This window comes from Nostoc sp. (genome assembly GCF_036916655.1).
In the GTDB taxonomy this organism is placed as follows: Bacteria; Cyanobacteriota; Cyanobacteriia; order Cyanobacteriales; family Nostocaceae; genus Nostoc.
Map to the genome: position 1 here is coordinate 1 of NZ_JBALFY010000058.1, position 43,052 is coordinate 43,052.

At 42.0% G+C, this 43,052-nt stretch carries 34 protein-coding genes; 11 read left to right on the plus strand and 23 right to left on the minus strand.

Annotated features, from left to right (window positions below):
* Positions 1 to 656: 656 nt before the first annotated feature.
* Positions 657 to 1,412 carry a PPC domain-containing protein gene (locus V7L31_RS14250; protein ID WP_334696830.1) on the plus strand — a complete coding sequence of 252 codons (756 nt, stop codon included), beginning with the start codon at positions 657 to 659 and terminating at the stop codon, positions 1,410 to 1,412.
* 212 nt (positions 1,413 to 1,624) lie between these two features.
* Here V7L31_RS14250 and V7L31_RS14255 read toward each other — a convergent pair whose 3' ends face one another.
* Positions 1,625 to 1,765, minus strand: coding sequence for a hypothetical protein (locus tag V7L31_RS14255; protein ID WP_334696831.1), 141 nt, complete (start codon positions 1,763 to 1,765; stop codon positions 1,625 to 1,627).
* A 22-nt stretch (positions 1,766 to 1,787) separates the two neighbouring features.
* Here V7L31_RS14255 and V7L31_RS14260 point away from each other — a divergent pair, with 22 nt between their 5' ends.
* The 3 genes from V7L31_RS14260 to V7L31_RS14270 all read left to right on the plus strand — a co-directional run bounded on the left by V7L31_RS14260 (position 1,788) and on the right by V7L31_RS14270 (position 7,472).
* The gene (locus V7L31_RS14260) at positions 1,788 to 2,582 is read left to right on the plus strand and encodes a peptidylprolyl isomerase (RefSeq protein ID WP_334696832.1); all 795 of its coding nucleotides are present in this window, start codon (positions 1,788 to 1,790) and stop codon (positions 2,580 to 2,582) included.
* Between the two features lie 286 nt (positions 2,583 to 2,868).
* Positions 2,869 to 5,808, plus strand: a complete 2,940-nt coding sequence (locus V7L31_RS14265; protein ID WP_334696860.1) for a peptidase domain-containing ABC transporter — start codon at positions 2,869 to 2,871, stop codon at positions 5,806 to 5,808.
* Between the two features lie 161 nt (positions 5,809 to 5,969).
* Complete coding sequence (locus V7L31_RS14270; RefSeq protein WP_334696833.1) at positions 5,970 to 7,472, plus strand: HlyD family efflux transporter periplasmic adaptor subunit; 1,503 nt, start codon at positions 5,970 to 5,972, stop codon at positions 7,470 to 7,472.
* 393 nt (positions 7,473 to 7,865) lie between these two features.
* Here the strand turns inward: V7L31_RS14270 and V7L31_RS14275 are convergent, their stop codons facing one another.
* The 3 genes from V7L31_RS14275 to V7L31_RS14285 all read right to left on the minus strand — a co-directional run bounded on the left by V7L31_RS14275 (position 7,866) and on the right by V7L31_RS14285 (position 11,506).
* Positions 7,866 to 8,924 carry a 3-deoxy-7-phosphoheptulonate synthase gene (locus tag V7L31_RS14275; protein WP_334696834.1) on the minus strand — a complete coding sequence of 353 codons (1,059 nt, stop codon included), beginning with the start codon at positions 8,922 to 8,924 and terminating at the stop codon, positions 7,866 to 7,868.
* Positions 8,925 to 9,125: 201 nt separating this feature from the next.
* Complete coding sequence (locus V7L31_RS14280; RefSeq protein ID WP_334696835.1) at positions 9,126 to 10,784, minus strand: alpha-amylase family glycosyl hydrolase; 1,659 nt, start codon at positions 10,782 to 10,784, stop codon at positions 9,126 to 9,128.
* Between the two features lie 344 nt (positions 10,785 to 11,128).
* Entirely contained in the window at positions 11,129 to 11,506 is a 378-nt protein-coding gene (locus V7L31_RS14285; RefSeq protein WP_334696836.1) for a DUF1823 family protein, read from the minus strand.
* A 407-nt stretch (positions 11,507 to 11,913) separates the two neighbouring features.
* On the opposite strand from V7L31_RS14285, the gene V7L31_RS14290 reads away from it, so the two are divergent.
* The 4 genes from V7L31_RS14290 to V7L31_RS14305 all read left to right on the plus strand — a co-directional run bounded on the left by V7L31_RS14290 (position 11,914) and on the right by V7L31_RS14305 (position 14,722).
* A complete protein-coding gene (locus tag V7L31_RS14290) occupies positions 11,914 to 12,216 on the plus strand; it encodes an acylphosphatase (RefSeq protein ID WP_334696837.1) in 303 nt (100 codons plus the stop codon).
* Positions 12,217 to 12,304: 88 nt separating this feature from the next.
* Positions 12,305 to 12,433 carry a hypothetical protein gene (locus tag V7L31_RS14295; protein ID WP_334696838.1) on the plus strand — a complete coding sequence of 43 codons (129 nt, stop codon included), beginning with the start codon at positions 12,305 to 12,307 and terminating at the stop codon, positions 12,431 to 12,433.
* Between the two features lie 16 nt (positions 12,434 to 12,449).
* Entirely contained in the window at positions 12,450 to 13,493 is a 1,044-nt protein-coding gene (speB, locus tag V7L31_RS14300) for an agmatinase SpeB (protein ID WP_334696839.1), read from the plus strand.
* Positions 13,494 to 13,813: 320 nt separating this feature from the next.
* A complete protein-coding gene (locus tag V7L31_RS14305) occupies positions 13,814 to 14,722 on the plus strand; it encodes a peptidoglycan-binding domain-containing protein (RefSeq protein ID WP_334696840.1) in 909 nt (302 codons plus the stop codon).
* Between the two features lie 596 nt (positions 14,723 to 15,318).
* Here V7L31_RS14305 and hemJ read toward each other — a convergent pair.
* The 4 genes from hemJ to psbQ form a co-directional block, all read right to left on the minus strand.
* Positions 15,319 to 15,900 carry a protoporphyrinogen oxidase HemJ gene (hemJ, locus tag V7L31_RS14310; protein WP_334696841.1) on the minus strand — a complete coding sequence of 194 codons (582 nt, stop codon included), beginning with the start codon at positions 15,898 to 15,900 and terminating at the stop codon, positions 15,319 to 15,321.
* Positions 15,901 to 16,163: 263 nt separating this feature from the next.
* Positions 16,164 to 17,015 (minus strand): alpha/beta fold hydrolase, encoded by an 852-nt coding sequence (locus V7L31_RS14315; protein WP_334696842.1) that lies wholly within the window; start codon positions 17,013 to 17,015, stop codon positions 16,164 to 16,166.
* Between the two features lie 144 nt (positions 17,016 to 17,159).
* On the minus strand, positions 17,160 to 18,263 hold the full coding sequence (locus tag V7L31_RS14320; protein WP_334696843.1) for an NAD(P)/FAD-dependent oxidoreductase: 1,104 nt from the start codon (positions 18,261 to 18,263) through the stop codon (positions 17,160 to 17,162).
* A gap of 74 nt (positions 18,264 to 18,337) precedes the next feature.
* Positions 18,338 to 18,793, minus strand: a complete 456-nt coding sequence (gene psbQ / locus V7L31_RS14325; protein WP_334696844.1) for a photosystem II protein PsbQ — start codon at positions 18,791 to 18,793, stop codon at positions 18,338 to 18,340.
* 362 nt (positions 18,794 to 19,155) lie between these two features.
* On the opposite strand from psbQ, the gene V7L31_RS14330 reads away from it, so the two are divergent.
* The gene (locus tag V7L31_RS14330) at positions 19,156 to 19,584 is read left to right on the plus strand and encodes a hypothetical protein (RefSeq protein ID WP_334696845.1); all 429 of its coding nucleotides are present in this window, start codon (positions 19,156 to 19,158) and stop codon (positions 19,582 to 19,584) included.
* Positions 19,585 to 19,831: 247 nt separating this feature from the next.
* On the plus strand, positions 19,832 to 20,470 hold the full coding sequence (locus tag V7L31_RS14335; protein ID WP_334696846.1) for a histidine phosphatase family protein: 639 nt from the start codon (positions 19,832 to 19,834) through the stop codon (positions 20,468 to 20,470).
* Between the two features lie 307 nt (positions 20,471 to 20,777).
* Here V7L31_RS14335 and V7L31_RS14340 read toward each other — a convergent pair whose 3' ends face one another.
* The 15 genes from V7L31_RS14340 to V7L31_RS14410 all read right to left on the minus strand — a co-directional run bounded on the left by V7L31_RS14340 (position 20,778) and on the right by V7L31_RS14410 (position 41,285).
* On the minus strand, positions 20,778 to 21,128 hold the full coding sequence (locus V7L31_RS14340; protein ID WP_334696847.1) for a hypothetical protein: 351 nt from the start codon (positions 21,126 to 21,128) through the stop codon (positions 20,778 to 20,780).
* 222 nt (positions 21,129 to 21,350) lie between these two features.
* Positions 21,351 to 26,399, minus strand: coding sequence for a PAS domain S-box protein (locus V7L31_RS14345; RefSeq protein WP_334696848.1), 5,049 nt, complete (start codon positions 26,397 to 26,399; stop codon positions 21,351 to 21,353).
* Positions 26,400 to 26,785: 386 nt separating this feature from the next.
* Entirely contained in the window at positions 26,786 to 27,193 is a 408-nt protein-coding gene (locus V7L31_RS14350; protein ID WP_334696849.1) for a CpcT/CpeT family chromophore lyase, read from the minus strand.
* Between the two features lie 49 nt (positions 27,194 to 27,242).
* Positions 27,243 to 28,424, minus strand: coding sequence for an 8-amino-7-oxononanoate synthase (bioF, locus tag V7L31_RS14355; RefSeq protein WP_334696850.1), 1,182 nt, complete (start codon positions 28,422 to 28,424; stop codon positions 27,243 to 27,245).
* A gap of 155 nt (positions 28,425 to 28,579) precedes the next feature.
* The gene (ruvA, locus tag V7L31_RS14360; RefSeq protein ID WP_334696851.1) at positions 28,580 to 29,212 is read right to left on the minus strand and encodes a Holliday junction branch migration protein RuvA; all 633 of its coding nucleotides are present in this window, start codon (positions 29,210 to 29,212) and stop codon (positions 28,580 to 28,582) included.
* Complete coding sequence (locus V7L31_RS14365) at positions 29,212 to 29,970, minus strand: sucrose-phosphate phosphatase (protein ID WP_334696852.1); 759 nt, start codon at positions 29,968 to 29,970, stop codon at positions 29,212 to 29,214. Before V7L31_RS14365 ends, ruvA begins: the two co-directional genes overlap by 1 nt.
* A gap of 210 nt (positions 29,971 to 30,180) precedes the next feature.
* Positions 30,181 to 34,689 carry a PAS domain-containing protein gene (locus V7L31_RS14370; RefSeq protein ID WP_334696853.1) on the minus strand — a complete coding sequence of 1,503 codons (4,509 nt, stop codon included), beginning with the start codon at positions 34,687 to 34,689 and terminating at the stop codon, positions 30,181 to 30,183.
* Between the two features lie 196 nt (positions 34,690 to 34,885).
* Positions 34,886 to 35,359 (minus strand): response regulator, encoded by a 474-nt coding sequence (locus V7L31_RS14375; RefSeq protein ID WP_334696854.1) that lies wholly within the window; start codon positions 35,357 to 35,359, stop codon positions 34,886 to 34,888.
* Entirely contained in the window at positions 35,356 to 37,599 is a 2,244-nt protein-coding gene (locus tag V7L31_RS14380; RefSeq protein ID WP_334696855.1) for an ATP-binding protein, read from the minus strand. The genes V7L31_RS14375 and V7L31_RS14380 overlap by 4 nt, the downstream gene beginning before the upstream one ends.
* A gap of 306 nt (positions 37,600 to 37,905) precedes the next feature.
* Positions 37,906 to 38,133, minus strand: a complete 228-nt coding sequence (gene xseB / locus V7L31_RS14385; RefSeq protein WP_094348247.1) for an exodeoxyribonuclease VII small subunit — start codon at positions 38,131 to 38,133, stop codon at positions 37,906 to 37,908.
* Positions 38,134 to 38,318: 185 nt separating this feature from the next.
* Positions 38,319 to 39,551 carry an exodeoxyribonuclease VII large subunit gene (xseA, locus tag V7L31_RS14390; protein WP_334696861.1) on the minus strand — a complete coding sequence of 411 codons (1,233 nt, stop codon included), beginning with the start codon at positions 39,549 to 39,551 and terminating at the stop codon, positions 38,319 to 38,321.
* 60 nt (positions 39,552 to 39,611) lie between these two features.
* Positions 39,612 to 39,893: a type II toxin-antitoxin system RelE family toxin gene (locus V7L31_RS14395; protein WP_334696856.1), complete on the minus strand. Its 282-nt coding sequence runs from the start codon at positions 39,891 to 39,893 to the stop codon at positions 39,612 to 39,614.
* A complete protein-coding gene (locus tag V7L31_RS14400) occupies positions 39,880 to 40,290 on the minus strand; it encodes an HNH endonuclease (protein ID WP_334696857.1) in 411 nt (136 codons plus the stop codon). The genes V7L31_RS14395 and V7L31_RS14400 overlap by 14 nt, the downstream gene beginning before the upstream one ends.
* Positions 40,291 to 40,298: 8 nt before the next feature.
* On the minus strand, positions 40,299 to 40,739 hold the full coding sequence (locus tag V7L31_RS14405; RefSeq protein WP_334696858.1) for a hypothetical protein: 441 nt from the start codon (positions 40,737 to 40,739) through the stop codon (positions 40,299 to 40,301).
* 12 nt (positions 40,740 to 40,751) lie between these two features.
* On the minus strand, positions 40,752 to 41,285 hold the full coding sequence (locus V7L31_RS14410; protein WP_334696859.1) for a hypothetical protein: 534 nt from the start codon (positions 41,283 to 41,285) through the stop codon (positions 40,752 to 40,754).
* 492 nt (positions 41,286 to 41,777) lie between these two features.
* Here V7L31_RS14410 and recA point away from each other — a divergent pair, with 492 nt between their 5' ends.
* Positions 41,778 to 42,857, plus strand: a complete 1,080-nt coding sequence (gene recA, locus V7L31_RS14415) for a recombinase RecA (RefSeq protein ID WP_114082455.1) — start codon at positions 41,778 to 41,780, stop codon at positions 42,855 to 42,857.
* The last annotated feature ends 195 nt before the right edge of the window (positions 42,858 to 43,052 follow it).

The window sequence follows — 43,052 nt, forward strand, 5'->3', positions numbered from 1 at the left end:
AGAAACTTTTACCCCACCTGGGATGAAGCAATACAGGGGCATCTGAAAATATGCACTCAAGTTTTTAAACTCTCTCCCTAATTGTCTAGAGTGAAGATAGAGGGTTGAAAGTTTGGCTAATCCAAAGGCTACTCAGAATCGGCAGCAAAAAAAGCAATAAATTAATTAGAGCATTCATCGTCTCTTGACCGCAATTCCACAATAAGTTGTCGTTACTACTTTAAGGCTAATGAGTTGCGTAGACATAGCCCATCGTAGACATCGCATTCACAAAACTTTAAGCAAAAAAATTGTAGGTTGGGGAGCCACTGCGTTGAGTCAGCAGCTTACTAAATAAGACCTTTTATGACTAAATCATACAAAGCCCTGAGATTTTTTTTCAAACACCTAACTATTGAAGTCTTTTTCATGCTGTGTTTCTTGAAACAACAGCTTATTTTAGATTTATGGTTAAACAAAAGGTTCTGAACGCGACAAGCACAAAAGGAAACAGCTAAGGCTTGAATGCAAATAATAAAATTTTGTTCCCTTGTTTGCATAAAACCCTCAGCCACTCCAGTTAAGTAAATGTCAGTTCAAATCTGAAGGTTTACACCTTTAAAGATCACAAGATACCTGAATTTGACCAAACCCAATCAACATCTAAAGGAAAAATAATGAGTACTCAATTTCTTGGTACATTAGGTAGCTCGGCTCGTTCCTTCAATGGCTTCAATGTCAATGCAGGAGATCCCACAGATGTCTTTAAGTTCTCAATTGGCAGCACCAAAAACATCAATTTGTCTCTCAACAACATTACTGCTGGCGATGATGCTGATCTGACACTTTTTCGCGATGTTAACGGTAACGGTGTACTAGATGCTACTGACCGAGCATTTGGATTTGTTGCCAATTCTCGTAAGGGAGGTAACGTTGATGACTCCATTAACCTGAGAGCTAATGCAGGTACTTATTTTGCTGAAGTACAGCGCTATGCTCCAGGTAGTAACGGTGCTGTTTTTTATGATTTAGACTTGTCTGCAACTACACCCACTTCGACATCTGATTACAGCAATCTTCTGCCGAAGGAATTTGTAGTTGGTAATCTGACAAGTGATGTTACCCGTTTTGGTAATATCAATAACAATAACACAGCAGATGTTTACAGCTTCTCTTTAGGACTTTTTAAGGGTGTAAATATTAGCTTGACTGGACTTAGTGCCGATGCTGATATCCGACTGATTCGGGACTCTAACAATAATCAGATTGCCGATCCTGGAGAAGAAGTTGCACGCTCTATTAGGGGTGGTAATACATCAGAATTAATTTCCAACATTACCCTATCTGGTAACTATTACTTGCAGGTCAATCAATTCATTGGTAGTACTCCCTATACTGTGACTTTCGATCAGTTCAACACCCCCTTTGCTTAAGTTTAGGCATTGGTAGTGGTGATTAGAACTTGAAAGTATTGTACGGCAATGCTTTCAAGGGTATGCAAATGGTGCAAGCGGCAGAGAATCATACCTGAACTTTGCCGCTTTTATTCCCCATTCTAGTTGAAGAAGAATTCAGAATTCAGGAGTCACAATAAAGACGTGACGCTCGAATGTTTTTACTACTTCACCACCTCTTTTGCTTAAGTTTAAGCATCAGAAGTGGCGAGTAGTACTTGAAAGTATTGTACGGCAATGCTTTCAAGGGTATGCAAATGATGCAAACGGTAGATAGTTAAAACTAAGCTTACCGCTTCATGGCGAATATTATAGCTGCACTTGTCAAACATTTCAACAAACTAGTATTCAATTATGACGACAGCTTTAAAAATAGGGGATGTTCACGAAGGGCAAAGTTGCAGCACCCCTTTACCTACAGAAATTATTCCCTTTTTAGCTAGTTACAACCTGATTCCGCAATTGTTGTCTCAGAGTATTATCGAATCTGCGATCGCACCCATCATCTGCACAAGGGCAGAGATATCTCATGCACTAGAGCAATTTTATCAGCATTGGGATTTGACAACCCAGCAAAAAATCCAAGATTGGTGCTTACGTTACGGTTTGAATCAAAAACAATTAGAACTTTTTGCAACTCGCAAGCTGAGAGTAGAAAAGTTCAAACAAGCGACTTGGGGACATCAACTAGAATCTTATTTTCTCAAATACAAAAGACATTTTGATAAAGTTATTTATTCTTTGATTCGCACTGAACACCGAGGAACTGCTAACGAATTATTCTTCCGCATTAACGAAGGAGAACAGTCATTTCCTGAACTGGCACGTGAATATTCACAAGGGCCAGAAGCTCATACAAATGGCATCGTCGGCCCAGTGGAACTTGGGGCTATCAACCCCAATTTCGCTCAGTTACTTTCCACAAGTCAAGAGGGTGTAGTTCAAGCACCTGTAGCCTTTGGCGACTCATGGATAATTGTACGTGTGGAAAAGTTTCTCGCCGCCCAGTTGGACGATTTTATGCGCCAACGATTGCTGCAAGAAAATTTTGAAAAATGGTTTCAACAGCAACTTAGTCAACTTTCACCAGAAGAAAAAATCTGGATGGGAATCAATACTAAACCAGCACAAACGGAAGAAGCTGCATAGAGTAAAGAGCAAATAAAAGGAGTCAGAATTCAGAATTCTCTACCCCTGTACCCTTACAGGGAAGCAAGCTACGCGCAGCGTCCGTAGGGAAGGGATATTTTAACTTTTGAAAAAATTTAATACCAGTTTCGCCTACAAGGGGCGTTACGCGCTAGCGTCTCTAAGAGTTGTACGGTTTTAAACCAATATTTATTACCCAGTTGTACAGAATTCATACTGAATTCTGACTCCTGAGTTCTGAATTCTTCTTATAAAAAAGAGAAATTAATAAAATGGGTGCAGAATGATGACAAATACAACGGTTGATATTCAAGATTTTCTTGCTGATTTATTTCCTTTTAGTTATCTGTCACCAAATGTTTTAGAAAATTTGCTCAACAATGTGCAATTCTTCCGCTACCGCATCGGTCAGGTAATAGTAGCACGGGAAGCTATGCCTGATAAAATTAGCATTATTTACCAAGGACAAGCACGTTTATTAAGTTATAATTCCCAAACACCAAATCCGGCGACACTGAAGTTACTCTCATCAGGAGAGGTTTTGGGTTGGGTAAGTCATGTACGGGGTATGGCGTGTGAAACTGCGATCGCTTCTACTGAAGTTATCACCCTCAATCTACCCATTGCGAGTTTTCTGGCGTTACTCAAGCAGGAAGAGAGTTTTGTCCAAGCATTGCAAAATAAAATTACTCTTTTAGAAGTCTACGAATTACTCACCGAAGAACTCAGCCGTCGCGCAGATGGTAGCAAGAATTTAGTTAAGCTTGCCCAGACTGCAACTGAAGCTGCTATCATCCAAACAATCCCTGCACGCAAAGCTTTTCACCAGCAGTTAGATTCAGATTTTTTGTGGTTAGTCAGCAGTAATTTTGATCCTGAGTTCCCCGTAGGGAGTCGCTTAGAGTTAGATAATATCAATCCCAAGCTGAAATTTAATACAAATATGCGTTTGGTGGGATTACCCAAGTCAATATTTGCAGATAATCTCGCCCTTACACCAAAAACATTTTTACCCGCAGAGATTCCCTACGCCTCAGAAATTATTGTCACAGAAGAACCAGTAACCAAAGGCAAACAAAAGAAATATCCTTATATCCGGGGTAGAGGGCCGCTAGATGCTTCCCTAGCTTGCTTCCAAATGTTGAGCCAATACTTTAATATCCCCTTACGTCGAGATACACTGCAACGGGTGTTGACAAAGCAGCAGGAACTTAAAGGCGTTATATCTCTGCAATTTTGCGCCGCAGCTGCCGAGTTGATGGGGTTAACAACACAGCTGGTAAAAGTTCCCGCCACCGCAGTCGGCCACTTACAACTACCAGTAATGATTGCTTGGCAAGATAGTTTTGCCATCATTTATAAAAATAGTAATCAAGAGTTACTAATTGCTGTTCCAGAGATGGGACTATTGCGCTACAAATTACGAGACTTTGCCGAAAATTGGGGGGCTGAAGGAGAAGTCCTGCTGTTACAAACTACCAAAAATACTCCCCAAGCAAGGTTTAGTTTAAGTTGGTTTATACCTTCACTACAACGCTATCGCAAAGTATTAATTGAAGTCCTAATTGCTTCTATTGTTATTCAACTATTTGGGCTGGTAAATCCTCTTGCCACACAGGTAATTATTGACAAAGTATTAGTTGGCAACAGTCCTGATACCTTAGAAGTTTTCGGCATCTTTTTGGTGGTAGTCGCAATCATTGAAGCAGTACTAACCAGTGTCCGCACTCATTTATTTACAGATACTACTAACCGAATTGACCTCGCTCTTGGTTCTGAGGTGATTAATCACCTGTTACGTCTGCCTTTATCTTATTTTGAACGCCGTCCTGTAGGGGAATTGGCGACACGAATTCACGAATTAGAAAACATCCGTTCTTTCTTAACTGGTACAGCCCTTACTGTGGTGATGGATGCGGTATTTTCTGTAGTCTACATTGTGGTGATGGCGATTTATAGCCCAGTGTTGACATTAGTTGCTTTGGCAACAGTACCACTGTTTGGCTTGCTTAACTTGATGGTATCCCCTTTGATGCGGCGACAATTGCAAGAGAAAGCAGAATGTAATGCCGAGACGCAATCTTATCTCGTGGAAGTGATGGGGGGAATCCAGACAGTCAAGGCGCAAAATTTAGAAATGCGATCGCGTTGGCAATGGCAAGAACGCTATGCTCGTTATATTAGCGCTGGTTTCAAAACAGTCTCTACCCAAACTACCGCTAGTTCTATAAGCAATTTCCTCAACAAATTTTCCAGTATGTTAGTGCTGTGGGTGGGAGCTTTTCTCGTCCTCAATCAGCAACTTACCTTGGGACAACTTATCGCTTTCCGTATCCTTGCTGGTTATGTCACCAGTCCCTTGTTGCGCCTAATGCAACTTTGGCAGAACTTCCAAGAAACTGCTCTATCTCTGCAACGCCTGGCTGATATTTTAGACGCTCCCCAAGAAACAGAAATCGGCAACTCTCAAAACATCCTCATGCCCAGTATTCAAGGTCATGTCCGCTTTGAAAATCTCAGCTTCAGTTTCCGCGAAAATGGGCCGATGCAACTATGTAATATTAATTTAGATTTTCCTGCTGGCTGCTTTATCGGCATTGTTGGTCAAAGTGGTTCCGGTAAAAGTACATTACTAAAATTATTACCCCGACTTTACGAACCCAAGTCCGGCAAAATCTTGATTGATAGCTACGACATCAATAAAGTTGAACTCTATTCTTTACGCCGTCAAATTGGCATGGTATTACAAGATACTCTCCTGTTTGATGGAACAGTCCGCGAAAATATTGCCTTGGGGTATCCTGATGCTACCGATGAGGAAATTATTGGTGCCGCCAAAATAGCTTATGCCCACGACTTTATTATGTCTTTACCCAGTGGCTATAACACTCGTGTAGGCGAGCGAGGTTCAGGATTGTCTGGGGGACAACGCCAACGAGTTGCGATCGCTCGTACAGTCCTGCAAAATCCGCAATTACTGGTCCTTGATGAAGCTACCAGTGCTTTAGATTACAATGCTGAAGGTCAAGTCTGCCGCAACTTGGCAACAGCTTTTCAAGGCAAAACAGTATTTTTCATTACCCACCGCCTCAGCACAATTCGCCATGCAGATGTCATTTTGATGATGGATCAAGGTGCTGTAGTAGAACAGGGTACTCATGAACAATTGATGGCGCTTAAAGGTTATTACTACTGTCTATATCAGCAACAAGAAACACAAATTTAATGCTCAGTGCTGTTAGCACTCTGAGTGCTGAGTAATGAGTAATGAGTAATGAGTAATGAGTAGTGAGTTATGGAGATGAAAGAGATATAACTCTTGCCCCCTACTCCCTGCCCCCTGCCCCCTGCCTCCTTCCCCCTGCCCAATTCCCCACTTAATTAATTATGAATATTCAATACAAATTCGATCAACCAGTACTTTTACAACAGACTCCTGGTTGGTCACGAGCGATCGCCTGGACTATTATTGGAGTTAGCGCCTTTACAGTAATTTGGGCCTCTGTGTTCCAAATTGAAGAATCAATTCATGCTACTGGCAAGTTAGAACCGCAGGGTGCGGTGAAAGAAGTTCAGGCTCCAGTTAATGGTGTTGTCAAGGAACTTCTAATCAAAGATGGCCAGCAAGTCAAAAAAGGTGAAACACTTATTAGTCTGGAAAAAAGTACTTCTGAGGCAGAGGTAATTTCATTAAAGCAAAGTCGGGATGCTCAGTTGCTTTCCAAAAAGGCGCTAGAACAAGAAAATGACTTCTATCGTCGTCAGCTTCAAGGGGAAATATCACTACAAGAAGTAGCACAGCAAGCGGCTCTGTTGAAAATTAAACCAGAACTAGCCTTGTTGACCAAAAGTCGAGCCGCCATTGTTGCCGAAAACCAATTGTACCGGACACAGTTAAATGGTGCGACTGCTGGCAGTACTCTCACAACAGAGCAACAGTTACGCTTGCGAAATCGCCAAATAGAATTAAAATCGCGTTTAGCCACAGCTAGTTTAGAAACGGGACAGACGCAACAGCAATTTTTTCAGACTCAAGCGCAGTTAGCTAGTGCAAAAGAGTTGCTGGAAATTAATCAAAAAATCCTCCATAAGTTTGAACCTCTAGCGCAGCAGGGGGCTATCTCCGAGGTACAATACTTAAAACAACAGCAAGATGTCAGCAGTAAACAAGCTGAAGTGATTCGGTTGAATCGGGAACAGCAACGATTACAATTAGCGATCGCTCAGGCAAATGAAAAATTTCGCAATACTGCGGCAGTGTCTCAAGAAGAATTACTAGGTAAAATTACAGAGAACGACAAAAACATTGCCGGAATTGACAGCCAATTAACCAAGGTAATTGTAGATAATCAAAAACGCATCTATGAAATTAATAGTCAGATTGGAGAGTTTGATAGTAAGTTGGTTCAAGCTAAACAAACCCTGAGATATCAGAAAATTATTGCACCCGTAGATGGAACTGTTTTTGAACTCAAAGCCAAAACAGCAGGATTTGTAGTTAATTCCAGCGAACCGCTCTTAAAACTCGTTCCTAGTGATAACTTAGTTGCGAAAGTATACATTACCAACCGCGACATCGGCTTTGTCAAAGAAGGGCAACAAGTGGATGTGAGAATTGATTCCTTTCCCTTCCAAGAGTATGGTGATATCAAAGGCGAACTAATTGAGATAGGCTCTGATGCCCTACCTCCAGACCAAGTTTATAATTTCTGGCGTTTTTCAGCAAAAGTCCGCCTACATGGGCAGAAATTACTGATTAATCAGCGTCAAATTCCATTGCAATCAGGGATGTCTATCAATGCTAATGTGAAATTACGTAAGCGCACCATTATGAGTATCTTCACTGATTTCTTAGTGGAGAAAACTGAAAGCTTAAAGTCCCTCCGCTAAACAAAAGGTGTTAAGGTTGCGACTAGAGAGAGCAAGAGTTTAAGGGACTTCCAAATAAAAAATACCCAATTAACTCTTGTGGGGTGGGCATCTTGCCCGCCCAGTTGATATGGCGGGCAAGATGCCCACCCTACAATATTGGATAATTTATTTCTTGGAGTTCCCTGAGACAAGAATACTGAATTTTGGTTCAGCACTACCACGTCAGTAGCGTATTCGACCCCTTCATTGGTGTCAACTTAAGCTAAAAACCTCTTCAAATCTCGTTTACAGCCTCCGGCTGGAAATGCTGCTCCTGGTGGCTCTGCCGCCAGTAAGAGAGGCGGAGCCTCAACGACGGGCATTCCCAGTCTCAGACTGGGAACGAGGGAATTCCCCTGCCTCTTGCTTCCTTCAATTAAGTTTTTCGTGAGCAGCCAAAATAATTTCTTCGGTTTCTTCCCAACCAATGCATTTGTCAGTTACAGAAACACCATACTTTAATTCTTCTTGTTTACCAGTAATTGGTTGGCCGCCTTCATACAAATGCGATTCCAACATCATGCCAACAATTGATGTATTCCCATCCACTATTTGCTGAATAATATTCTCTAACACAGCACCTTGTAATTTATAATCTTTATTGCTATTGCCGTGGCTACAGTCGATCACAATTCTTGGTGGTAAATTCGCCTGTTTTAATTTCTCTTCTACTAGTTTGACATTTACTGGATCAAAATTGGGTTGACTACCACCCCTTAAAATTACATGACCGTAGCTATTACCTTTAGTTTTAAAGACACTAACCTGTCCATTTTGATTAATTCCCAGAAAATTATGCGGATTTCCAGCTGATTGGAGAGCATTCAATGCTACTTGAATATTACCGTCAGTACCGTTTTTAAACCCTACAGGCATCGAAAGCCCACTTGCCATTTCGCGGTGAGTTTGTGATTCGGTTGTGCGTGCCCCAATGGCAGACCATGTAATCAGTTCACTAATATATTGAGGTATAATTGGATCTAGCGCTTCTGTGCCAGCAGGTAATCCCAACTCTGTAATTTTTAATAATAGATCCCGCGCAATCAATAAACCATTCTCTACATGGAAAGAATCATCCATATCTGGATCGTTAATTAATCCTTTCCAGCCTACGGTTGTTCTTGGTTTCTCAAAGTAAACTCGCATAATTAATAGCAGTTTATCTTGAACTCGATCGGATAATATTTTCAGCCTTTCAGAATATTCAAGCGCTGCTTTTGGATCGTGAATTGAGCATGGGCCAACTACTATAAACTTTCGCCGATCTTGAAAATCCAGAATATCTTCTATTTCTTGCCTATATCCTAAAACTCTTTGTTCGGCTAATCGTGTTAAAGGTAATTTTGATTTAATTTCATTGGGAGTTAATAAAATGCGATCGTTCTCAATGTTAGCGTTATCGATATTGCTATTAAATAACTTGTTGTGCATGGGGATGCTTTGGCCATTCTATATACGCACTTCAACTCAAAAGTGTAACACAAACCTATGAAATTTTAAAACAGCTTATTTTTCACTTGACAAATTTGTAATTAGGCTGTAGATAAATTAAAATAATAACTAAAAAAGGGGAAATATCTTTCCCCTTTTTATTTTGCTATTAGACTACTGACTCAGTGGTAGTGTATATCATTACTGCCATACAAACACTTTAGCTTCGTATGGGCCCAAGTCTGTGATGATGCCATCATCACCAGCTTCGACATCATAATTGGCTGTCCACTCGTGCCATGTACCAGCACTTGGAAAGTTAGGAACATGATAACCAGCTAGGAAGTTTTCTGAGAAATTTGCTATTACAACTACACGAGAACCTTCATCATTCCAGCGAGTATAAGCTAATACTTTCGCCTCGGCATTTTCGTGGATAAAATCAACATTTTCTGTGTAAAGAGCGTGATTACTTTTACGCAGGTTGGTTAGCCCTTTGTAGGATTCAAATAAACTCCGATTTAAATCATTCCCTAACAGTGTCCAATCGATTTTCGATGATTCGGGTTGTTTAGGTTTATACTCACCAAATTCCTCTCCCATCCAAATCAGAGGTACGCCCACAGCAGTCATTAGGATGGCTACTCCTAATTTAGCCCGTCTAAAGGCTTCTTCGTCAAAAATCTCACGGTTCCCTAATTCAACCATGATATGGTTATGGTCGTGGTTGGTGAGGTAATTTACTACATTCGTAGCACCCAGAAAGCCTTGGCGCTTGCAGTCAATGACATCTTTTAGACGCTCTAAATCAAATGTATCACCGCAGATATGTTCTAGAATGCAATGATAAAAACTGTCGTGCCAGCAACCATCCATTGGCCCATCAAGATTGGTAATGCTGGGAGTTTCAGGAATGTGTTCAGCAACATTATAAAAAGGCTTCGCGCCAGCAGTTTTTTTGGCTTCCTCAACAATCCAGTGCATGAAATCGTAGTTAGCAATTTGCCGCGCCGCATCATAGCGAATACCATCCAGGTGATACTCTTGAATCCAAAAACGGATTGTCTCACCAATAAATTTCCAGGCTGGCTTAATATCTAATTTTTCATCATAATGTTCGTAATTAAACTCAGGCCCCCAATTATTATCAGGGTCACGAGGTTCGTGATGATACCAATAATCGTGGTCAATTTGTGTTAAGGGGGCAGATGCTTCTGAGTGGTTGTAAATACCGTCAAGAATTACACGAATACCTTTAGCATGACACTCATCAATCAAATTTTTCAACTCAGCAGTCGAACCATAACTTGATTCTGTAGCAAAAAAGTGACGTGGGTTATAACCCCAACTATAATCACCAGGATATTCTTTAAGTGGCATCAACTCAATAGCATTGATTCCTAGTTCACACAAATAATCTAACTTTTCAACGACGTGTTTATACTTACCTCGTGCATAAGGATCATCCTCACCACCAGAAAAGTCACCGACGTGTAATTCATAAATTACTAATTCGTGGTCAGCAGGTAAAGGCTTATCATCATGTTGCCAAATGTATGTATCGGTAATCCTTTTGCCATCTTTGATGTGGATAACACCATCATCTTTTCCACTCAGTTCATCTACATCAGTTGCACAGGGATCTGTGACATCAACCCATTGTTCTGGTTCAAGAAACCATGAATTTGACTGAACGCGGAATTTATATTTATAAACGCCATCTTTTAGTTCAACACTTGTGCGGAAATAACCATCATCACCTCTTTCCATTGGAATTTCTTGCCAATCAGAAAAAGAACCAATTAATGCTGCTCCTTTGTTGTAAGGTGCAAATAAATTAAATTCAATTGGCTTTGTCATATAAGTGTTTGTAATATCAAGAGTTGATATAAATATTTTCTGATAATCAATTGACTTTGCAAATCGCTCTAGAGAAATAATTAGATAAGTTCTGCTTCTATCTTCAGGAAGAATTAATAAATATTTTATAAAACCTAACTGTATTTTTTTGATTTTTGCCTATTTATATCATTTATTAATTGAATAATATCCAGATTTTCCGTAATCTCAATGTTCTCTATAAAACTAACTTTTTAAATAATCAGTGTATAAAAATACAAGAAGTCACTAGTTTTTTATTAAATTAAAATACAGTAGATATTCGGTAAAATAGGATGTTTTTTACCAAATATCTCCCGTTCAGATTACTCTATTTTACCGTGAGTTTTTTGCAAATAACTTAATAACCAATTTGCTGCTGTTGCTCTGCGAGTTTGTCGAGGGCCAAATTCACCAATTTTGTAACCTTTAAAGCCCAGCTTCTCTTTGAGCATTTGTTTATTTTCAGCGGGAATGGAACGAGTTAGCTTAACTGTTGCAGGGCGAGATTCAATGAAATCTGGTGGTTGTGGGTACTCATTCTGCCATTCTGCTGCAACTTGGCTAGTGTCCCATTGTGCAATTGAGGTGTCATAGCGATAGCCTAAATAATGCCATAGCAACTGGTTGACTGTGGCATCATCAAGTTTTTCGTCAAGAATTGCCCAAATTGTTTCTGTATTGAGTGGTGGCAGGTTAGACATAAACAATTCAAAATTCTAAGTTGAACTAGGGATTAGGGATTGGAAAGATTTGAATGGGATTCAGACTCCCAGGCAAATGTTAAGGGACTTCCAGTAAAAAAATATCCCATCCCCACAGGACGCCGCAATGTCAGTGAACACGTTATATTATGTCCGACTAAATACTTGTTATTACGTTCGCCCCTGACGTTCCCGTTGGCGCAGCCTCTCCAAGAGTTGGGTACGCAGCGAGAGCGGAGTGAAGTAATCGTAATGATTCTGTGATTGCTTCGTTCCACTGGCAATGACATATCATAAGTGATTAAGTGGACATTATATATTACTCCGAGAGACGTTCGGCGATCGCAATAAATTTTCGGAGATGTCTATTAATAGGTAGACTGGAAATGTAAAGATTAGACCAGTCTATGCAGAATTCCACAGCACTACCAAAGATCATCCGCGCTCATGTATTCATTACTGGCCGAGTCCAAGGTGTGGGCTATCGCTACGCCACTGTGGATACAGCTAGACAGTTGGGATTAACTGGTTGGGTGCGGAATCTCCCTGATAATCGAGTAGAGGCCGTTTTTGAAGGGGCGCGAGAGGTTGTAGATAATATGGTTCGCTGGTGTCACTCTGGGCCACCTGCTGCTGTGGTGAAAGATGTTGTGGTTGAGTATGAAGTACCCGAAGGGTTACGGGGATTTGAAGTTAAGCGAGTTAATTAGGGAGTTAACAGCTAAGGGACTTCCAAATAAAATATGCAATTAACTCTTGTGGGGTGGGCGACACGATAGCCATACAGACTGGGCGTTCATGTTGCCCACCCCACAATATTGGATAATTTATTTCTTGGAGTTAACAGCTAACCGTAGTTTACCGCCTGTGGAAAATTTTGATTACAATGCAGATGTCCACTTGGCGGCGTGCTGTCTATCTACATAAATCCAGAAGATATCCAATGAGTAATCAATTAAAAGACTACAATCCCAGCGGCGTAGGTGAAATAAATGGCAACCTCTTAGGTTTACCCTGCGATTATGAGTCTGCAAACTTGATTGTCTTTGGTGTGCCGTGGGAAGTCACTGTTTCATACGGTGCTGGTACTGCTAATGGCCCACAGCGAATTCTAGATGCTTCAACTCAACTGGATTTGTTCGATTTTGATAACCCTGATGGTTGGAAGCAAGGAATTTTCATGGTGGAAATTCCCCAGGATATTTTAGAGAAGAATAGATACTACCGCACCTTGGCAGCAAAAATTATTGAGCGATTAGCCCAAGGGAAGTCACTCTCTGATACGCCAGATTTAATGCCTGTCTTGACAGAAATTAATCAGGCTGGCCAACAAGTTAATCAATGGCTGTTTGAAAATTGTCAAGAAGCAATTAATAATGGTAAGCAAGTTGCAGTCATTGGTGGAGATCACAGTTCGCCTTTAGGTTATTTCCAAGCATTAGCGGCTAACTACGCCAACTATGGTATTTTACATATTGATGCCCACGCAGATTTACGCGATGCTTATGAGGGATTTGAGTTTTCTCATGCGTCGATTATGTTTAATGCGATGAAAATACCGCAAATTTCTAAGCTGGTACAGGTGGGTTTGCGTGATATTAGTCATGATGAAGTGCAAATGATTGACCAATCTAGCGATCGCATTATCGCTTATTACGACCCAGCCATCAAGCAAAAGCTTTACTCTGGACAAACTTGGATTGATTTATGCCGAGAAATTATCAGTCATTTACCTGAGTATGTTTACATTAGCTTTGATGTCGATGGTTTAGATCCAAAACTCTGCCCAAGTACAGGTACTCCTGTTCCAGGTGGGTTGGAATTAGAGCAAACTTTTTGTCTATTTCGGGAATTGGTCAATAGTGGGAGAAAAATTATTGGCTTTGATATCTGCGAAGTTGGTGATGCTGAGTGGGATGGTAATGTTGGGGCGCGGATAGTTTACAAGCTGGCAAATTTGATGGATTTATCTCAACGGAAGATATAAAAAGAAATCAGAATTCTGATTTCAGAATTGGTGAATATTCCATAAATTGGTGACACGAAAAAGTTTTTGCCAAAAAACTAGGATTTTTGTTCTCCAAGGAGAACAAAGTTCTGAATTTTGGATAAAGTTGAGTTAAAGCAATACTCATTATCAAATTTATTTTAATTAAAATTACTGATAAAAGACATTTATTCAATGTTAAATCATAAAGTAATATAAAAATTTTGGTAGAGAATTTTGGTCAAGAGTATAATTCAAGACATCATAAATTATTTTTATGATGTTTATACTTAGCTATAAGTAAATCAAACAGGTGCAATATGAAACTACAAGATTTTTTGGGAAAAGATGATAAATGGGGATTCGATGCGATCGCAGAAGATGCAGACTTATCTCGTCAGATTCAGGTATTGTTAATTGGTTTAGGTTTGCTAGAACCTCCAGCCGATGGGAAGTTTGGCCCTGTTTCTGTGATAGCTATCAAAAAATTTCAAGAATTAACAAAGACTGGAGAGAGTGGTTTTTTAGGAGCAGTCACAGCCAAAGAACTGATTGAAACTAAACTAGACGATCTTCCTAAACCCCCTTTAAAACTTGGTAATGACATTGCCAGCAGGATTGTAAAATACTTGCAATCTAAAGATTATCAGGTATTCACCAATCCCAAAGAATACAACATTGTTTATATAGAGGGTATAAATGGAGACTGGACTCTCAACAATGATGCACCTAATGAATTTAACGATCGGCGGATTGTTATTGAAGTCGTAAATGGTGTTCCCAAAATTGTAGATCATTGGGAAGCCACTACAGAACCAGGCAAGTACTACACTGAAAATCCGATGAATGCTAAAGGAGCAGCTAGGATTCAGTTTGGGCAATACAAAGCTTGGGCTGTTGGTATTCACGGCACAGCAGAACCTCACGAAGCGTTAGTGCAAGTTGGAGATATCACTGTCTGTAGAGATTTGAACAAGGATTTTAAACGCACTGGCGACAAGCTTGATACAGGTGATAATTTTTACGTGAATCAACACTACGGCTTTGATTTTCCCCGGAGTGATATTCGTCGTGCCAGTGCGGGTTGTTTAGTCGGACGTACTCGTGAGGGACATAGAGAGTTTATGGCGATTATTAAACAAGACCGTCGTTATGTTGCTAATGGCAAATATACTTTCTACACTAGCGTGATTCCTGGGGATGATTTACTCAAAACGTTTCCAGGATAGAAATAATAGGTAATTGGTAGCAGTTGTTGTTGTAAGCTAATGTACTTTTAATTTGCATAACTAGGGCGGGCAAGATGCCCACCCCACAAGAGTTTTAATTCTAGGTAATATGCAAGTTAAATGTCTAACAGCTTAATGCAACGTGTGTTGTGGGCGCACAACTGTCATAGGTGTCAACTTAAGGCCTGGCGAATAGAATGAGACTGTTGGTTAATTCACGGTGGGTTTGACCCCTAACCCCTAAAACATTGGTTTGGCGTTGCTTTCCCGCCCTGAAATAAATTTCGGGCTAATAGCTCAAGTCCGTTTCAACGGACTGAAATTAGAGTAATGAGGAATGATGGGTTAGACCCCTATTAATTCGCAAACAGTCTCATAGAATTGCCTGCGGCACACTGCGTTTAGCTTGCTTCTTTGCAGGAGTACGCGGCTACACTGGCATTGTCCGCCTCCACGGACTAAAGTCAAATTAAGTAAGGATTTGAAACCCACGCAGGGGGTTTTTGTTTGTATAGACGCGGTTTCTAACCGCCCGTTTCCCCTTAAGTTGACACCACTGCACAACTGTGAGCTTCTACCGTGAAAAGTAATTTTGTCTAACCTTGTTCTTGTGGTTGCCCTATCTGTGCCGTCAGCTTTTCTTTATCTTGCCTGCGTTTTTTGGCGTAAAGTTGAATAGTGACTGCCATCAAAATAATCATGGCGAAAATAGCCCAGGCAGCGATATCTGTCGGTAGATTATTTTTAAACACAGCCAGCAGGACGATCGCTACTAACATAACTGTAGGTGCTTCATTTAAAGCACGTAATTGCTGACCACTCCAGCGACATTCATCTACTGCTAATTTCTTCATCAGCCGAGCGCAGTAATGATGATAACCAATTAAAATAGCCACAAACAGCAGTTTGATGTGCAACCAACCCTCTTTTAAAATATCCGGTTCAGTGCTTACTAAACCGATGGCCATTGCGATCGTCACATACATTCCGGGGTTAGTAATGATAGAGTAAAGGCGCTTTTCCATAATTTGATACTGATTTTTCAGTATCGTTTGTGCTGGTTCAGGTTCTTCGTTCGCTTCAACGTGATAGATAAAAAGACGTACTAAGTAAAACAAACCAGCGAACCAAACTACAAATCCGACAATATGAAATGCTTTAAACCAGGAATAAGCCATAAATTCTAATCTCCTTTACTTGTAATGGTCATAAAAAGTAGTCAGGAGCCAGAATGGGCTACGCCCCGCAGCGCTAACAGAATTCAGAATATTAAGAGGACTTCTAACAAGAAAAAACATTTTAATTTTACCACTCAATCTTCTATCTAGTAGACTACAGTGATGATTTTGCACCCTCTACTAATTGATTCTGATTCCTGAATTCTGACTCCTGAATTCTGACATTCATTTTTATAATATCGATTTTTGCCAAAGCTATATTCTCAATGAGCATCTTTACGACGCACAAAGGGTAAAAGGTCTTCTAAAATCGCCTCGTGGTAGTGTTCTTGAGGATAATGTCCGACGTTATTAAGTTTTATTAATTCGGTATTTGGTACGGAATTGGCAAAGTTTTCGGCAATGTCTATAGGTAGCCAAGGGTCAATCATACCCCATTGAATCAGAATTGGCTGTTGCCATTCTTTAAAGCCAGATTGTATTTCTGTCATGGCGGAATCAAGCTGTAAGTTGCGAATACTTGACAATAGACTTCTACCAGATGAAGAGCTTTTTAAAAATGGTTTTCGATAAACATCTAAATCTTTATCTCCTATGCGATAACGGCTTCCACCTTCTAGCGTCCGATCAACTAATAGAGGGTCTTGGGTCATGACTTCACCAGCCAAAGGTAAACCCATTTGTTTAATTTTCCAGGGTAATTTAGCAGCAGTTGAAATTGGTGTATTTAAAATAGCTAAATTAGCAATTTGTTCTGGATGACGCAAGGCATATTGTAGCCCTACAGAACCTAAAAAACCTTGAACAACTAAAGAAAAATGTTCAAGTTCTAAAGCTCTAATAAATCCTTCTAAAGCTGTGATAAAAGCATCGGGAGTGTAAGCAAAATCTCGTTTTTCTGGTTTAGCAGAAAAGCCGTAACCAATCCAATCTGGCGCGATCGCTCTTGTCCCCTGATTCGCCAAAGCAGGTATAATATGACGCCAACTGTAACTTTGTGAAACTAAGCCATGTAGCAGCAACACAGGCGCTAAGTCACTTCTGCCGATTGGTAAAGATTCCCGATAAAACCATTCCAGTGAATCTACATTGATTTTATGTTCTTTTATTGACACGTTATTTTCCTATATTGGGCATTGGGAATTAGGCATTGGGCATTGGGCATTGGGTATGGGGCATTGGGCATGGGGCATTGTTTGTTATTCTTCTCTTGCTCCTCTGCCCCTCTGCTCCTCTGCTCCTCTGCCTCCCCTGCTCCCTCATCCCCCCATTCCCTGAGAAATAATCATCTCACGAATCGCATAAGCTGTAGCGGGTGCTAGTAAAACGCCGTTGCGATAGTGTCCGGTAGCTAGGAGGACGTTACTAAAGCCTGGTAACTTACCAATAATTGGGGCTGGACGACCTTCAGGGCGGGGGCGTAAGCCTGACCAGGTGCGAAAAATAGTTGCTGTGGCTAATTCTGGACAAAATGCGATCGCTTGTTCTCTAACAGATTCCAACAGTTCTTGATTGGGTGGTATATCATCGCCATTGCTGGGAAATTCCACTGTTGCGCCTATCCAATAATCTCCACCACCCACAGGAACAATATGGACATCATTACCCGTTATCGCTGGCTGGAAGTCGGGATTACCGAATGGATGCCCTACACGCACTTGCAACGCTTGCCCAAGTACGGGGCGAATGTCAATTATCTGATTTAATTTTGCCGTTAGTGGGGTTGAACCTAATCCTGCTGCAATTACAAACCAATCAGCAGCTATTTTTCCTTCTGTAGTTTCAAGTTGATGGCAAAATTCAGGTGTTGAGGTTGGGGCATCCAAAACAGTTACCCCAAATTTGAAAGTTACACCATTTTGCTGGGCAGCTTCAACTAAAGCTAATGTCAGGGCAGTTGGATCGATCTGGCGATCTTGGGGAGAATAGACAGCACCAGTAATTTTTTCGTGATTAATTTGAGGACAGATATTCTGGAGTTTAGCCGTGTCCCAAATTTCTAAATTCCAGCCTTGAGAGTGGCGAATTTCTACTAGTTTTTCCCATACTGACATCTCCTCCAGGGAGGAATCAGACAAAAGCATGAGAATTCCCTGACGATTAAAAGGAATTTTGCAGCCTGTTAAAGTTTCTAATTCAGGAATCAAGGTTTCATAGCGTTGGATGCTAGTTTGCCGCATCTGCCAAGCTTTGCCCTTAATTTTTTGGCTGATTGCGCCCATTAAAACGCCAAGTGCAGCCCCCGTGGAAGCTTGTGCTGGTGGTTGGCGATCGCAAACTGTGATTTTCAGTCCTTTTACTAGACTCAATTCGTAAGCGATCGCAGCCCCGACTACACCACAACCGATAATAACTACATTCATGACTTGTACTTAAAATGAGGAGTGAGAAGTTAGAAGTTAAAAATTTTTAATTCCTAACTCCTAACTCCTAACTCTTAACTTTTTTCTGTTTTCGGAAGCAGATCGAGGAATTTGTCAATCTCTGCGAAAGCAGCCTGGGATTGGTTCAAGGCAACTAGAGGATTCCCAGCACTAGTAGCTTTATCGAGTTTAACTAGGTCTTTAAAAAAATCTCGCGTTATTTGACGTGCCGTGGGTTGGTCTTTGGGTAGAAGGTTGGGAGTGACATAAGTCAGATTCAGCTTTGCTTCTGTTATGGGCCCATGTATAAAGTTACGCACATTGATCCAATCACCTTGTTTTATTAGAGTTGTCAACTCTTCTGAGCGATCGCGCACAGCCTGAATTTCAGGAACATAAGCCTGAATTTTTTCCAGTTGTACTGCTGTGTAAGTTGGAGGTGCGATCGCAACACCAGGGCCACCACAACTAATCAGAAATGTGGCCAATAATACTAGAAAAAACGAAAAAATCGAGCGTTGACGCACCATATATTCAACTTAATTGCTTTTGGTTTACCGATTCACAGTGTCATTTTAGATCGCTAGCGCAATAATTTATCGTTCTCATCAACTCAGGATTTTGCACAAACTCTTGATATTTTGTCTAAAAGGCAGAGTTCCATCTGCTTTTGAAGAATTTTTAAGTACAATTACTTAATAGGTGTTAGCCAGTCCCAACCAAAAGCAACTTTTGGCTTCTGTTAGTCACGAAAATTGTTAGGAAAAGATGATTTAGAGTTGCTAAATCTCAAAGCTCTTGATAAGCTGAAACACCAATCATATAAGCCTTCTGGCGGTTTTTCTGTCTTCACATCCTTGAAGATGCCGACGCGATATAGGAGTGTTTTTTAGTGAACGCAGCTGAACAGGCAACGAACCTTGAACTCGCCAGCAACATAGCTACGGTAGTTAATTTGTTCAAATTCGAGTTTCCTGATGCCAAATCCGATCTCAAACCCTGGAAAAATGACCCGGAAACCAGGGAGTTAGTCGATCCAGATTCTATAGATATTGGCTTTCACTTTCCTGGTATTAGCAAATCTTGGCGAAGTCGTAGCATTTTAATTCAAATCCGATTTTATCAAGATCCGATCAACAATTCCCGCCGTGCGATCGGCGTAGAGGTAGCTGGATTCGATCATCGTGGTGAAGCGTGGCGACTTTCGACGGTAGAAAACTGGAATGTTGTCGGCGCATCTTCGCCTTCTGGTGAAATTGCGGATAAGCTCAAACAAATTTGCCGACAGATTTTAGAAGTTTTTAATAAACCAAGTGAATGAATTACTCAGAAAGCTCTCAATCAGTTCAGTTTAGCTGTTTGAGAGATTCGCCAACGGTATCCGTATCCCGGCTCAAACTAGAGTACTTAGGTAAGCGAGAAAATTTATAACTATGTCATTACGAATTAGTTTGTGGTTGATTGACTTTTTTGGTTGATTACTTCGTCCTAGCGGCACAGACTCGATTCGGAGATTGATGGTAGTTTATCTTTGTACAAACTCCTTGATCCCAATCGCCATACAAGCTATGACACTCAATTTATATTTACTGCGACATGGAGAAACTACTTTTAGTCAAAGTGGTAATTTCTGCGGCGAAACTGATGCGGAGTTGACAACAGAGGGGATGCAGATGGCATCCGCTTTTGCCGATGCTTATCAACAATTGAAGTGGGAAGGGGTTTATGTTAGCCCGATGAAGCGTGCAATTGCAACTGCCAAGCCATTTTGTGATGCTATCGGTATGGATATGCAGTTGCGTGACGGACTTAGAGAAGGTAGTTACGGCGAATGGGAAACTAAGAGTAAATCGTTTGCCCAAGAAAATTACGCAGAAAACTATGTAAAATGGGTCACAGAGCCAGCTTGGAATGCACCACTAGGTGGAGAAACTGCGGTAGATATTGCTAACCGTTCTATGCCTGTAATTGCTGAAATTCAAGAAAAACATCCCCAAGGTAATGTTTTAGTAGTTTCCCATAAAGCCACGATTCGGATTCTGCTTTGCAGTTTACTGGGAATTGATTTAGGACGCTATCGCTATCGGGTGAATATTTTGGTCGCGTCGGTAAGTATGGTTAAATTTGACGTTAATGGCCCTTTGTTAGAAATATTAGGCGATCGCCATCATATACCCGATGGTATTCGCTCTCGTCCGGGAACATAAGCTGTTACGTATACAACTTGCATTATCAGGGCGGGCAAGATGCCCACCCCACAATTATATTGGAAAAATATTGGTGCAAATTAAAGGCGTAACAGCTTAATAGGCATCACTCGATTTTCAAGACAAGAGGAGTGCAATAGCGCTTTATGGCCTTGGCAGGCGATGGAGAAAGTTCAAGGACAGAATACAAAATCTCACCCTATCTTACAGGAGATAGGGTGATGGGAATGCGGCGCGATAAGCCTACGGCATAGCAACTCTTGGAGACGCTGCGCGATCGCTTACCGCACGAGTAAAAATTCAAATTTTAGTGATGAAGACGAGCTTGGCGTTCACGCAATTCACGAGCCTTTTGTTCACGAGCTTGACGTTCACGCAATTCACGAGCCTTTTGTTCACGAGCTTGACGTTCACGCAATTCACGAGCTTTTTGTTCACGAGCTTGGCGCTCACGTAATTCACGAGCTTTTTGTTCACGAACTTGCTGTTCATGCAGTTGACGTTCACGAATTAGTTTAGTGTTATTAAGAGCAATAGTATTAGTATTTAAATGCTCGTTGCGAAACTTGACTTCAGATGCATTAGCATGAGTTGAAACAGCAGCAATTGAAACAGAAGCTAATAAACCACCAAGAAGAATAGATTTTAAGCGGTTCATATATCCTTTAGTCCTTGTTTTTCTTAACTTGTATATTGTCAATATATTCTGCATAATCAAGAAAAGATATCTAGCAAATGTCACGACTTAAACATGACTAAAGTAACTAAGTGCGATTGCAAATCAGTAGGCAGTTTGCACAATCGCTGTTATAAGCTGTTCCATATTTAGATTGCATAACTAACTGGGCGCTCATGTTGCCTACCCCACAACTTAATTTGGTTAATTGTCCCCAATGAGATTAACGATCGCTGTAGCTAAATCTACCGGATCGACTGGCTTAGGTAGGTGTTTTTGAAATCCGGCGGCCATTGCTTGGTTATAATTAATTTCTCCAGCATAAGCTGTCAATGCGATCGCGGGAATTTGTCCACCTTGTTCTGGTGGTAATTTTCTCACCTCGCGCAGCAACATATAGCCATCCATTAAGGGCATTCCAATATCGCTTAACAGGATATCTGGCGATGATTGCGCTAATGTTTGCAATGCTTCATCTGCTGATTCAACTGCTGTTACCGTCGCGCCATATTGTTCCAGCACAAAGCTAAAAAACTCTCGCACATCAGCTTGATCGTCCACAAGCAGTATTTGCACTCCCGCAAGTAATGTGTCGTCATTACTGAGTTCTGGTTGAGAAGGCTCACTACTGCTGACTCGCAACTCAGAATTTTTCAGCAAAGGTAGACTGACTGTAAAGGTAGCCCCAAGTCCTTCTCCCAGACTCTCTGCTTCAACTGTCCCACCATGAAGTTCTACTAGATGGCGCACAATGGCCAGTCCTAATCCCAGTCCACCAAAGACTCTGGTTGTTTTAGCATCTGCTTGGCGGAAGTAGTCAAAGACGTAGGGCAAAAATTCCGGGTTGATTCCTTTACCTGTATCAATTACTTGGATTTGGGCATCTAACCCAACTTGTTTTAGATGTACTTCTACTCGTCCTTCTGTGGGGGTGAATTTCACGGCATTGGAAAGGAGATTCCACATTACTTGTTGCAAGCGATCGCCATCACCGAGAACTTTGCCGATATCATTGCTTAATACGGTTTGAATTTGAATTGATTTGGCCTCTGCTGCTAAACGCACCGTTTCTAGGGCAGCTGCGATCGCTACTTTCAAATCTACTGCATAGAGATTTAAGCTAACTTTACCTTGTAAAATCCGCGAAACATCAAGTAAATCTCCAATTAATTGGGTTTGTAATTTGGCATTCCGCTCGATTGTTTCTAATGCCCGGATTTTAGTAGCTTCGTCAAACTTGCGGGTTCTAAGTAACTTTGCCCATCCTAAAATCGGATTCAAAGGAGTTCGGAGTTCATGGGAAAGGACAGCGAGAAATTCATCTTTAATCCGGTTGGCTGTCTCGGCTTGTGCCCTGGCAGTCTTTTCGGCTTCATAAAGTTGAGCGCGGGCGATCGCTTGGGCACACTGTTGTCCTAGTGTCAACATAAATCCCCGGTCTTCTTCATCAAATATTTGGACAGTGGTAAAGCTTAATGCTAATGCCCCAATTACTTTGCCTTCTACTATCAAGGGAATGGAAGCCCAGGCATTATTCGCCATAACAGTCACAACATCTGCTAAGTCGGGATATCTAGCAATCATGGCTGCTAAATTTTCTAAAAAAATCGGCTGCCCAGTTCTAACTGTTTCTGCTATTTGGTTAGGTGCTGTAATCGGAAAACTTGTCCAAGTATTTATGAGCGTTTGCGGATAGCCAATTGCTTGCACAACTTTTAGGGTAGTATTTCCTTCAGTAAGTAAGACAACGCAACCGCCAGTAGCTTCTAAAGCGGCAATGCCTTGGTTTACCACCACATCAGTCACCTGTTGGGGAGTTAAGGCTTCCGAGAAGGCAGCAGTTATCTTTTGTAAAAGTACTGTGCGATTGACAGACCTTTCAGCGGCCTGTTTTGCCTGTTGAGTTTCTTGGTAGAGTCTAGCATTGTCGATGGCGATCGCTGCCCGTCGAGCAATATCTTCTCCTAAAGCCAAGTCTGTTTGTTGGTAATATCGGCCTGACTCGGCTGTAAAAAAAGAGATGGCTCCAAATAATTGCCCACGAGAACGAACTGGAATCACCATGACAGAACGCATACCCAGACTTCGCAGCAATTGCAGATTTTCTTCGTCTTCTGACATCTGTACAAGATAAGAGTCAGATAATTCGGGTAAAAAGACAGATATTCCTAGCTGTAGCTGCTTTACAAGCTCTTTGGCTCTGGTTTTGGATCGATAACGCAGTCGGATTTCGTCTAAAATATTTAGTTTTGTGGGATCGGCAATGGCGATCGCAATTTGTCTACTTGACCAATCTTCTTGAAAAACATCTACAATACACCAGTCAGCTAAGGTTGGAACTGCCAGATTCGCCACATTTTTTAAGGCAATTTCATAATCTAATGACGCAGCTAGTAAGGTGCTGGCTTCGACTAAAAAGTTTTGGGTGGCTTCAACTCGTTTGCGTTCGCTAATATCCTCAACAATCCCTAATGCATAATTTGGTTGTCCGTTAGCATCCCAAACTACTGATGAAGTGAGGTTTACCCAAACGATAGAACCATCTTTGCGGATGTAGCGTTTCTCTAGGGAATAACCACTAATTTCCTTTGCCAAAACTCGCCGAGCATTTTCCCAATCAACAGCTAAATCGTCAGGGTGGGTAATTTCTTGGAAGTTGATTTGGATTAACTCTTCATGGCTATACCCAGTAATCTCACAGAAGGCAGGATTCACCTGAATAAATAGTCCATCCAACGCTACTAAAGTAATACCAACAGCCGCCTGGTCGAACATTGCCCGAAACCTTTCTTCACCTTCTCGTAAAGCTACTTCTGTTTGCTTTGCTACTGTCACGTCTGCCAAAATAATCCCAATTCCTACTGTTTCACCCATTGCGTTGTTAACTGGATAATAATTGCCCAACCAGTAGCGATAACGTTCTGGTCGTTCCCTTGTCTCACCACTAATTTCGACATTTAGCAGGGGTTCTCCAGTTTCTAATACACGTTGTAACTGTTGCTCAAACTCAGCGGACATCGCTGGTAACACTTCCGAAAATTTGCGTCCTAGATGTTCTTCGATGGTCAAACCGTTAATGTCAGCAAAAACCTGATTAATTCGGATATATCGCAGTTGGCGATCTAAAAAGCATACGGCAACAGGAGCAGCTTCGAGTAGCGCATCCAAAAGAGATAGAGATTCGGCATAATGGATTAAAGCCTGCTGGATATCTCGATAAAGTCGGGAATTTTCGATTGCTAAAGCAGCACGATGGGTAATCTCTGTTGCTAAAGTTAAGTCAGTGCGATCGTAGCGGCGGTCTGATTGAGCGCTGACAAAGCTGATAGTGCCAAGTATTCGCCCTTGTGTGATTAACGGCACAATCATCACAGACTTCATCCCCAATTGCCGAACAAGTTCTAAGTGTTCCTGATTTTGAGTACTTGCGACTAATAGCGAGTCAGATAACTCTGAGATTAATTCACTTTGCCCAGTTCGCAATACTCTAGTAATTGCACTTGTACCCTTGTAATCTGTTGCATACTCTTGAAGTCTACGTGCCAACTCCGCTTTTGATGGGTCTGCATGGGTAATGGGTAGGCGGCGAATGGAACCATCATCATTTAAAATGTCTACGCTACACCAATCCGCAAGCTGGGGAACTGAGATTTTAGCAATCTGTTCTAAGGTTTGTTCGTAATCTAGTGAAGTAGAGAGTAAACTACTAACTTCGGCAATATAGCGCAGTCTTTCTTCAGCCTGTTTGCGCTCTGTAATATCGAGAACAAAAAAAGCGCCTCGATCTACAGTCCCTTCAAAATGGCTACCACCTGCCAAAATTGGTAAGCGTGAGCCGTCTTTACGGACATATTCTTTTTGATATGGTGTGCAAAAGAAATTGTCTTGAAATTCAGTTAGCGCTTCTTTATCGAGTGGCAGATATTCTGTAGGAGTCAATTTTTGCCAATTAATTTTTCCAGAAACTAATTCTTCACGGGTATAACCCACCATATTCAGCAAGGCATCGTTAGCATCTGTAATCTTACCGTCTCTATCCCAGAAGCCAATACCAATCATGTTTGACTCAACTACGCTACGAAACTTCGCTTCGCTTTCGCGTAATGCTTGCTCAGTTTGTTTGAGTTGAGTAATATCAATTGAACTAATGCCCACTCCCAACAACTGCCCATCCGGTAAACACACCGGGTAATAGCTGACAAGACCATAACGATACACCCCAGGCGGATAGGTTTCACCGCTTACTTCTTGGTCAAGTAAGGGCTGTCTAGATTCCATCACTTGCTCAAAAACAGGCTCAATTTGCGCCGCCCATTCCGGTAGTACTTCCCGAAAGGTGCGACCAATATGTTGACTTTGGGGTACACCGTTAATGGCGGCTAGCGCTTCATTAGCGTGAACGTAACGAAGTTCAGTATCGAGAAAAGCCAGCGCCACAGGTGAACTAGTAAGCCAAGCATTAAGTAACGCCAGAGATTCATCTTTTTGTTGAATCGCTTGCTGGAGTTCTTGGTGCAATCTAACTTTTTCTAGTTCTGCTTGCTTGCGTTCAGTAATATTCACACCTACACAGGTAATACCCTGAATGCTATTATCTACATCTCTTAGCGGTTCAACTAGTAAATCATAATAACGGTCTTCTCCACAAACTGTCAGATAAACTTCTTCGCGGGCTGAAATGCTAGTCTCTATTACCTTTAGCTTAATTGCCCTCAATTGCTCTGCTACAGCTGGAAATAATTCATCATCAGACTTACCTAACATTTCTTCAGCAGTTTCTAAACCTTGAGGATTATGAATCCATTGATATCGTAAATCGCGATCTTGCTGAAAGATCGTGATATCTGAACTACTTAACGCTAATCGAAATCGTTCTTCACTAACTCTCAGCTTTTGGAAATTTTCATCAGCCTGTTTTTTAGCAGTCTTTAATGCTTCACAGATGATACTAAAGAGCAATCCTTGTAATGCAAATAATCCAATTCTCAGACAACTTGAGAGGTCAAAACTTAGCTCAAAAACTGGCGGGATAAAGAAGTAATTGCTCAGTAATGCAGACAAGGAGGTTGCCAATAGCCCTGATTTCAAACCACCATACCAAGCACTCAGCATGACAGCGCTATAAAATAGCAAAAAAGGAGTTCCACTCATGCTTAACCAGGGGTCTAGCATCAACATTAGCATTAACGCACATGTGACAATTAATACAGTAATGCTATAACGCACTAATTGAGAATAATGAATATGGGGCATGAAAAGTTCTTGGAACAACCAATACTCATTGCAGAGGCTCTACATACCGTAAGCTAGTTTGCAAGTTTTAGTAATTTATCTACAGATAGATTTTTATTTATTAAAAAAACTTCTTTCGTTAGAGGTTAATTACTCAGTTATATAGTAATGAAAACGAGAACTTCTCATTAACCTTCTATATTCAGAATATTGGGTTGTTGATGATATAATACTCAACTTAAAGAAGTGCTATGACCCAAATTTATAACAAATGTCAAAACTAAAGATGATTTTAAATATCCGATATATCTTTTGCTTCCATCTCCAACACCAAATCTGACTAAAAGAGGTAGGTGGGTGAATTAAAATTAATCGCAATTAAATTAATCGCAATTAAACAGAGACTCTTAGCTGACTGTCGATTTTTGTTTATGTTTGCGTAAAATTATTTTGCTTGTACCCCAAAAAACTATAGCTAGTATTCCTAATGTAAAAGAGGGTTCAGGAATAGAGTCAACTCGGCGAAACTCAATCGGCGTACCGAAAAGCAAATTACCATTAGCTCCAAAAATCTTATCTAAAGAGTCGATACCATTTTCAAAGATAGTTACACTAGAAATCACCTTACCACCAGAACTTGTTGGACAGCCATTAGGAGAGTTATTTCCAATGTAGTCAGTCGGTTCCCACAAAAGTTGCAAATTGCAGCTTGTTGCTAAAACCTTGCTAGAGTCAAGAGTATGTTCCGACTCTGGTCGATTACATAATCCAGTTACAGAATAGTTTGTATCAAAGGCACGAATACTGAGATTCACTGCTAAATTCTCTTGGCTATTAGTTTGGAATCAATAAAACTATATTCAATTAATCCTTCAGTACTGCTATCAATTTTTCAATATGTGCTGCTTCGTGAGTTGCCATTAAAGATATTCTGATCCGACTTGTGGGCACTGTGGGAGGACGAATTGCTGGGGCAAAAATGCCAGCATCTCTTAGCTGTTTTCCAGCTTGGAGGGCATCTGTGGCACTAGGCAATTGAAAACATAATATTGGTGATTCTGAAGGCAGTAATTTTAAATTGGGTAACTGTTGTTGCAGCAAACTTTTCAAGTAATGTACGTTTTCCCACAATTTGTCCCGGCGTTGCGGTTCTTGTTGCACTATCTTGATTGCGGCTAAAGCTGCCGCCGCATCAGCAGGTGAAAGCCCTGTGGTATAAATCCAAGTGGGTGCGCGGTTCCGCAAAAAGTCGATTAAGGCGCTACTTCCTGCCACATATCCGCCTAAACTAGCCAAAGCTTTACTCAAAGTGCCAATTTGAATTAATTGCTTTCCTGTACACCCAAAATGTTCGACACACCCAGCGCCAGTTTTTCCTAATACACCGGTAGCATGAGCTTCATCGACTAGCAGCATACAGCTAAATTCATCAGCAAGATCCAATAGTGCAGGCAATGGACATAAATCGCCATCCATACTGAAGACGGTATCAGTAAGAATCAAACAGCGTCGGTAAATTTGCCGTTGTTGACTCAACTGAGTTTTTAGGACTTCCACATCACAATGCGGGTATTCTACAACTGCTGCACCGCTGAGAATCGCTCCATTTTTTAGACTGGAATGATTGTACTGGTCAGAAAATATGAGATCGCGCTTGCCTACAAGGGCAGTAATTGCACCCAAATTGGCTAGATACCCAGAACTAAATACCAAGGCATCTTCTGTTTGTTTGGTAGATGCGATCGCCTCCTCTAACTCCCTGTGTAATTCTCGATGCCCACTGAGTAATCTAGAACCAGTACTACCAGTCCCAAATTTTGCGATCGCAGCCGTCGCAGCTGCCATCAACTGTTCATCCCCAGCCAATCCCAAATAGTCATTGCTGGCAAAATTAATTACCTCTTGCCCAGCTAAAACCACCGTTGCACCCGGACGGCCATCGATAGTTTGTACCGAACGATACCAGTCCGCCCGATGAATTGTTGCTAAGGACTGTTCTAGCCAAGCATAAGGATCGCGTCGCTTCGCTCCGAATTTAAAATTCAAAATTCAAAATTCAAAATTAATGATCCCCATAAATAATAAATAAATTTCGGGGCTTGTATTATGAGTTGTTTTTGGTCAGTGGGCATAAGGGGGGCAGGGGAGGCAGGGGAAAAATAACTAATGACCAATGACCAATGACAAATGACAAATGACAATTAAACTTGTTCGCTACTGAGATGAGCGATCGCTTGTTTAATCCAGTCTTCGACGTATGCATCTTTGGGTAGTCCGATGTCTTCGCTGACTACGTGCAGGGCGTGACTGACTTCATGGGCAGTGTATCCCAAGGCGAAGAGGGTCATTTGCACTTCTTCGAGAATTCCGGGTGCAGGCCCGCCTGTGGCGACGAAGAACCCGGCTGATTTGCGCCACTCGACCAATTTGCTTTTCAGTTCCAAACAGATGCGTTCAGCGATTTTTTTGCCCACACCTGGAGCCTGAATGAGGATTTGTGTATTGCCAGCGATAATTGCTTGGACTAAATCTGGGAGTTCCAGAGTGTCCAGGAGTGCGATCGCTAAGGCTGCACCAATCCCTGTGACAGTCAGCAAGTGGCGAAATAAATCGCGTTCGGCTGGGGAAGCAAAGCCATAGAGAAAGGGCACTTCTTCCCGAATTTGCAAATGGGTAAAAATTTGCGTTACTCCTCCCGAATCTGGTAACTGATTGGCTAGCCGTTGGGGAACTTGCAAATCATACCCCAAGCCATTCACTTCCAGAGTCAGAATCACGCGATTAGCGCCAATTGTTTGGATACCAGCGACTATACCTTTTAGATAACTAATCATTACAAGAGACCAAAATAATGTAAGCCTTCGATAATTCCACCTGCACAAAAACCTTTTGCCAGGTAGCGATAGTCTGCGGGATACTCATTGTGCCATTGGAGTAACTCTTTGCGGGCATTCCCCACAATGATTCCCCGTTCGTTGCCTACAGCAAATAAAGCAATATCATTACCTGAATCACCACAGACAACTGTTTGTTCTGCTGCAAATTTCCACTTGTGGCGTAAAAATTGCATTGCTTGACCTTTATCGCTGGTGCGGGGTACAATGTCAAGGTCTATATCGCTACTGTAGATTAACTTTACATTTAATTTATATTTTTGCAACTCGGCTTCAAGTTGTGGTAGAATATTCGCAGATGCTTTTTGTTTTAAAAAGAAGCTGACTTTGAAAGGACGCTGTTCTGAATCTGGTTGCCGTACTAAGTCGTGGTATTTCTCCGTAACAGATAATATTGCTTCGCGTTCCCATCCCGGAGATAAGATTTCTGCCCAATCGGAATCTTGTGTATCAGTACCATCAAGGTAAATTTCAGTACCCACAGAAAGGACGAGGGCATCTGGTTGCAAAAGATTTTTTTGAGCTTGGAGTTCTTTGTAAAGTACAGGCGATCGCCCGGTAGAATAAACAATTTTAGTCCCGTATTCTTGGCGATGTTGACTCAGCAGTTGATTTAGTTCTGGTAAAGCGCTGTCATCGCCAACTGTGCGATATACGAGGGTATCATCTAAATCGGTTACAAACAGAAATGGTTTCATAATTAAGACCTCTTGCAAAATTTCGTTATTCTACCGCGTGAAGAGACTTTTGCAAGAAATTTGTTTGCTAAAAACAAAACGTTATATCAGAAATTATTCTTTTGTAGAGACGGCGATTTATCGCGTCTTTATGATGATTTACTCAATCTCAAGAAAACCGAATTGATTGAAGGACTTGTTTATGTAGCATCACCTTTCGATTAAACTGAATTATAATTTACTGTGTACAAGTGCCACCACAGCTTGAACTAACTCTTCTGGATCGAGAGGCTTGGTAACGTGTCGTTGATAACCACTAGTTATAGCTCGTTCGTAATCATCAACTCTGGCATAAGCAGTCAAAGCGATCGCGGGAATCTCTCCCCCTTTTTCGGGCGTTAAGGTGCGGATTTGTTGAATCAGGGAATAACCATCGACTCCGGGCATCCCAATATCACTGACTAAAACATCGGGTTGAAAAGATTCTAGGTTTGCTAAAACTTCTGCCGCAGAGGTTACAGTTAGGACTGTAGCTCCGTATTCAGTAAGCAATACTGTTAGTAGTTCACGCGCATCGGGATCGTCATCAACTGTGAGGACTTTAATCCGCGTGAGTTCGAGTGCTGGTTGTGGCAACTCATCTATCTGCTTGATTTCCGGTTCAATATTCAGCAGTGGTAATTGGACTGTAAAGGTGGCTCCCAAGCCTTCACCTGGACTATCAGCCGCGATCGTGCCGCCGTGCGCCTCAACCAACTGCCGGACGATCGCTAACCCTAATCCTAACCCCCCATACTTGCGGGTAATTGAGACATCTTCCTGACGGAATGACTCAAAAATATACGGCAGAAAGTCTGAGTTAATACCTTTACCAGTGTCACTGACGGTAATCTGTGCTTGCTCGTTGACTCGCTCTAGTCGGGTTTCTACGCGTCCTCCCTTGGGGGTAAATTTGATGGCGTTAGAAAGTAAGTTCCAAACGATTTGCTGAAGGCGGTTGGAATCTCCACAGACTTGCCCAATATTTGGCAGTACGGAATGCAATACAATTGATTTGGAAAGGGCTGCTGTATTTACTGTATCGATCGCAGATTCAATGACAGATGCCAGATTCACAGGAGTAGCATCGATGCTGAGTTTGCCGCGCAGAATCTTGGCGACATCGAGTAAGTCATCAATCAGCTGAGTTTGCAATTTGGCGTTGCGTTCAATGGTGGCTAAGGCTTCGGCTGTTTTGGCTTCACTAAATTTGCGGGTTTGCAGCAGTTTTGTCCAGCCGAGAATTGGGTTAAGAGGCGATCGCAATTCGTGGGAGAGAACCGCCAAAAATTCATCTTTGATGCGATTGGCGCGTTCGGCTTCGGCTCTGGCTGCTTGTTCTAGCTGCAATAGGCGATCGCGTTCAATTTCAGCTTGTTTGCGATCGGTGATATCCTGGACATTACCCACCATCCGTACCGCATTGCCCGCAGCATCATAGAAAACCTGACCTCTAGCCGCTAACCAGCGAATGCCATTAGGATGTATAGTGCGGAAGTTATCTTCATAGTACTCTTCCTGTTGCTGGATGGTGCGACTCACCCCTTCATTAGCTGAGGTGCGATCGTCTGGGTGCAGGAGACTTAACCACAGTTGATAGGTGATTTCCTTTGTGGTTGGGTCAAGCCCAAACAGATTGACGTACTCTTCAGATACATGAGCTTTGTTGCGGATAATGTCCCAGTCCCATAATCCCGATTGCGTCGCTTTGTACGCCAATTTCAACCGGGCTTCGCTCTCCTGCAAGAGGAGTTCTATCTTTTTGCGATCGGTAATGTCTCGTGAAATCAACAAGATTCGTTCCATCTGCCCGGAGGCATCCAAAATCGGACTAATGACCACTTCCCACCATTTCGGAGTACCTTTTACAGTTGGGCAGTATCCGCTAAAAATGCTGACTTTGCCTGTTTTAGTGGCAGCAAGTGCCTCCTCTGCCTGTTGCCGATAACTGCCTTCCCAGAAACAGAGCCATTCATTATTGAGATAGGAATTTAAATCATCAATTTCCATCAAACACAGTCCACCTGTATTCATGTACAGCAGCCGCCCATCGAGGTTTAATACCTTGATGCAATCAGAACTGCTGTCTAAAATGCGGTTTTTAAATTCTTCACTCTGGCGCAAGGCTTCTTCGGTTTGTTGGCGAGTGGTGATATCTCGCCAGGTGGCAACAAATCCATCTCCAAATTTAGCCACGCGGATATCAAAGGCTCTAACTAAGCGTTGTTCTCCGTAATCATCCTCATAAACTAGGCTGTCTTTAATGAGCGGCTGCCCTGTTTCTACTACCTGGCAGTATTCATCAAACAATCCACTTTCACGATGCCCTGGTAGTAATTCACACAACCCATGTCCAATCTGCTGCTGATAAGTCATTTGATTGTTGAAACAAGCCGCACTATTGACATATTCAGTCACAAAATCGACAATCTGTCCCCGCTCATCCCGTACAGCGCGGTATACCCCAAAGCAGTCCAGCATATTTTCAACCGAGGTGCGGAAGCGTTCTTCGCTCTTTCGTAGAGCAAGTTCTGCGTGTTTGCGATCGCTGATATCATGATGAATACCTGAAAGGCGGAGTGGATTGCCCTGTCGATCGCGCGAAACTACCTTTCCGTGGTTGGCTATCCATTTCCACTCCCCAGACTTGGTTAACATTCGATATTCAAATTTGTAAGACACCGAATCGTCGTGAAGATGAGCATTCAACCGTTCCATCACCCAAACTTTATCGTCAGGATGAATCAGTCGCTCCCAACTGCTAAAGTCCCCAGGTAAATCTCCTGGCTCATATCCCAGCATTTCCAGCCATCGAGAACTTAAATAATCTTCATTGGTAACAACGTTCCAATCCCAGAGACCGCCCCCAGAGCCTTCCAGTGCCATTTGCAGGCGTTCTTCACTGTCTCGCAAGGCTTGCTCTGCCTGTTTGCGTTCGCTGATGTCTTCGGCAATACCTGCAAACCGATAAATCTCTCCGGTTTCATCTCGAAGGGGAAAGCAGCGATCGTGAACCCAGCGAGTACTACCATCGGCTAAAATAATCCGGTATTCTTCATCAAATTTACCTACGACAGCTTTTTCATGAAACGCTCTGTCTATCGCTTCTCGATCTTCTGGGTGGATACGATCGACCCATGCTTGTTGTCCTTGATACAATTCTTGCGGGTTCAATCCCCACAGGCGTTTATATGCAGGACTAACATAGCTAACTCGATTTTCCGGTACTTCTTTGATCCAGAACACCGCATCAATATTTTCTGCAAGCTGCCGAAAACGTTCCTCACTCTCGCGCAGAGTTTCGGCTGACAGTTTGCGTTCGGTGATATCGAGATCGATACCCGCCATCTGAATCGGTTGCCCGTGTTGGTCGTAGAATACCTTACCCTGGCTCAGTGCCCACCGAATCGTACCATTAGGATATACCACTCGAAATTCAATGTTATAGTCTTCTCCGGTGGCGATGGCACGCTCGACGGCTGCCAAAACGTGATCGCGATCGTCAGGGTAGATTCGCGCGGCAAACATCTCGAATGAGCCGTCAAACTCTCCTGGCTCCATTCCAAATGAGGCTTCCAGGTTATCCGACCAGGAAATTTTCCCGGTTTGAATGTTCCAGTTCCACGTTCCCATCCGCGAAGCTGACAGTGCCAATCGCAGCCGTTGTTCGCTCTGGCGTAATTCTGCTTCTACCTGTTGGCGTTCCTTGAGTTCGCGCTGTGCCTGTTGATACAGTTCTGCCTGTCGTAAGGCGATACTCATCTGAGTTGCCAACTCTTTAAGCAAGTCAATTTCTAAGGGCTGCCAAAATCGAGTGGAGGTACAATGATGAGCAATGAGCAATCCCCAAAACTGGTTGTCTTGCAGAATTGGTACAACCAGATGAGCTTTGACTTGAAACTGTGCCAATAATTCACCGTGGCAGGGGTCAAGACTGCCATCGTGAATATCTGATACTGCCGTTACTTGCCCCTGATAATAACGTTCGATATAATTCTTGGTCGGGGCGGGATCGTTCCTGACAGGTTGCGGTCGATTCGAGGCAATGTAGCTCTCAGCAAGGCAGGGATCGTACATAGTAGACGAAAGCAGCGATCGCCACTGTGTCCCAACTGATTCTGCTATTACTGTGCCATTCCCGTCAGGTTTTAACTGAAAAACCAAGACGCGATCGGTGTGCAGAAATTCTTGCACTTCGGCTACAGTTGTTTGAAGAATTTCATCCAGATTCAGCGAGTGGTGAATTTTCTGGGTAATATGTGCAACTACGCGCTCTCGTTCAATACGCTGTTGTAGTTGGGTGCGTAACCGCACGGTTTCAATTGCCCCATTGACTGCTATTTGCAGCCCTTCTGTGGTGATTTGCTCTTTGATAATATAATCTTGTGCGCCCGCTTTGATCGCCTTAACTGCGATCGCCTCATTGCCCTGCCCAGTGACGACAATCACAGGTAGGCAAGGCTGTTGCATTGAGGGTTGCAATTGTGCCAGAAATTCCAGTCCGTCCATGTCGGGCAGTCGATAATCGAGCAACACAGCATCGGGCTGATGTTGCTGCCAAAGTTCTAGCCCTTGTCGTCCCAGCGTTGCTTCTAGGATAGTGTAAGAAGATTCGCGATCGCGCAGCAAATATCGCCGATAGAGTTCTCGATCTTCTGGCGAATCATCGACAATTAGGAGGGTGCGCTGTTGCTGAGACATCGTAAAATTAATTGAGCGGATAGAGTTAAAACCCACATTCCGCAGGTTATCATAGAGAAATTAGGCAACTACAAGAAATAAATTATCCAATGTTGCCCACCCCACAAGAGTTAATTGAATATTTTTTTATTTGGAAGTCCCTTAGTTTTAAAAATAGCGCTAAAATCCTCTACCTATGTAAAGAATTCTATCATAACTAATCCTGCGGGTAATTAGGCAATGTCGTTACTTCAAACCAATATTCCACGAGCATTTGAATATCTCTTTTCAGTTGAGCAAAATTGATTGGTTTAACAATGTAGCTGTTTACACCATATTGATAGCATACTTCAATATCTTTAGGATTGTTAGAGGTAGTAAACACCACTACCGGAATCATCTTCAAGTTGTCATCCTGTTTAATCCGGCGTAACACTTCTCGTCCATCGGTTCCGGGCAGGTTCAAGTCAAGCACAATCAAACCGGGACGGGGCGAACTCTGGCGCTCTACATAGTTACCAGTTCGATAAAGAAACGCCAAGGCTTGTTCTCCATTTACACACCTCTGAATAGCGATCGCAATGGTAGATCGCCCTAGAAATCGTTGCAGTGCCTCAAAGTCTTCGTTGCTATCCTCGACAATTAAAAGTAGTGGCGTTTGCTGCATCGGGGAGACTGAAATCTGAGTCATATATTTGCCTCCGCTGAAAGGGTGAAGTAAAATGTACTACCTTCAGTGGGGGTAGATTCCACCCAGATTCTACCACCGTGACGCTCCACAATTTTGCGGGCAATGGTTAACCCTACGCCAGTGCCACCGCCAAATTCGTCCCGTCCATGTAAGCGGCGGAAGATTTCAAAGATTTTGTCGAGATGCTCTTTGGAGATGCCAATGCCGTTATCACGAACGTAGAAAGTTAGAGAAGTGGAAGTAGCTCCTTCGATGAAACCAATTTCGACCCACTTCTGGGGTTTATCATTATATTTGATGGCGTTGCTAATTAGGTTACTGAAGAGTTCATTAATCTGAGCGCGATCGCCTTGAATTGTCTTAAAGGGTTGAGGAATGCGAAACTCGACTTCGCTTTGTGGTCGGGAAATGGTCAAGGTGGCGATTACCTGGGGTACTAACTCCTTTAGATTCACTGATTGCCGGATCAGTTCGGCGCGTCCCAACCGCGAGAAATGGAGGAGGGAATTGATCAAATCTTCCATTCGCTGCGTCAGCCGTACCAAAGTTTGGAGTTTGGCTATTCCATCGCCATCTAGCACGTCTGCATAGTCTTCCATTAAGAAGTTAGCGTAGTTGTGAATGCCCCGTAGCGGTTCTTTGAGGTCATGGGAGGCAACATAAGCGAAAGAATCAAGTTCTTCGTTACTCCGTTGTAATTCAAAATTCATCGATGCCACTTTGTCTGCCTGTCGCAACACAACGCCCACAACCAGACTTCGTAGTTCCGCAACCGCTTCAACTTCGCAAGGTTTCCAGGGCAGGGCAGATCCTTGCACCGTTTCTTGCCATAATTCAAAGGATTTGCGAGGAGACATTCTTAAACTGCCATCTGAGAAAACTTCTACAGGTTTGTTGGGGTTGCCGCCCCAATTCACCGTTTGTATTACCTCTGGGCGAAACCAGAGAATGTAATTGTGATGAACTCTAGAAATTTCCAGGACTAACACGCCACTAGCGATCGCTTTAAATGACTCGGCAGCAGGGTAATTTTTTGTGAGCGATCGCGTCTCAAACAAGTTATGATGCAGTTGGGGTTTAATCCAATCAAGTAAGGTGCGAATCTCTGACTCAGATGGGGTTTTACCCACTTGAATATACTGGTCGCCACTACATATCACCGCTCCTGTGGCGCTGACCAGATTGAGTAATTGAGATTTCATTTGCACCATGCCATCCAGGAAATACTCAGCCTGAGATAACCCTTCTACAAATTGAGTTTGTAATGACTTTAATTGATTTTTGTAATCAATATCTTCACTCACTTCTTTATTTCCGAGTTCCACAGACATCACCTGTCCAATGAACTCGCAGATAGTGCGGATATTGTAAGAAATATATTTGGGCGACGAATGGTGACAGGAAATCAATCCCCAAAGCTTTTGATCCTGCATCAGAGAAATAGACATGGAGGCGCTCACACCCATATTTTGCATATACTCTAAATGTAATGGAGAAACACTCCGCAACACCGAGAGACTGAGATCCAACGGTTGATTCGTTAAAGGATTGTTTGTTGGAATTAAGGTGGCAGGCTGATAGCTGGCATCTGGAATCAGCCGCAGCCAGTTGAGGGTGTATAATTGTCGGGCTTGCTTGGGAATATCAGAGGGCGGATAGTGTAAATCCAAATAGGGCGTTTCCTGATTAGTATCTTCAGCGATGACACTGCCTGCCCCTTCGCGATCGAATCGATAGACCATGACGCGATCGAAACCAGTAATTCGCCGCACTTCTGTCACCACAATCTGGCACATTTCCAGTAGTGTGGGTGCTTTTTGAATGCGGGTAATGGTTCCTCTTACCTGTTGATAGAAGTCAAAAAAGCCTGTTTTCTCCTGAGATTTTTTCGGCTCTAATTCGAGAATAATAATAGTATCTAAACGATGGACAATGCCATCAAAATAAATTGATTTATTTTGATTTTTGATGATTATATTTAGGGGATTAACGCTCTCGAAATCCTCTGCCAGACATTGTTGAATTAGTTTAATCTGCTTGACATTGAGTAAATTTGATAGCGGCTTATTCAGCAATTCATCAGGTTGACGGCCAACAACTTCCTGGGTGTTACTGCTCACCTGAAGGATTTCCAGGGTGGGATCTTGCAAAACCAGTAAAACCCCGTGAGGCTGGATCAAACTGGGAATGTGGATCGGTTCGCGATCGCAGTTTGTCAAATCTATGATCTCATCAGTCATTCTCTGTTTATCCAACTCTTCATTAGAACTCTGGCTTAAATAATTCGTAATTCGTAATGACGATCGCGGACTCGCTACCGCTACGCTAACGGAATTCGTAATTAAGTTTTTTGTTAGCGAGTAATCGAGCGTCGCGTCCGGGGATTTAGACGCGATAAATCGCCTTCTCTACAAGTGTTTTGTTGCTCATTCTGAACTGTATTGCGTTATATCTGAGATTTTGAAGTCCTGTATTTTGTACCTCACTTAAAAGCGAACTCCTATATTCACACTACTAGCCTAGACTCAAACTAGAGTCTCCAGCATCTACTCTTGGCTTAATGTTTCAATCAACAAATCTACCTGCTGTTGTCGCTGCTGCAAAAAACCTTCGCACTGACGCAAATACTCTACAGCAGTTGCAAATTGGTCAAACACAGCTTCCAATTCCAACTCACCCGCCTCAATGCGAGTAATAATTCCCTCAATCTCAGCCACCTTCGCCTCATAATTCCAACCTTCCTCAGAACTAGAAGCACTCTTACGTTTAACCATTAACCTCTCTGCGTCCTCTGCGTCTCTGCGGTTCGTTTATCGTAAATTCAAGGGTTCAAGACCCCAACCATTACACGTAGTATCAGTTGATTTGGGGTTTAAATCCCCGACTCCAACTGTCTTTAATTTTGAAGTAATGAGTAATAAGTAATGGGCATTACTCATTACTCATTACTCATTACTCATTACTCATTTACTTCCATAACCTTCACTTTAACCCCACCCTGCCCCAACTGAATCACTAACTCTTCTCCCACAGCCAACTCCGCCGCCGAACGAGCGATCGCCCCATCTTCCCTTCTCACCACCGCATAACCACGCTGTAACACTGCTTTCGGGTCAAGACTAGCCAACTTCTGCCGCAATAATTCTAAATGCTGCGTTGCTTGCTGTGATCGCCCCGTCGTAATTTGCACCAAATGCTGACGCTTCCAAGCTAGCTTTTCCACCTCCTGCTGCACTTGCCGATCTAACCGCAAACGTCGCAAACGATTATGTAATACTTGCAGTTTATTCTCAGCATTTTCTCTAAAGTCATGCACCGCCTCATGTAAAGCGACAACTCGCTGCCGATGCTCAATATACAACTCTAAAAGTGCTGGCACAACCATTTCCGCTGCCGCAGTTGGTGTATGCACACATACATCTGCAACTAAATCTGCTAAAGATTCATCTCGTTGATGCCCGATCCCAGTAATTACAGGAATAGAACAACTAGCCAGCGATCGCACCACTCGTTCATCATTAAAACAAGCCAACTCTTCCACCGCACCACCACCCCGCGATAAAATTAGCACTTCGGCGCGGCCATCTCTTTCCACGCGCTCAATTGCTTTGACGATAGATTCTGGCGCTTGCTCGCCTTGTACGGTCGCCGGAGAAAATAAAACGTGTAAACCTGGATACCTTTGCTTCAGGGTTTTTTGAATATCGCCCCAAGCAGCAGCCGTTGGGGAAGTGACGACAGCGATCGTTTGGGGATGAGTGGGGAGCGATCGCTTTCTTTGCGCGTCAAATAATCCCTCAGCCAGCAAGCGATTTTTGAGTTGTTGATAGCGTAACGCCTGTAAACCCACACCAGCAGGTAGAGTTTGCCAAACTGATAACTGATACTCTCCCCGTTGCGGATAGACGCGAATGCTGCCCAAAATGATTATCTGTTCGCCAGGAACAGGCATTTGGGCGAGTTTTGGCAATTGGCTATTCCATACTACACACTTAATTCCGGCGGTGCGATCGGGATCTTGCAGCGTGAAAAACAACCCACTGCGATGGTGGTTAGCGCTAGAGACTTCGCCAGTTACCCAAACTTGCCGTAATTGTTCATCTTGTTCTAACAGCAAGCGGATATAGTCAGTTAATCCAGATACCGAAAGCGCCGTATCGAGAATCAGAGAGTCGGAAAGGTCGAGATTCATCAAAGATGCCTGAAAGCATTTGTGCTGGAGAGATTCTAGCATTTTAATGAAAACCAAAGCTTAACCCAGTAAACGCTTCAATCTTTTGTAGACATCATCATCATTGCGCTTACCGACTAAAATCACTTCTATTAAATCGCGATCGGGAAAATACTTGTAAATAATTTGATATTCACCACTATCAACTCGATATAAACCCTGATAACCAGATAGCTGCTCACTATCAGCCGGTAAAGGCTCAACATTCAAAGCCAAAACTTTTTTTGCAATCTGGGCTGCTATTTTAGGCTGTAAACCGTTCAGAAAATCAAGAACAGTTGCTAGACCATCAAGCTTCGCCATTAGCTAAATGCTCTAATGCAGATGTAAAAGCCTCTGTACCAATCATTTGCATTTCACTCTTTTCTTTGTTACAAACCTGGCAAATAACCCATAAATTCCTGAATTCCATTGATAACCAAGGATACTGTGACCGAGGTAGCTTATGATCTATCGTCTTACCACCTTTGTCAGAGTAGTGAGATCCACAAATTGGACAATACCAGTTAGAATTTTCTCTCACCCAATCTTTACTCTCTTGAGTTGTTCCACACTCAAAATCACCATTAATATACCGCCAATAATCGAATTTCCTATAAGTTTCAAAATCTTCATGAGTTAGTCTGTGATATCGCTTGTTGCCGATTGTGTCCGCAAGCTCAAATAATTCTTTAAGGTCTTTATCTTCAATATTAACCATATTTTTTGCTAAAGTTTTACTGTTCTATATGTCTTTTGGTTATGCTTCTTTTTATATTTAATATTAGTATTTTGACTAAAATCAATAAATTCTATCTCTGTTTCAGAAAACTGCTTATCTATTTCTTCTGCAACCTCATTAACTTCTTTAGATAATCTTTGGTTATACTCGTTTATTTCTTGATTAGTGAGATATCTATTACCAATTTTATCAGCCTCAATAAATAATTCTTCAAGTGTCAATTCCTCAAGCTGATAATTATCTATAAATTCCTCTATTTTTTGATAAAGATTAACAACATTATCCCAGCCAATATTCTTGTAAAAGTTTTCTTTTAGCCAAATCTGGCCTTTTTTATGAAGCTTACTCCGATTCTTTGAGTTAGCGACTTGAACAACCCGATAACTCATTCCTCTAAAATTCCTTTTTTTACCTTTTTTATCAGTCATATATTCAGTGCTTTATCCTAAAGTCCATTTGAAAAAAGTAATTACGGCTTTCCGAATTTCACTATCTTCATATTTGAGAATTTCTTTAGTATTAATAGCTAGTTTAAGTTTAATTTGATCGACTAAATTTTTTAGATATTTATTGTCTTTTTTGAGTTGTTCATTAACTTCTGTTAAGTTTTTGTTTTGAGAATATATTGTCTTGAGTTCAACTTCTAAAATATTATTTTTCTGAGACAAGTTTTTAATTTCAGCTTCGTATTTTTCCCTTTCCTGTTTTGGATACTTTTTAACTTCGTCAATTTTGGCAGTATATTCCTGCTCCATCAATTCAATTTCTTTAGTTTTCTTAGTTACCAGACCTTTCTGAGCAGCCTGAAGACGCTGACGCTTAATTAATTCAGAACCAGCAAAACGCGAAATAGCTCTACGAATGGTAATCTCATCAGGATTGGTACTAAAGTTAATTACTTCCAAAGCACGCATAGCATCTGTTTTTGTCCATGCCTCACTTTCAAGTAGCTTAATAGCCTGTGACTTATTCACGTTTGCTTAGAATAATAAATGTGATTTATGTTACGATTCTATCAGTATATAATTTTCATGCCAACAGCCTTTTTTCAACAAAAACGCTAACTTTACTAAACTTATCGATGTCGGAGACTACTACGGTTTATGTTGTGAGTAAGCAAAATTCAACGGTTTAATGATTGATCGCACCACGTTGTACTAAGCTTTTATCTCTCCAAAATCAAGCAGTCTAACTATGTACACGGCGTCAGCTCAGTTGTTTAATTAATTTTTCTTTGAAAACCCTTGCTTACCCAGCCAAAAAAAGCTATCTCTGAATGCAAGTTGGTATCATTGTGCAAAACTACCCTAATCTGGTAGCGATCGAGTTACGATCTTGTTACACTCTTTTTTTGATTTGAGAAGTCCTATTCCAGAATTTTCTGGTTAAAATAGTATATCTGTTCTACTCAAACTCCGACACCAACACTCCTTAAAACCATATATTAAGAGGCATTAGAGACAGGAATGGCTATCAACACCGATACTTCTGGCAAGCAAAAAGCGCTGACTATGGTGCTTAACCAGATTGAGCGCAGCTTTGGTAAAGGAGCAATCATGCGCCTGGGCGACGCTACCCGAATGCGGGTGGAAACAATTTCTAGTGGAGCGCTTACCCTAGATTTAGCATTGGGTGGTGGTTTACCCAAGGGTCGGGTAATAGAAATTTATGGGCCGGAAAGTTCTGGTAAGACTACAGTAGCGCTACACGCACTCGCCGAAGTGCAAAGAAATGGCGGTATTGCTGCCTTTGTTGATGCTGAACACGCCCTAGATCCTACTTATGCTGCTGCATTGGGTGTAGATATTGACAATTTGCTGATTTCCCAGCCTGACACTGGCGAATCAGCTTTGGAAATTGTCGATCAGCTGGTACGCTCTGCTGCGGTTGATATTGTAGTTATAGACTCAGTAGCAGCATTGGTTCCCCGTGCTGAAATTGAAGGCGATATGGGTGATATTCACGTTGGTTTGCAAGCGCGGTTGATGAGCCAAGCCCTGCGTAAAATTACGGGCAACATTGGTAAATCTGGTTGTACAGTAATTTTCATCAACCAGTTGCGGCAAAAAATCGGTGTTACCTACGGTAGCCCAGAAACTACTACTGGAGGTAATGCGTTGAAATTTTACGCTTCGGTGCGTTTGGATATTCGTCGAATTCAAACCTTGAAGAAAGGTACAGATGAATTTGGTAATCGCGTTAAAGTCAAAGTCGCCAAAAATAAAGTAGCGCCGCCCTTCAGAATAGCGGAATTTGACATTATTTTTGGTAAAGGGATTTCTACCTTAGGTTGTATTGTAGACTTGGCAGAAGAAACTTCCATTATTGTCCGCAAGGGGGCTTGGTATAGTTACAATGGCGATAATATCTCCCAAGGACGAGACAACGCCATTAAGTATCTAGAAGAAAAGCCGGAATTTGCTGAAGAAATTAAGAAACTGGTGCGTGAAAAGTTAGATAAAGGCGCTGTTGTTTCTGCTAACTCTGTAGCTAAAGCCAGTGAAGAAGATGAAGAGGAAGAAGTCGATTTAGAGCCAGAAGAATAAAAAATGTGGATTTATTAATCTGCAATTGCTAATAGATGGTGCGTTATCAAGATAGATAACGCACCTTATTTTTTCTAAAAATCTTGATTTTGGTATGTTGAATCCCAGATTCCGCAGGTGCGCTCGTAAATGTTGTATTTTTAAAAATGACCTAAATGGTGCATTTTAGAAGCATGACAGCATCACCATTAGATA

Bases quoted from the DNA above. Each gene is read 5' to 3' on its own strand.
- V7L31_RS14280 (WP_334696835.1), bottom strand. From the start codon at position 10,784: ATGACAAAGCCAATTGAATTTAATTTATTTGCACCTTACAACAAAGGA.
- V7L31_RS14340 (WP_334696847.1), bottom strand. From the start codon at position 21,128: ATGAACCGCTTAAAATCTATTCTTCTTGGTGGTTTATTAGCTTCTGTT.
- ruvA (WP_334696851.1), bottom strand. From the start codon at position 29,212: ATGATTAGTTATCTAAAAGGTATAGTCGCTGGTATCCAAACAATTGGC.
- V7L31_RS14295 (WP_334696838.1), top strand. From the start codon at position 12,305: ATGTTGCCCACCCCACAATATTGGATAATTTATTTCTTGGAGTTAACA.
- V7L31_RS14405 (WP_334696858.1), bottom strand. From the start codon at position 40,739: ATGACTGATAAAAAAGGTAAAAAAAGGAATTTTAGAGGAATGAGTTAT.
- V7L31_RS14375 (WP_334696854.1), bottom strand. From the start codon at position 35,359: ATGACTCAGATTTCAGTCTCCCCGATGCAGCAAACGCCACTACTTTTA.
- xseB (WP_094348247.1), bottom strand. From the start codon at position 38,133: ATGGTTAAACGTAAGAGTGCTTCTAGTTCTGAGGAAGGTTGGAATTAT.
- V7L31_RS14260 (WP_334696832.1), top strand. From the start codon at position 1,788: ATGACGACAGCTTTAAAAATAGGGGATGTTCACGAAGGGCAAAGTTGC.
- hemJ (WP_334696841.1), bottom strand. From the start codon at position 15,900: ATGGCTTATTCCTGGTTTAAAGCATTTCATATTGTCGGATTTGTAGTT.
- V7L31_RS14270 (WP_334696833.1), top strand. From the start codon at position 5,970: ATGAATATTCAATACAAATTCGATCAACCAGTACTTTTACAACAGACT.
- V7L31_RS14305 (WP_334696840.1), top strand. From the start codon at position 13,814: ATGAAACTACAAGATTTTTTGGGAAAAGATGATAAATGGGGATTCGAT.
- V7L31_RS14335 (WP_334696846.1), top strand. From the start codon at position 19,832: ATGACACTCAATTTATATTTACTGCGACATGGAGAAACTACTTTTAGT.
- V7L31_RS14345 (WP_334696848.1), bottom strand. From the start codon at position 26,399: ATGCCCCATATTCATTATTCTCAATTAGTGCGTTATAGCATTACTGTA.
- V7L31_RS14395 (WP_334696856.1), bottom strand. From the start codon at position 39,893: ATGGCGAAGCTTGATGGTCTAGCAACTGTTCTTGATTTTCTGAACGGT.
- V7L31_RS14250 (WP_334696830.1), top strand. From the start codon at position 657: ATGAGTACTCAATTTCTTGGTACATTAGGTAGCTCGGCTCGTTCCTTC.
- xseA (WP_334696861.1), bottom strand. From the start codon at position 39,551: ATGAATCTCGACCTTTCCGACTCTCTGATTCTCGATACGGCGCTTTCG.
- V7L31_RS14265 (WP_334696860.1), top strand. From the start codon at position 2,869: ATGACAAATACAACGGTTGATATTCAAGATTTTCTTGCTGATTTATTT.
- psbQ (WP_334696844.1), bottom strand. From the start codon at position 18,793: ATGGTGCGTCAACGCTCGATTTTTTCGTTTTTTCTAGTATTATTGGCC.
- V7L31_RS14320 (WP_334696843.1), bottom strand. From the start codon at position 18,263: ATGAATGTAGTTATTATCGGTTGTGGTGTAGTCGGGGCTGCGATCGCT.
- V7L31_RS14290 (WP_334696837.1), top strand. From the start codon at position 11,914: ATGCAGAATTCCACAGCACTACCAAAGATCATCCGCGCTCATGTATTC.
- speB (WP_334696839.1), top strand. From the start codon at position 12,450: ATGAGTAATCAATTAAAAGACTACAATCCCAGCGGCGTAGGTGAAATA.
- V7L31_RS14365 (WP_334696852.1), bottom strand. From the start codon at position 29,970: ATGAAACCATTTCTGTTTGTAACCGATTTAGATGATACCCTCGTATAT.
- recA (WP_114082455.1), top strand. From the start codon at position 41,778: ATGGCTATCAACACCGATACTTCTGGCAAGCAAAAAGCGCTGACTATG.
- V7L31_RS14255 (WP_334696831.1), bottom strand. From the start codon at position 1,765: ATGTTTGACAAGTGCAGCTATAATATTCGCCATGAAGCGGTAAGCTTA.
- V7L31_RS14275 (WP_334696834.1), bottom strand. From the start codon at position 8,924: ATGCACAACAAGTTATTTAATAGCAATATCGATAACGCTAACATTGAG.
- V7L31_RS14400 (WP_334696857.1), bottom strand. From the start codon at position 40,290: ATGGTTAATATTGAAGATAAAGACCTTAAAGAATTATTTGAGCTTGCG.
- V7L31_RS14380 (WP_334696855.1), bottom strand. From the start codon at position 37,599: ATGACTGATGAGATCATAGATTTGACAAACTGCGATCGCGAACCGATC.
- V7L31_RS14370 (WP_334696853.1), bottom strand. From the start codon at position 34,689: ATGTCTCAGCAACAGCGCACCCTCCTAATTGTCGATGATTCGCCAGAA.
- V7L31_RS14285 (WP_334696836.1), bottom strand. From the start codon at position 11,506: ATGTCTAACCTGCCACCACTCAATACAGAAACAATTTGGGCAATTCTT.